Below are 57,671 nucleotides of genomic sequence, written 5' to 3'. Positions count from 1 at the left end.
ATACTCCTCTTCTTCTATACGGTCATAACTATAGCTGTAAATTTTATAGAGCTCTTCACAAACCCGGCGCCGGGTAGCATTAATCTCGCTAAAAGGTATTATGAGGGTATTTTCCTCGCCTATCAATACCAGATCTTGCAGATAAAAAGGGGTATTACCCAGTCGTCCTATTTTTTCGCGTAAGGTGGCTGCATCAAGTCCCTGTTTTTCCGCTTTTTCCAAAGGTAAAGCGCTTTCTGCTCGCGCTATGTTTCCGTTATCATCTATAAACTCTAAAACCAGAGGCCGGCCTGCTTCCAGATAAACCCGGGCTTTAACTCCCACTTTAAAGGAGCTGTTCTTTATACTGGCCACAGCTGAGGAAATAAGCTTTTCATCATGGGTTTTAAAAACCCTGTCTCCTTTAGCCACCCGGCCTTCAATTTTTACGGTTATTACATCCCCCTTGCCGGCTACAGCCACCTTTTTTCCATTCTTTCTCATCTCTTTAACTATAAAAGCCGGGTTTTTACCCTTATTCACCCAGATTTCCAGGCCATCTCCCAGCTGTACTTCATCGCTGAGTTTTATTTCCGTATTAAAATCCTTATCCTGGCTTACTACCCTCCCCACATTTACCCCCCGGTTATTGGGGCGCATAGGGCTTAAAATATCATCTTTAACCCCCCACAAATAACCCCGGGATAAATGACGGTTAAATATCTTTAAAAGTTCCTTTTTCGTCTCCTCATCTACAGTATAATCCCCTTTTTCCTCCAGAACATCCAGCATTCGCCGATAGTTTCTGGTAACTACGGCTACATATTCCGGCCTTTTCATACGCCCCTCAATCTTTAAGGAATTAACCCCGGCCTTTTTAAGCTCAGGCAGAAAATCTATCAGGGCTATATCAGCAGGGCTTAGAATATACTGCCCTTTTTCCAGGGCTAAAGGCTTATTCTCCTTGTCTTTATAAAGCCGGTATCTTAAACGGCAGGGTTGAGCACACCTGCCCCGATTGCCGCTTCTTCCCCCTACCATACTGCTAAAAAGGCATTGTCCGGAATAAGAATAGCAAAGGGCACCATGGGCAAAAACTTCCAGTTCTAGATCAGGAACGGCATTTTTTATCTTTTTAATTTCGTCAAGGGACATCTCCCGGGCCAGAACTACCCTTTTTACCCCTTCATTATATATAAACAAGGCTCCCTGTTCATTATGAACTGTCATCTGGGTACTGGCATGAATCCGCAAATCAGGAAGCACCCGGCGTACGGCCTGCATAAAACCTAAATCCTGGACAATCACCGCATCTATCCCCAGGCGATAAAGGCGGAAAAGATAATCCAGAGCCCTTTCCAATTCATCATTAGCCAGCAGAGTATTTATTGTTATATAAACCTTTCGGCCGCGAACGTGAGCATAGTATACCGCTTCCTTTATTTCTTCCTCGGTAAAGTTCTCTGCCCCCTGACGGGCATTAAAATCCTTGCCTCCCAGATATACTGCATCTGCACCGTTTGCGATCCCGGCCATAAAAGAGGCAAAATTCCCTGCCGGTGCCAAAAGTTCCATTTTTCTTACCTTCCTCCTGCTCAGTTGCCATCACTATCAGCAAAACGCTTAACCCTTATCAGTCCTGAACACGGTATAATATTTATCCCTGCCTTTTCCAGTTCATCCAGGAAAAGATTCATGCCCAGCGAATCACTGGCCATATGGCCGGCAATTACGACATTTATATGGTTTTCCTTGGCCGCCTGCCGGTGCTTGTCCGGCATATGCATGCATATTATAGTTCCTACCCCGGCCTGGGCCAGTTTGCTGTAAGCTTCCACTGCTCCTGAGGTTCCTCCCGTCATCTTCACAAAAATTCTGCCACATCTTCTCTTTTTGTCACCTACGATAATTTTAGGCCCGGCTTTCAGTTCTCTGGCTTTTTTATATTCCGGAATTTCCAGCAAAATATCCATTATATCCCCTAAAGTATCAGGCTTACGGGTGTTAAAAAGCTCATCCAGATAGTTATTTACCAGATTATCAGCGGGAGAATGGACACACATAAAAGGCAAGTCAAGAAGCCGGGCGGCATCTACAGCTCTTTGATGGTTGGCCGGCATAATATTCCTCTCTACTTCGGCAATACGGCCTGCCATTACGCCCTCTGCCACATTTATAGGCACCCCAAACCTTGCCAGCATATCTTCCTGCAGATGCATAACATCATGCAGGGCAGCATAAGCAATCCCTTCCGGATGGTGAGCCATAACCAGATCGATTTTGTGCCCTTTCTCACGCAGCCGATCAGCCAGGATTATCTCCCCGATTTCCATATCTATCCCGCACAGGATAGTCTCAACTTCCTCTTCCCCGCTGCCTACCAGAATACGCGTATCACTGAAAGGATTAACCAGGTTTTCTTTATCATAAAATTCCTTTTCGTCTTCCGCCAGCTTTTCATATTCTTTCTCTTTAGCCTCCAGTATCCGGTAAAGGTAATCTCCCCTTACATCATACTTCTTTCCCAGTTCTACTGCCAGTTCATATATCTGGCGCAGTTTCATCCTCAATCCTCCCCTTATCATTTGTTTTTATAACGGCATCTATTCTATTTTTACCATCTTCGCTCTTACTTTCTAAGCGATATAACCTTTCTTCAATATTTTCCAGTTTAAGCAAAATTTTATCCAAAAACTCATGGAGTTTTATTTCCGGCCTTACTTCTTTCTCTTCTTCCTCAAGCAGAGCAAAAAGCTCTCCCCGGGAAAATTCGCCAAAAGTAGGTATATCACGCCTTCTAGCTTCTTTTATCCCCAGATCGCGCCTGCTTACAGGTTCATCCTCATCTTTTAGAAGCACGCTGAAACCTCCACAAGGTTCAAGTATTCCTTTCTCTACCTCATCTATATTTTTTATGCCCTGTTTGCGGAGTTCCTGCATAAGATCATCAATATTAAATTTTTCCCGGCGCAGATTTTCCTTGATAATGCGGCCATTATCGATCAATATAACCGGTTTTCCGGTGATAATATGGGACAGTTTTTGGTTTTTAAGGGCTGCATACCCTACCATATATTCCAGCAAAGCCAGAGTAAAAAGTATTACCACTCCTTCATAAAAAGGTATGCTTTTATCAAGAGCTACCGATACCACAGTATGTCCTACGCCGGTCATAACCACAAAATCAAAAGGGCCCAGTTCGCCTAAAGCCCTTTTGCCTAAAAGCCGTATCATTATGAGAGCCATAAAATACATAATGGCAGCTTTTAAAACAAAACTCAGCACATCAGCTTCCCACCCCTTTGCCATCTTCTACTACTTATTATGGGGTGAGGTGAGAACCCTTTATGCGTTTTTTAGTCCCGGTTCAGAAAAGAAATTAATTTATCAAGTGGCCAGGTATTTATTATATCATCAGGAGTAAGCCATCCCCGACGGGCATTGATAACTCCATAGCGTATAAGATCTAAATCTTCCCGATGGTGAGCATCGCTGCTTACAGCTATTTTTACCCCGTATTCCTTAGCCTTCATCGCTGTTTCCTCGTCAATATCCAGCCTCTCTGGATGGGAGTTTATCTCCAGAGCTACCTTATGGGCGGCTGCTGCCTTTAGTATGCTGTCAATATCCAGTTCATAGCCATTTCTCCGGTTTAAGAGCCTTCCTGTCAGATGACCTATTATATTTACCTTATTGCTCTTTATCGCATTTATAATCCTTCTGGTCTGCTCTTCCTTATCCAGCTTAAAATGAGAATGAATAGAAGCAACTACTATATCCAGATTTTCCAGAATTTCATCACCGTAATCCAGAGAACCATCTTTTAGTATATCAACTTCAATCCCTTTTAAAACCTTAAACCCATTAAGCTTCTGGTTTAGCTCATCAATAACCTTTCCCTGGGCCTTGAGCCTTTCTTCCGAAAGCCCTCCGCTTATGGGAAGCGATTTGGAATGATCAGTTATGGCCAGGTAGTTATAACCTTTTTTCCTTGCCTTACTTACCATCTCTTCAATATCATGCCCGCCATCACTCCAATCCGAATGGACATGCAAATCTCCTTTTATATCCCCAAATTCTACCAGGGGAGGCAGCAGGTTAAGACGGGCTTTTTCAATTTCCCCTCGATTTTCCCGCAATTCCGGTGGAATATACTGTATACCCAGTTGGGCATAGACTTCCTCTTCACGGTTAAGGCCTCTTAAGCTCTTCCTATCTACCCCGGCTAGCAGCACCTGGCGATGAGCTTTGGAACCTGTAGTCCATATCAGACTATGATAATAATCTTCCGGAGGAACGATTATGATTTCAAAATCAATGTCGTAAATTAGCTTTCCCTGTACATTTTCCCGGTTTTTCCTCGCAATCTTCTTTACTTCTTCAAACTTTTCCGCTCTTTTATGTACTGCCTTATAGTCATAAGCAGCTACCAGTATATCTATATCACGCACCAGAGGCTTTCCCCGGCGCAAACTTCCGACGATGGAGGCATTAAGTATTTTTTCATCAGCCAGCAAAAAATCCCTGAATTTTTCAGCCAGAGGCAAAGCTATCCCTAAATTAACCTTGCCGCTGTTCTGCTTAAGCATAGCTATGCCTTTTTTAATATTATCTTCGGTTTTTTCTCCTATACCGGGAATACTTCTTAAACGTCCTTCCTCGGCTGCCTTTAACAGGTCATCAATGCTTGCAATCCCGGTTTTTTCATAGATAAGTTTAACTGTTTTATGTCCTATACCAGGTATGGCCAGCATATCAAGCACACCGGTCGGAACTTCCTGGAGCAGGTTTTCATAATAAGCAAGCTGGCCGGTTAAGAGCATTTCTTCTATTTTTTCCCTTACTGCTTTGCCTACTCCCGGTATCTCCTCCAGCTTACCTTTCTCATAAAGCAGGCGCACATCTTCATCCAGATAATATATAGCCTGGGCAGCATTGCGGTAAGCCTTTATCTTAAAAGGGTTTTCATCTTTTATAAGCAATATGTCAGCTATACGGTTTAAAATATCAGCTACCTGACGATTAGTCATCCTGTTATCCCATCCTGTTTTTTCTTTCTTCTTCCAGAGCTTTTAAAAGCTTATCATAATCATCCTGCAATTTGTTCAGCTCATCGGCCAGATTAAGAGCAGTAAGAACGGCAATTTTGGCAGTAGAAAGATTGGGGTTGCGCTGCTGGATAAGCCTCATGCGCTTGTCGATATAAGCAGCCAGCATTTCTATGTATTCCGGGCTTTCCTCCCCTTTTACCACATAGTTTTCCCCAAAAATCTCTACACTCACCTTGTTGACCGTTTTTTTATCCTTATCCAAAATAGATGCCTCCCCATTCATATAAGCAGTTTATCTCTATTTTATAATAACATTATATCTTTTCCTTCCTCTATTACCAAGGTAAAAGCAGAGATACCTCAGGAAAAAATAAATACTTTCCATTAAAACAAAAAAATCAGCATAAGTATCCCCCTTATGCTGATAACCCATAAAATAAGCCAGTAATCCTCCTATTTATTATCTTCCTTTTTCCGGGCCAGTTCATTAAAATCTACCCGGCGTCCTTCAACAACATAGATCACCATTTCCCCGATATTAGTAGCATGATCTCCTATCCTTTCCAGATGGCCTGCCACCAGCAAAAGCTCCGTAGCCTGAGCAATAGTCCGGGGATCCTGCATCATATAGGAAAGAAGTTCCCGGAATATCTGCTCATATAAAGCATCCATCTGTTCTTCCATAGGAATAAGGCTCATGGCTTTATCCATATTTTCATATATAAACGCATCCAGGGCTATGCTGATCATCTCTTTGCCGATTTCAGCCATGCGCGGAATATCAATCAACCTTTTTATATAAGGCTGTTCATAAAGCTCAATCGTAATACGGGCTATATCTTCAGCATGATCAGCCATTCTCTCCATGTCAATTATCATGCGCAAAATAGTAGCGATAAGCCGCAAATCCTTGGCCATAGGCTGTTTTAAGGCAATCAAACCCAGGGTTTTCTTTTCGATAGCAAATTCCATTTCATCTATAACATCATCATTGGCAATAACTTCCCGGGCCAAAACGACATCTTTTTCCACCAGAGATTTTACCGACTTATATACCTGCTCTTCTAAAAGCCTTCCCATTTTCAGGATTTCTTCTTTTAAACGACCAAGTTCACTGTGCAGGCTGTCATTTACCATCATAACTCCTCCTTTTTAACCAAACCTTCCGGTTATATAATCTTCCGTCCTCTTATCGCGCGGGTTAACAAAAAGCTCCTCGGTGCGGTTATATTCAATAAGCCTGCCGTTTAAGAAAAAACCGGTATAATCAGAAACCCTAGCTGCCTGCTGCATGTTATGCGTAACGATGACAATAGTATAATTGCAGCGAAGTTCAGCAATCAATTCTTCCAGCTTGGCTGTGGAAATAGGGTCTAAAGCGGAAGCTGGCTCATCCATAAGTATAACTTCGGGATTAACAGCCAGAACCCGGGCAATAACCAATCGCTGCTGCTGCCCACCTGATAAACCGGTAGCTGGAGCTTTAAGCCGGTCTTTTACTTCATTCCACAGATTGGCTGCTTTAAGGCTTTTTTCTACAATTTCGTCCAAAACCCTTCTATCCTTTATGCCATGAATGCGGGGGCCGTAGGCGACATTCTCATAGATGGACATGGGAAAAGCTGAAGGTTTTTGAAAAACCATGCCCACCTTTTTGCGCAGGGCTACTACATCCACATCTCTGGCATAAATAGGTTTTTCATCTATATATATCTGGCCTTCTATCCTCACCCCATCAATCAATTCATTAAGCCGGTTTATACTGCGTAAAAAAGTAGATTTTCCGCAGCCTGAAGGCCCAATCAGAGCAGTTACCTTATTGCTTTCTATATCCATGTTAATATCATAGAGAGCCTGAAAAGGGCCGTAGAAAACATTCAAATTATGGCTGCGTATTTTGATACTGTTCATATTTTTCACCTCTATCTGCCTAATGCTGATAATCGCCTCATACCATAATGAGCTGCGTAGTTTATAATCAATATAAGAACAATGATAACAAATGCCGTACCGAATGCCCTTTCTAAAGATATTCCTTCCATAGCCAGTATATACAGATGTACTGCCATGGTACGAGCAGGATCGGTTATACTCATAGGCATTCCCAGAGAGCTTCCTGCCGTAAGAAGAAGAGCAGCTGTTTCGCCTACCGCCCTTCCTATCGATAAGATAATGCCGGTAGCTATGCCGGGAAGGGCTGAAGGCAGAACAATCTTTCTTATTGTCTGCCACTTGCTGGCTCCCAGAGCCAGGCTGTTTTCCCTGTACTCCCGGGGGACAGCCAGAATAGCCTCCTGGGAAGTTCTCGTAATCGTAGGGAGTATCATAATAGCCATAGTCATAGCTCCTGATAGAATCGACCATCCCCAGCCTAAAAAGATCACAAAGAAAACAAAGCCAAAAAGCCCAAATACGATGGAAGGAATGCCAGCTAAGGTCTCAGCTGTCAGATTTACTATATAGGCAAAGCGGCTGTTTTTTCGGGCATATTCTTCTAGATAGACTGCACTGGCTACTCCTACCGGTACGGCAATAAGCAGTGAACCTAAAACCAGATAAAGGGTGCTTACGATGGTAGTCGATATTCCGCCTTCCTTGCCGGCCCGGGAGGGAGGAGTAAAGATGAAATCCAGGCTCAGTACGGAAAAGCCCTTGACCACAATATAACCGATAATAACTGCCAGTATCGCTGTAATAAGAAAAGCAGCCAGCCAGAAAACCAGAGTCATCACCTTTTCTCCATAATTAGCGGTGGGCATTTTTAATACCTGCCTTTGCTGAAATATTGATTATAAGGTTAAGCAGCACGATAAACACAAAAAGGACTGTTCCTGTAGCAAACAAAGCAGCTTGATGATCACCGGCTGCATAACCCATCTCCAGGACTATGTTGCTGGTCATAGTCCTTACGGGAGATAATATGCTGTCGGGAATAATCGTTGCATTTCCGGTTACCATGACCACAGCCATCGTTTCGCCAATGGCCCTGCCCATCCCCAGAACAACAGCAGTAATTATCCCCGAACGCGCGGCCGGCACTATAATCCGCCAGATACTCTGGTAATGGGTAGCCCCCAAAGCCAGGGAATTGATCTTGTACTCTTCGGGTACAGCCCTTATGGCATCCCGCGATATATTTATTATGGTAGGAAGGATCATAATCCCTAAAATAACCGCCCCGGCTAAAATGCTCATGCCGCTTCCTCCCAGGTTATCCCTTATAAAAGGTACAACTACAATAAGCCCAAAAAAGCCATAAACTACTGAAGGTATGCCGGCTAAAAGCTCGATAAAGCTCCCCAGTACATCTCTCACTTTAACGGGGGCTATTTCCGCCATAAAAATTGCGGTAATAAGCCCTAAAGGCACCGCCCATAACAGAGCACCCAGGGTAACCGCCAGAGAACCTACCAGCATAGTTCCAATGCCGAATTTATTTTTAGTAGGATTCCATTCAGTATTAAAAATAAAATCAGTTAAGCCGGTTTTAGCTATTAAGGGAATACCTTTGGCAAAAATAAAAAGAGTTATAAGCAGTATAGCCAGGATAAATAAGCTGGCACTTAACATCAGGACTTTTTCCACCCATAATTCTTTTCCCCTTACCGGAGTCTTCCTCCCATAAAAGCCTCCCGCGGAAAAAACATTACCCCGGGCTTTTTCTTTATTTTGCACTATTGGATAATTAGCCATCTTTTCACCAGCCTGTGCCGTATTCTATCCTCATTTTAATATTCCACTGTAAAGGGATATAAATTACAACTTTAAGTACATGTTTTTTTATTGTAAACACAATGTAAAACCTGCCTTATACCACATCCGGCATAAAACAGGTTTTACAAGCTTTTTCTTATTTTGCCTTAAAGCCCACCTTAAGGGGGGTCTTCTAGCAAGAGGGATTTTGGGTCACAGCAGCTGTCTGTGCCCGTAGATGTTGGCCTGGTTATTTTACAGGCACTGCCCCTTCATCCTGCATAATCTTCTGCCCTTCTTCACTTAACACAAAATCGATGAAAGCTTTGACTACACCTGTCGGTTCTCCTTTGGTAAGGTAGATAAAAGGCCGGGAGATTTTATAACTGCCATTTTTTATATTTTCCTCCTTGGCTTCTACTCCATCTACTTTAACCGCTTTTACCTTATCGTTCAGCGCATGGAGTGAAACAAACCCTATGGCATTCTTATCTCCAGCTACGGCAGAGGCTACAGCACCGGTAGAATTCTGGATAATAACCTTATTGGAAATATCCTGTTTTTCCATAACTATTTCTTCAAAAGCTCCCCGGGTTCCAGAGCCTGCTTCCCGGCATACTACAGTTATAGGGGCATCTTCGCCTCCTACTTCTTTCCAGTTGGTGATATTACCCAGGTAAATATCCCTTATCTGTTCTCTAGTTAAATTGTCGATCTTATTGGCAGGATTTACAATAATAGCAATACCATCATAAGCAATAACCGTCTCTACTAAACCTTGTCCCTTCTCTTCTGCCTTCAATTCCCGGGAACTGGCACCAATATCGGCTGCTCCGCTTACGGCAGCTGTTATTCCCTGGCTGGAACCTCCACCCTGCACATTAATCTGTACACGGGGATTATCCTGCATAAACTTTTCTGCCAGCACTTCACTAAAAGGCTGAACCGAAGTCGACCCGGCAATAGTTATAGTACCGGTAAGGCCTGCTTCATCTCCTGCTTTATCCCCTTCCTCCTTTTTCCCGCATCCTCCTATCAGAAGAGCAGAAACCATAAACATACTTAAGACTACCAAAACCATCCATTTTTTTCTTCCCCGCATTTCTTTACCTCCTAAAAATTTTTAAATTCTCATCTGTAATTAACGATAAATTACTGATGTAAATACTAAGCCTTTCCTTTATAAATTTTGTCTCTCGCAAATGTAAAATATGTGTAAAAAAACCCGTTCTAAGCTTTCAGCCTAAAACGGGGTTTTTCTTTTTTTTAGCTGTACATGGCTTCAATTTCTTTCTGGAAATTCTTTATTATATTGCGGTGTTTAGTCTTCAAAGTAGGAGTAAGCTCTTCCATGCTCTCTAAGAAACGCCGGTTAGAAATGTGATATTTTTTAATCCGTTCATAATCCTCCAGCTCTTTGTTAGCTTCGGCAATATCTTCCTCAATAAGTTTTCTCACCTCTTCGTGGTTTACAAAATCATCCCCTACTTTCACACATATCCTTTCAACCCCTTCTCCTTCATAGACTATCGCTGATTGGTCAAACTCTATGCCTTTAGCTTTAAGGAGGTTCATAATATAGTCGAACTTGGGAACTACAATCGCACTTATGAATTTGCGGTCATCTCCCAAAACGCATATCTGTTCTATATAACGGGCTGTGGCAAACTTGCTTTCCACCTTGGCACGGGCTACATTTTTGCCGGTATCCAGAACTATTATGCTCTTTTTGCGGTCGACAATCTTATAATAGCCGTTGGGAAGCTTTACTGCTATATCCCCGGTTTTGAAAAAGCCATCTTCGGTAAAAGCTTCCGCGGTAGCTTCCGGGTTTTTGTAATAACCTAAAAATACTGTCTTTCCTCTTACCAGCAGTTCGCCATCTTCCGCGATCTTTTCTTCACTGAAATAAAGGGTAGGCCCAACCGAACCCGGCATTACCGCACGCAGGCTGTTAAAATTGATAGCATTCATAGTCTCGGTAAGCCCATAGCCTTCACATATCCTTATGCCCATGGCCATATAAAGCTTGCAAAGTTCAGCCGATAAAGCTGCCGATGCTGAAAATGCTATGCGGAAATTACCGCCCAGAAGCTGCCTTACCTTGCTGAAAACAGCTTGATCAGCCCACCTATACTCTTCTTTTAGATCTTCTGGCAGTCCTTCCAGCAAATCCACATCAAATCCCATATCCACACATCCATGCTCATCCATACGGGCTTCAATAACTTTAAGCCCAATACTTACCGCCCTTTCAAAAGCCGCCTTCCCTTCCGGGGTGCTGCTGGCTGCATCCCTTATGGCCATATATATCCTTTCAAAAATGCGGGGAACGCAACAGAACCAGGTAGGCTTAAAAATCTGCAAATCAGCCATTATAGTTTGCGGTTTTTCCGCATAGGCAATGGTACAGCCGGCATTTATCGATACCATCTGTCCACACTGTCTTTCATAGGAATGCGATAAAGGCAGGAAAGAAAGGTTAATATCATTTTCGTCAATCATATAGCCCGCATGGGCAAAATTGTTATTATCAGCCTGAATAGCCGTCATTATAGTTTGATGGGTATGCACAGCCCCTTTAGGCTGGCCGGTAGTTCCCGAGGTATAGATTATAGTAGCTGGATCCCACACTTTTATATCATGCCATGCCTTTTCATAGGCATAAGGATGTTTATGCAGATACCGCATCCCTATTTCCTTCAAAACACTTAAATGCATAAACTTGTTATCGGGAGGCAGTTTCACATTATCATCCATAACTATTACTTTTTCCAGAAGGGGCATCCCCTCCAGCACCTGGCAGACTTTTTCCAGGGTAGCTTCATCCCTGATAAATAAAAAGCGGGAACCGGAATTATTGACTATAAACTTCATCTCGCCGGGCGAAAGGGTAGGATAAATAGTAACTGTAATCCCTCCACTGCAGAGAATGGCAAAATCTGACCACAGCCACTGGGGACAGTTATAAGACATAATAGCTGCCCGATCGCCTTTTTGCATCCCTAAAGCCAAAAGTCCGCCGGTAAGATCACGCACTATCATGCCTACTTCAGAATAAGTAAGTGAAGAAGTAGTATTAGGCCCGGTCTTGAACCACTGGCACCGCCTTTCGCCATATTTTATGACTGACTCATTAAACATCTGAGGAACTGTACAAACCCGCATATGCTCTCTTTTAACCATATATCTCCCCCCGGTAAAATTTTAAAACTGTAATTACATTTTATCATAATACCAAATGCACAGGAGAGCAGAAACTTCAAAATATTAAAAAAAATTTAAGCTGCCCCAGGCAGCCATCCAGCTAATAATATTTAAGTTACGGGCAAAATCACTCTGGTTTAACAGGTAAAACTACGGTAAAAACCGACCCTTTGCCTGGCTTGCTTTCTACTCTTATCTCTCCTTTATGGTTTTCTACCAGGTGTTTTACAATAGCCAGCCCCAACCCAGTTCCTCCCGTTTTCCGCGATCTAGCCTTATCTACCCGGTAAAATCTTTCAAAAACCCGGGGAATCTCATTTTCCGGTATCCCCTCTCCTTCATCACTCACCTTTAGTAAAACCTTTTCCCCTTCCCTCATAACCTCTACTCCTATCCTGCTTCCCGGTGGACTGTAGTGAACCGCATTTTCTAAAAGATTGAGCATTATACGCATAAGCTGTTCCCTATCAGCCTTGATTACTAAACCTTTTTCCCCTTTAACAGCAATATCATCCTGGCGTTCTGGAAAACGCATTTTAATAATATCTGCCGCTTCCTGAGCTAATTTGTCCACATCTACCTCTACCATATTCGTCGGCATTTTGCCTGCTTCGATGCGGGAAAGCTCCAAAAGCTCATCTATCAGGTTTTTCAAGCGCTGAGCTTCATTATATATAATACGGCTGAACTCCCTTATATTTTCGGGATTATCCCCTTTTTCCTCCATTAAAGTCTCGGCAAAGCCGCTGATGGCTGCCACCGGTGTCTTAAGCTCATGGGAAACATTAGCCACAAAATCGCGTCTTATCCTTTCTAACCTTTTCAACTCGGTTATATCATTCATAACTATCAATATACTGTTTAAAAATCCTCTTTCTTTTTCCATCACCGGTATTACATTAGCTTCAATAATCCTTTCTTCCCGCTCATAGAGGTTTATATCGCGGCGCACCGGGACTAATCTGGCTTTCGCTTCATCAATAGCCCGCAGCAGCTCATAATTAGCTACCACTTCTGCGCTTTTTCTTCCCATATACTCATCATGCAGATTAAAAATCCTCTCCGCTACCGGATTGGCATAGATCAACCTTTTTTCCGCATCCAGCATGATTATCGCATTTACCGTATTATTTAAAACAGCTTCAAAGCGGTTTTTTACTTCCGATATCGCCATAATAGTATTTTCCAGATGGTCGGCCATATCATCAACGGCTCCGGCCAGCATCCCCAGCTCATCAGCTGAACGGTAGTGTACCCGGCGTTTAAGATTTCCCCGGGCAATATCCCGCACAGCTTCGGTTATATCACTTATCGGCCGGGAAAAATTGCGGGCAATAAATATACTGATAATAAAAGCTGCTAGCCCGGTAAAAATAATACTGAAAAACAACACCGAAAAAAGCCTTTTATAAAGGTTTTCTACCTCGGTCAAAGGCTTAGAAAGCCTTATAACCCCTTTTTCCTCGCCAGCTTTAAAAGGTACGGCCACATAGAGCATATTAATGCCGGCTGTCGTACTGAATCTTATCTCTTTCCCCACCTGCCCCTTTAAAGCTTTATAAACCTCTGGCCTTCCCGCATGGGACTCCATGCTATCAGCCTCAAAATGCGAATCAGCCAGCACCTTTCCCTCTCCATCTATAACTGTAACCCTTACCTTCATATCCTGCGCCACCTGCCTGACAACCTGGTCCGCAAACTGAGCCAAACCGCCATCCTGGGGCTTATATAAGCCCAGCATATCACTTACCAGTACAGCTTCATATACCAGGCTGTTTTTTACATCATTAAGGTAATACTCTTTTAAAAAATAGGAAAGAATAAGGCTGCTTATCAAAATGATGGCAGCAATGATGATAAGATAAGTAATAGTAAGCCTGGAACGCACCGAACTAAACATCTTTTTCCACCTCAAACTTATATCCCAGGCCCCTCACCGTCTTAATATACTGCGGATTTTTCGGGTCTTTTTCAATCTTGTCCCTGAGCTTGCTTACATGCACATCTAGAACCCGGGTATTGGCTCCATCAGCATAATCCCACAACACTTCCAAAAGATAATCTCTTTTCAAAACCCTTCCCCGGTTGCGCAGAAAAATCTCCAGAAGTTCATATTCTTTTAAAGTTAAATCCAGCAATTTATCATGGTGGTAAATCTCATACCGTTCAGGCTTAATCGTAAAACTTCCAATTACCAGAGCTTTTTCCTCTCCTGCCGGCAGATCTTCGCGCTCCCCTTTTCTCCTTAAAACCGCCTTTACCCGGGCTATAAGCTCCCGCACGCTGAAAGGCTTGGTTACATAATCATCAGCTCCCAGCTCCAGACCTAAAACCTTGTCAATTTCCTCATCCTTAGCTGTAAGCATGATAATAGGAATATTTATCCCTTCACTTCTCAGCTGCCGGCAAACCTCCAGCCCATCCTTTTCCGGCAGCATCAGATCAAGGATAATAAGGTCAGGTTTTTCCTCTCTGGCCAGATTATAAGCAGTCAGCCCATCATAGGCACTCAAAGTTGTAAAACCTTCTTTATTAAGGTTATAGGTAATAAGCCTTACCAGAGATTCTTCATCATCTACTACCAGTATTTTACCTTTCACATATTTCACCCCAAATCCCAAACTTATCCTTCACTTCTATGTTAGCCGGTAAAAAAGATTAAATAAATACTCCTACTCTATTTTTACCTTAAACTTACAAATTCTTTACATAAAGGGCACAAAGGGACGGTTCTTTTGTGTCGTTTTAAAACTACACAAAAGAAGAACGAAATCGCTGCGCAATAGCATTTAACCCCATTTAAGCAAAAACAAGTGCGGGAAATTTTAGCAGGGAAAGGAAAGTACAGAGAAGAAAGGAGGAAAAAGCTTAAGGATGAGGAAAAGAAACCTCGCGCCAAAACCTCCCCAGGCAGCTGACAATAAAAGCTACCTAAAAAAGGAGGACAAGGCCTCTTATATTATCAATCCCGGATACAGTTGATATAAGCCTGTCTGTAAGTGATAAATATATGCTTATCCCGGCTTACGCCTGCTGTTTTTTTAGATAATCCCCGTAAACCTCGCGACTTTTATCTATAACAAGCTGCCAGGGAATGCTGGAATAAGTCCCCAGGTATTCTATATATTCAATAAGCCTGTTGCCATTTAAATCATAGGGAGGCAATAAAGCATCGTTTACCCCATCGAATTCTACTGCAGGATCTCCAGCTTTCTGACACAGATTTTTGTCAAAAGTAGCATCCGCCTTAACCCATTTACCATTAAGATAAAATTCATTGAATGTATGAGGGGTAAAAATATTTGTTCCCAGCGTTTTAAATACCTCTTCCTGGGCTTTATGATTTTTCATGGTAACCATGACAAACCTGGTAGGTATTTCCGCTGCACGAGCCAACGCACATAATAAAATCGCCTTTTGCAGGCACCAGCCATTAGCTTTTTTCAATATTGTAGAAGCTTGATAAGCATGTCCATCCCTTTCAAAAGCAGCATACATATTATATGCAATGTCATCGCGAACTATATAAAATAGCTTGACAGCTCTTTCCACCGGACTTAATTGCATAATGTTATTATCTTTGATAAAGTTTTGTATTAAGGGATGGTCATAGTTCACGCAGTAATCAGATTGTAAATATTCTTCCATTATTTTCTCCACTTCCTTTCTCAAGGTTTTAAAAATTTAGCCTCTGGCAAATTACTCTCTATCCAGCTTATGCTGTATATCATATATTTAGCCCGGGTATATATGTAAAATCCGCAATAGAATATCTTCAGGTCATACTAAAATTTTAGCAAAAATTAGTAAAATATAAAAGCAATTTTCTAAATATGCTTAAAATTAACACAAATATTCCAGTTTCAACACAAGAGAGTTAAAACCAGAGAGGAGGGAAGATCTTATGACCTTAGCGGAAAGATTGAGGAGAGAAGGATTAGAGGAAGGGATAAGGAGAGGAAAAGCTGGATTATTATGTTAAAATAAATAACAATAACCGCAACCAAAAAGGAGTTTTTTATGTCTGAAAGAGTCCCAGGCAAAATACTTTTAATCACATCAATCTTAATAATGCCAGTTCTTCTATTGCTCTACCTTTTCTCGCTCACCTATCAGGAAAAACTTGCGGAAAAAATATGCTACCAGGATGAGAAAATAACAATAACATCAGCCGGTATAATTGAAAAAAGGGGGCTGCATGCAGTTATCCCCCCCAATCATCGCCTGCTCCCGTATAACCCGGATTACCACGGCTTTATAACAAAAGTAGAATATCCTGTCATCCATTATCCTGCAAACCGAAAAATAGAAAAAAAGATCAATAAAAAACTCCAGCACCTGTTTAAGGCAGATAAAACAACCCTGCAGGAATCCTTCACTTCAGGCCTGGCCTGTCATAACCGTATAACCTTTTATGCAGAAAGGATTGACGAAATACTGGCCATACTTGCCGATGAATCTTACTATACCTGTGGTGCAGCTCATTCTTCTACCGGTTTTAGCATCTATCACTTCCATCTCGCTACCGGAGAAGAAATTCACCCTGAAGAAATGATCATACAGAACGAAGGTTTTAAAAACCTGGTCAACCATATCATAGCCCAGGATCCCTTCTACGGCTTCACTTCCGATGCCGAATGCCATTTCGCAGATGAAATCGGCGGTTTCATGATAAGCCCTGACGGACTTAATATATTTTTTGCCGCCTACACCGGACCGGCTCCGGGCGGCGGCTGGCTGGCCTTCACCATCGATTATGAAAAACTGAAACCTTTCATAAAGCAAGGCACTATACTGGCATACATAGCGGAAAAAAAGAGTAAAGGAAAATAAGCCGGATAACCTTGAACATAATAATAAAATCGGACTTTTTATTGTTCCTGTTTATATACCGTATTTTTTCTATAACTTTTGGCTTATACAACTCCTGGTATTATTTATTTCTTTTTCCATGTGCTCCTTCCACCTGATTACATCTTTCTCCCGGGGAATCATCAGAGGAAACAGGTAAAAAATTTTACCCTCCCCCTCCAGGCAGATATCACCGGGATCTTTTATCTCCTCTTTGCTGTAAGGAAATATGGCTCCACCCCAAACGGCTGATAATAAATACACATAAGTGCTGATCTGGTAATAGTCTTCTCTTATATTTTCAAACAACTTCCGGGAATCTTCAGAATGAAGGTTCACAACAAAATTCTCCCATCCTTTTCTATACTTAGCATCCAGCACATAACGCTTCTTTTCTTTTTTATCTTCCAAAACATAATCCGGCCTTAAGCAAATCTCCCTTAAGCCTTCTTTTCCCTTTATATTCAGCTTGATTTCATACTGTGTCGCAAAATATAAGGTCTCGTTTTTAATATCATTCAAAACAGCTTTTTCTAAAAACAGCTCCCATAATTTGCTTATATCTACTATAATGCCGAATACATCTGCGGAATTGCCATCAAAAAAGGATAATCCCCTGTTTCGCAATATCCGCAAACATATCCTCCGCAAAGGTTCGTAATTGTAGTAATAAGGATGAGTTATCCTTTTGGAACATTTGTTGAGCAGGGATCTTATATTCTGATTCTGGTAATCAAAGGCTACCTCTTTAATTGCCGTTATGGCTTCATAAGCTTTGGACTCCCTTTCTATAAACCTGTCTGTATCTGTTTTAAATCTTCTCTTTAAAACATCATAGGCATGCAGAATTAAATGCATAATTTCATTATTGTGCGTCAATTCTCTCTTATTGTAGGCAATATTGCCTATAAAAGGTATATTATACTTTATATGCCGGTTGACATCCAGCACCCCTTTAAATTTGGCATCATTATAGGCAAACTGCCGGTATTTTTTAAAAAGCCCATTTCTGTATGCTTTCTCCAGATAATACTTGAAAGCCAGAATCAAAAGCCAATCCCATAAATAATCATCCTCACTGGCCTGAGGATTGAGTTTTTCATATACCGGAACCCGGTACAAATAACCCCTCAATATCATGTATCTCAGGAAATACTGGCTGTCATTATATCTGTCAAATCGGGAGCCTATCTCAACTGTAACATCATATTCCTCTTTTTCATCCTCATCTTCATATTTTATGAGCCCTCTTAAAACACCTATATATCCTTTGGTGTAAACCTTTCCCTCATCTACTTTTATACTCATAACTGGAGAATTAATTTTTTCGCCATATGAAATTGAATCCTCTTCTATTTCTTCCTCTTCCCGTTCACTAGCAGCATCATTTTTATCTTTGCCATCAATAATTATCAATCCGCCAGTTTTAGATTCCTGATTCAATTTTTCTATAAACCGGCATAGTAAATAAAAATACCTGCCTTCTTTTTCCAGGTTATATTTATATTTTTCTCTAATTACAATAAGTTTTCCGTTTTCTTCGATATTTTCCAAACCCTCATAATCCTGGTGGCTGTAATCTGAAAACCTGAATACTATCTTTTTCATCTCGCTTCCCCACGCATTCTTTATATCATATCATTTTTTAAACATTGTTATTAGAACTCATGCTTCATTCACCCTGGCCTTCAGCAGCTTTACTACCTGGCTCAGAATTCTTTCCGGAATTACTCTTTTCATAGGCTTCTCGCAAATTTTTTATAAAATCTTCTACCTCGCCAGCATCATAACCCCGTACATATTCCCTTAACAGGGGTTCAATCCGATAACGCCAGATTTTTTCTTTGATCTGTTGTATGCTTTCGTTATCAACCTTTTCAGGCAGCTTAGTAAGCTTAAAATATGCCGGCCCTACATGGTATCTGGCATCCAGTCCGAACTTGCTTCCCCTCTCATCTATTGCCTGGTTCAAGTTTTTAGCACTTTCACTTAATTCCTTAGTTAATTTATTTATATTTAATAATTTATATAATTTATTTTTTAATTTATTTTTTAATTCTTCTTCATCATTTTGGCTTGCTGTTTGCTCATTCCCACCAGAGGATGTTTCTGTTGAGTTACCATTTGATTTATATTTCTTATCCTCTAACAGTTTATCTAACAGTTCATTCATCATTTCCCCAATCAAATGCTCCATAACATCATTGGCCTTTATTTCATACCAGAAAAACCTTCTCCGCAAGGCAAAGTCAAAAGTTTCCACACTTCTGTCTATATCATTCATGGTACCTATAATATAAACATTTTCTGGTATATAAAAACCGTATTTAAAAACATGTTCCTTTTTTTCCATTTTCATCAGGTTACTGTACTGGGTCTTTATTCTGTACTTTTTTCCCCGGTATTCCAGACAGTACATCAATTCACCGAACACTTTCGATAAATCAGCTCTGTTTATCTCATCTATGATGAGAAAATATTTCTTTCCACTTTTTTCCTCTTTAGCTGCCTTTCGGCATATCTCCATAAACAAGCCATCTTTTCTTTCAAAGCCTATGCTGTCTCCCTTTTCTTCCGGCCTTAACCCTTCTACAAAATCGGTATAGTCATAGGAGGGATGAAACTGGATAAAAAACCAATACTCCCCTATATTTTTTTCATCAACCCCGTTTTCTTTCTTTATAATCTCCTGGCATATCTCTATCGCCATATATGTTTTCCCTACCCCGGGAGCCCCGGTCAGAACTATCTGCTTGTTTTCTTCTAAAATTTGTTTTATTTCATTTTTTATTTTAGAGAATTTTTCTTCAGATGACATGTCATTTTCATCTCCTTGTTCAGTTGTATCTTCAGGATTAACATCCTCTTCATTATCCTGGCTTTTCGCTTTCTTTTCCGCAACCACTTTGAAATCAGCGGGATTAAGACCCATAATACGTAACAATTTATTAATCTCTTTAATAAAAGCCGGTATCCCATATTTTAAACCAATCTCCAATTTATCGCCATTTTTTAATTTAATAACTCCAACTCTCTCTCTTTTACTACCATAATATGTGAATGCTTCCTCTTTGATTTTCTCCTTATGTTCGGATAATCCATAAGTTTTATCTAAATATTGCAAAAAACTTTTAACTGCATGTGCCGCCTTTTTTCCCTCCGCAGCAGGATCAGGCTGGTCTTTAAAATATATCTTTAAATTTTCCGTATCAGTTAAATTCTTTATCGTTTCATCATCAGCATTTAAAAATAACTCCACTCTTTCGGCCATGATATTAAACCCCTTTATTTCAGTAAATATTTGATACATTTTTGAACTCATAAAATTAAATATAAGCAGAGTGCCAAAACTTATCTTGACACTCTGTTTATTATAATTCTGATAAAACTGAATTACACTATTTATTTTTTCTTAGTTTTCATCTTCTTCAACAATATCCCTTAAATCACCTCTATCTCTCTTTTCCGCAACCACTTTGAAATCAGCGGGATCAAGACCCATAATACCTAAAACTTTATTAATCTCTTTAATAAAACCCGGTATCCCATATTTTAAACCAATCTCCAATTTATCGCCATTTTTTAATTCAATAACTGCAACTACATTTTTCTCAGGACCATAATTTGTGAATGCTTTTTCTTTGATTTTCTCCTTATGTTCGGCTAATCCATAAGTTTCATCTAAATATTGCAAAAAACTTTTAACTGCATGTGTTACCTTTTTTCCCTCCGCAACAGGATCAGGCTGGTCTTTAAAATATATCTTAAAATTTTCCGTGTAAGCTAAATTTTTTATCGTTTCATCATCAGCATTTAAAAATAACTCCACTCTTTCGGCCATGGTATTTCAACCTCCTCTAATTAATTAAAAACAGTCAAACACAAAACAGAAACTACAGCCAATCAAAAACTCACCATTTTAAAAACATTTAATATCCTTCAGGTTTTTTAAAATCATCTTAATCCCTGTAACTAATCTTCCCTTCTCTCACATATCACCCCCATTTTAAAATATTTTTATCCCCACCCGCCGCAAATCCTTCCCTTTCCATATAAAAATTTCTCAGTTTATCCAGAGGCAGGAATTTTCCTGCCTCAAATGCTTTCCTCTTCCTCTCCTAGTCCTCTTCCTCATCATCTCCCAGATCAATCTCAATTTCAAAATCGTTTAGCTCGTTGTCTTCTTCATAAATTAAAATTTCATCATCCCCGTCATCATCTTCATCCAGCTCTATTTCGATATAAAACTCATAATCCTCATCCCCATCTTCCTCAAAATCTATTTCATAAACATCATCTTCTTCATCCTCTATTTCAAATTCTATTTCAATGTAAAATTCTTCCTCTTCATCCTCATCATAATAATCTCCCACCTCATATTCACCATCCTCAATATCTGTGTAAAAATAATCCTCGTCAAAATGATTGAGCAAAAATTCCAGTTCCTCCGATTCATCATCAAATTCCAGACTGTTAATATAACTGTTAACATATTCCACTGCTGCACGGTTTACTTTCTTTATATCGAATAGTCGAGAATCCGCTATAGCTTTTTTCCTGCTATTGAGCACAATAACCAGATCATCGCCGTATTCCCTGGCCAGAATGTTATTAATCAAATTGCCGATATACCGGTAATCAGCGATAAGTTCCAGATCAAAATTGATAAAATCCATCATTATTTCATTAATACTACTGACACCCTGGAAATTTTTATGATAAACCAGATCCACCACTTCATGGAAGCTGCTTTTTACATGATTTACAAAAAACCATTCTCTGGATCCTATTTTCAATACCTCTTCTTTTTCACCTTTCTTATTTATCCCGGAAAAATGTTTTCTGTACATGGTTTCCCAGGCTATAATGCTGTTTTCCCGGTTAAGAAACAGAAAAACAGTCCAGTCGATGCAAATTTCAATAACCTTCAAAACTGCATAAGCCCTTTCTTTCGGTAGGACCTTTTTTATAATCTCAAATTCTGCTGGCTCGGCATTGAATATTGGATGTACCCTTTCTGCCAGCCAGCACTTCATATATACATACGGATCAGCAGCATCACTGGATTTTATAAAATGGACTTTCTGAAGATAATCGCTATAACTAAAAGGATAATTATCACAAATTGCAACCCATTTTAGTTCATTTCTTATTTTTTGAATCATTTTTTTCAAACCTCCTTAACTTATTAATCAAAATTTCCATTAACTTCATCGTCATGTTTGCCGATTTTAACATTCCCTTTTCATATTCTTCACCTCCACGCCATGACATTCTTTAAAAGTTTTTTCATTTTATATATTTTTTCAAGCTATTTTTACAGACATCCGTCTGGTTTTTTCCAGCATCACCCCTTTTCCGCCACAGTATCATAAAATCACCAATATATAGGCAATTATTTCTGAAGTATCCCACAATAAATTGAGAAGTATATTTACTGCTTCATCCCAGCCTGTCCAAGCGGTAAATTTAATCTTTAAAATCTTTTTTTCATTAATATAATTTTTCAAGCTATTTTCGCAGACATCCGCCTGGTTTTTTCCAGCATCACCTGCTTTCCGCCACAGCATTATAAAATTATCAACGTATAGGTAAATATTTCTTAAGTATCCCTTATTACTTATTAAATAGAGAAGTATATCGACTGTTAACCTGACATGTTTAATGTGCATAAGCAAAAAAAATAATGGTGCCCAATCTCAACGCACCATTACTGGCAGGTTCATTCCTCAATGCTTATTAACCGGATAAAATTCCGATCCCTGGGGGGAACAAAAGTAAAAGCCCTGCTCTCTTTTAAAATTTACTTTTTATGGTACAATAAAGGAAGAAAATGCTCATTAAAGCAAGCTTAATTAACTGAAGAAAGGAATTCTTCCTGATGTCAGAAATCAGAAATATCGATGATAAATATTTCAAAGAAGTAATAGAAAACCCTAAAATAGCAGCAAGCCTTATGGAAATCATACTGCCGGAAGAAATAAGAGAAATAATAGATTTAGAGAGCTTAAAACTGGAAAAAGACAGCTTCATAAGCGGGGAGCTTAAAGAAGCTTATTCTGACCTTCTTTTCCAAACCGGGCTAAAAGGAGAAGAAGAAATATACATCTACCTCTTGATAGAACATAAAAGCTATCCGGACAGGTATACCATTTTGCAGCTCTTAAAATACATGGTAAACATATGGGAAAGAGATCTTCGCAAGGAGAATAAAAAAGAGCTAACCCCGATAATCCCCATTGTATTCTATCATGGAGAAAGGAAATGGGAGATAATTAAAAGCATAGCTGACATAACAAAGGGGATAAAAGAATATCCGAAACTAAAAGAATACCTGCCTGTATTTAGATATATACTTTATGAACCAGAAGATTTAAAAGAGATAGAAGGGATAGAAAACCCGGGGTTAAAAACCTTTCTTTTAAGCCTTTTTCTCGCCAGAGAATTAAAAAATCCAGAATCACTTATAAAGATGGTGCTCCGGTATTTAGACAGCCTGCCGGAGGATTATGAATATTTATTCAAAGCAACGATCATATTTGTATTTCATAAAGTAGATATAGAGCCGGAGAGGCTAATAGAATACATAAGAGAGTTAAAACCAGAGAGGAGGGAAGATCTTATGACCTTAGCGGAAAGATTGAGAAGAGAAGGATTAGAGGAAGGGATAAGGAGAGGGATGGAGGAAGGGATAAGGAGAGGGATAAAAGAAGGTATAGAAGAAGGTATAAAAAAAGGAAAAAAAGAAGGAAAAGAAGAAGGAAGAGAAGAAACAGCATTGAAGGCTTTGCAAAAAGGGCTGGATATAGAAACAATAGCTGAGATCACCGGGCTTTCGATAGAGAGGATAGAGGAGTTAAAGAAAAGGCTTAATTAGAAAAACAACGCAAAAAGCCGGCTTTATGCCGGCACTATCAACTAAGCCTTATATGGGCTGCCCCCTATAAATTCGCGCAAAATGGAGTTAAACGGTACCCCGTCAGGAGCTACAGGGGTAAAGTGCGATAAAAACCTTAAAAGCCTTCTTGCTTCGTGATACTCAGGACAGTCCGGGGTTATTTCCCTAAGCAGAGGTTCGGCAAAAGGCCGCAAAACAGAAAATTCATAAACCAGTGAAGTATTAAACATCACATCAGCACTTTCCTGGAAAGGAAAGATATTTTTTTCTTCCCCCCTCCTGACTGATGGCCATATCCTTATCGTATCCCGGGCTGAATATCCCCGGGTGCGGCTGTCCCTTACCATCCGCCTTATAAGGCGGGAATCGGTTGTTGGTATGCGGTTGGTATTATCCAGATTAAGCTGGGTTAAAGCACTCACATAAATCTTAAACTTCTGCTTTTGCGGTATGCGGAAAGTAAGCTTATCATTGAGGGCATGTATCCCTTCAATGATGATAACTTCCCCCGGGGGAACTTTAACGTTTTTCCCTCGGGGCTCGGCGCGTCCGGTAATAAAATTAAATATAGGGACTTCTACTTCTTCTCCCTTTATCAGCCTGGTTAAATGCTCATTAAAAAGGTCAAGCTTTAAAGCTTCTAAGGCTTCAAAATCATATTCACCTTTCTCATCCCGCGGCGTATTTTCCCGGTCAACAAAATAATCATCCAGGGATATCGTAACCGGTCTTCTGCCACTGGCTCTAAGCTGGATATAAAGCCTCTGGGCAAAAGTCGTCTTGCCGGACGAAGAAGGCCCGGATATCAAAACCAGCCTGACATCTTTATTTTTGCATATTTCCTCGGCAATCAAAGCTACCTTTTTCTCATGCAGGGCTTCATTTATCCTTATAATCTCATCTATCCTTCCTTCCGCAATCAGCTTATTCAAAGCTGCTGCATGAGGAGTTTCCAGCATTTCCGCCCATCTTTTCGATTCTTTGAAGATATAAGCCAGTTTTTTCTGCTCAATATAAGGCTTAATCCGGTCTGGTGCATCCATCTCAGGAGTCTGCAGTATAAGCCCGCCTTCATAAGGAAGAAGTTTAAAAAGATTTACCATGCCTGTTCGAGGAAGCATAAAGCCAAAGAAATAATCAAAAAAACCTCCCAGCTCATATACCCATACTTCATCATGCTCGACAAAATCGAGCATATCAGCCTTATCCGGCTGGTTTTGTTTGGCAAAAATCTCTGCTGCTTTCATACGGGGCATTATAAGCCGGTTAATAGGCAGATCAGCCTCTACTATCTCCTGCATCCGCGTTTCTAAAAGCGCAACTTCTTCAGCACCCAACTCCTCATCAACAGTTTCACATAAAAGCCCGTTGGAAAGGGAATGCCTTACTACCATTCTCTTTTCAGGAAATAAATCATTAAAAGCCTTAAGCATCAAAAAAACTGCCGTTCGCCGGTAAACCCTGAGCCCGTATTCACAGGTAAGATCTAAAAGTTCTACCCAGTCATCCTCTTGCAGAACATAATCTAATCCCTGAGCTTCATAATTGACAATAGCAGCCGTTACCAGATAAGGAAGTCTATCTTTAAGGCGTGCGGTTAAATCTAAAATAGTCGTACCTGCCGGCACCGTATATTCTCCTATATCCTTTATCCAGAGCTTTATATCCCTTTTCTGTTCCGTATTCTGCATAACCTTAACTTCCTCCTCTCCTGATGTAAAAAACATTTTGATTATTAACACCTGGTTTTTCTTTATTCCACTCCACTTTTTCCCTTTATATTAATACCAGATAAAACGATCTGTACTATTATCAAAACCAAACTGCCTATCCAAAACGGCTGGTATCCTGCCTGATTGGCCATACCGCCTGCAATAGGCCCAAGTACACCTCCCAGTGAAAAAACAGCATAAAAAATGCCGAAAGCTGTTCCCCTAAAGTATTCTTCTGTCTGATCAACTACCAGGGAATTCATAGCCGGAAAGATAAGCCCGTAGCCAAAACCGTATAGGACCATCATAAAAGCAAACTGTTCTAAAGTCCTGCCTAAAGGAAGCATACTAAAAGCTATTGTAATCAAAATCATACCAATACTTATAGGCAGATACCTTCCTACCCTGTCTGACCAGCCGCTTATCGGCAAAATAAAGACTATTATAGCTACAATAGAAAAAATACTGAAAAGTATACCGGTATGTTTGCTGGTAAAACCCAAAGCCTCAAGGGTTATTGGAAAAGCATAGGCCAGCAAACCCATAGCAAACATCAAACCAAATGAACTGAGGTAAGCTATCTGCAGCTGATGGTTTTTTATAAGGCTAAGTAGTATCTTTCGGGTAAAAACCTCGCGGCCTTTTTTATCTATCTGGTAAGTTTCCGGCAGTAAAAACCATGCTAAAACCGAAGTAATCATAAGCAGTAATCCTAAACTGATAAAAACGGCACTGTAACCATAAACATCTTTTCCTATTCCTCCCAGCATAGGACCCAATAAAGCAGCCAGCCCTACTGCTGCTCCTGAATATCCCATCGCTCTGCCGGTAGAACCTGTTTTAGCCCTGTCTCCCAGGTAGGCAAAGGCAGCCGGTACCAGTATAGCCCCTCCTAATCCATGGAAAATTCTTAATCCCAGAAGTTGATAGGGAAAGTTAACCCATCCATAGAGAAAAACTGCCATACCTGCCAGCAACATACCGAAGGTAATAGCTTTTTTGCGTCCATACCTGTCAATTATAAAACCAGCCCCTAAATTCCCTGCCATATTAAAAAACGAATAAGCTCCCATTATTAAGCCCACCATGATAGAAGAAGCTCCCAGGCTGTAGGCAAAAGGTGAAAGTATCGGCAGCTGGGCCATTGTATCTATAAAGCTTACTACAACAACAAAATAAATAAACCACGCCAGCATCAGCATTTCTCCTTATCTATGTATTAGCCAAAATACCTTTAACTATATTTTATATTCAAACACCATACCAAATGTAAAGCAAATCTGCGCACAGGCAAATAACGCAAAAAAGCCTGCAGTAAAAGTTGCTGCAGGCCTTTAGCACTATCTCAGCTTTGCTTCCAGTTCTCTTTCCAGGTTATCTAATATCTTCTTAACCACATCATTTACTTCATTTTCCGTAAGGGTACGTTCATTAGACTGGAACTTTAATCGGAATGCCATACTCTTATAACCGGGAGTAATCTGTTCCCCTTTATAAAGGTCAAAGACGATTACTTCTCTTAATATGCGGTCATCACTCTTGCGGATTACGTCTACGGCTTCACCTGCCGTTATTTCATCCTTGAGCAGTACGGCAATATCCCTTTCTACCGAGGGATATCGGGCTATGTTTTCCATCATGCGTTTTTTCTGGCTTAATTTAAATAAAGTGTCAACATCAAACTCAAAGACACAGGCGCGGTCGCGCAAATCAAAGTTAGCTCCTACCTCGGGATGCACCTCGCCTATAAAGCCGATAACCTCCCCTTCGGCCCACACCTCAGCTGTTCTTCCCGGGTGCAGGAAAGGATAACAGGCTTTTTTAAACTGGTAGTCCCTTATCCCCAGGCGCCGCAGCAGATCTTCGACAATCCCTTTAAGGAAGAAGAAATCCAGCACTACCTGATGTTTGAGCCAGTTCAGGTCGGACATGCCGGCAACCGCAGCCCCCACTTTAAGCTTTTCTTCGGGCAGTTCTTCCCCCCGGGGATAAAATACAGCTCCCATCTCAAAAAAGGCCAGATTGCTGTTCTGCCGGGCAAAATTGCGGCTTAAGTTTTCTAAAAGACCAGGTAAGAGCAAAGTACGCATTACGCTCTGCTCTTCTGATAAAGGATTAGCTATCTTCACTACATTCCTCCAATTGCTATCGGGAGGAAGCATAAGCTTATCAAAAAGAACCGGATTGATAAAACTGTAATTTACTACTTCATACAGGCTCTCTGCCATAATCGTACGTATATTCTCCCTGATTTCCTGATAAGGTGTAAGTCCGCCTACGGTAGTATCCCCATAAGGCAGTGCCGAAGGAATATTTTCATACCCGTAAAGCCGGGCTACCTCTTCAATAAGGTCTACTTCCCGGGTTATATCCGGCCGGTAGGTAGGGATCTCTACCAGCAGACAATCCCCCTTTTCTTCCCAGGTCCAGCCTAATCTTTCCATATAACTTTTTACAACATCCGGGGTTAACTCGGTGCCTAAAAGATAATTTACCCGCTCGGGGCGGAGTTCGATTTTTTTACTGGCTACCGGATGAGGATATACATCAACTACTCCTTTTACTACTTCTCCTCCTGCCAGCTCCTGTATAAGCATGGCTGCCCGGTTTATAGCATAGATGATCCCATTCGGGTCAGCCCCTTTTTCAAAACGAATGGAAGAATCACTGCGTAAAGCCAGCTTACGGGAAGTTTTTCTTATATTACCCGGTGCAAAATAGGCTGCTTCCAGCATTACCGTAGTTGTTTTTTCATTTATCTCGGTATTAAGTCCTCCCATTATGCCAGCTAAGGCTACGCCCCGATCCCCGTCACAGATTAAAAGCATTTCTTCATCCAGTTCCCGCTCTACTCCATCCAGGGTAGTAAATCTTTCCCCGGGCCTGGCCCGGCGCACATTGATTTCCCGGGCCGTAAAAAGGTCATAATCAAAAGCATGCAGGGGCTGATTCGTTTCCAGAAGCACATAATTAGTTATATCTACCACATTATTTATTGGCCTTATCCCTGCCTGCATAAGCCTTTTCTGCATCCAGGCCGGGGAAGGCTCAATCTTCACATTTTTTATCACCCGGGCTGCATAGCGCAGGCAAAGATGGGGTTCTTCGATATTGACTTTTATGTAGTCATTAACATCTTCCTCGTTTTCCCTGATATCTATCTTCGGTATCCTAACCTGGCTTCCGGTTAATGCCGCAACTTCCCGCGCCAAATTTATCATACCCAGGCAGTCTCCCCGGTTAGGGGTAAGCTCCAGTTCCAGGATGGCATCATCCTCAGTCTTTTCCAGACCTTCTACCGCGATGCCGGCCATAGTAAGCTTATGGGCCAGGTCTTCTGCTGTCAGGTTAAAATCCACATATTCCTTAAGCCATTTTATCGCTACTCCCATGCTATTAACCTCCTAAAACTGAGTTAAAAACCGTTTGTCATTTTCAAAAAAGAGTCTTAAATCATTTATGCCATATTTGAGCATGGCAATCCGTTCTACTCCCATACCAAAAGCAAATCCCGTAACCTTTTCCGGATCATAACCACCATATTCTAATACCCGGGGATGTACCATGCCTGCTCCCAGTATCTCCAGCCATCCGGTATAGGAACAAACCCGGCATCCTTCACCTCCACAGATAACACAGGAAATGTCCATTTCCGCACTCGGTTCGGTAAACGGGAAAAAGCTGGGACGATAGCGCACCCTTACTCCTTCGCCAAACACCTTCTTAGCAAAAAGCATTAAAGTGCCTTTAAGATGAGCAAAGGTTATCCTCTCATCTATCACCAGGCCTTCAATCTGGTGAAACATAGGTGAATGGGTAGCATCATCATCTCTTCTGTAAACCCGGCCGGGCACAATAATCTTCACCGGGATCTGGGGAGCCATTTTTTCCATGGTCCGTACCTGTACCGGCGAAGTATGGGTTCTTAAAAGGATTTCTTCGGTTATATAGAAAGAATCCTGCATATCCCGGGCCGGATGATCTTTGGGAATGTTTAAAGCTTCGAAATTATAATAATCCTTTTCTACTTCCGGTCCTTCAGCTACTGTAAAGCCCATGCCGGTAAAAATAGTCCTTATCTCGTCCATTACCTGAGTTAAAGGATGTTTGCGCCCTTTTATCAGGGGAAGTCCCGGCAGGGTAATATCGACAGCTTCGCGGCTCAAGCGCAGCTCCAGCTCTTTTTGCCTAAGCTCTTTTTCTTTTTCCTCCAGCCTGCTTTCTAACGCGCTTTTAATCTCATTGGCCATTTTCCCTACTTCCGCTCTTTCCGCCGGAGGAATATCCTTCAACTTTTTAAGGAGCAGGGTTATTTCACCTTTCCGTCCTAAAATTTTGACTTTAAGCTCATTCAGTTCATCCAGACTAGTTATCTCTTTAAGCCTCTCTTCTGCCCGCATTTTAATTTCCTTAAGTTCATTTATCATCCTCTTTGGCCTCCTTGTCATAAAAAAATGCGTCCTTTAAAAAACGCAATTGATTATTCCTTAAAATCGACATAAAAAATAAAAAAACTTTCTTCCCCAAGGGACGAAAGTTTTTCCGCGGTACCACCCTAGTTAGCCTGCCTTTTTCCATACCAAGGCACAGCTCACTCTTCTCCGATAACGGCGGCTTACCGGCCAGGCCTACTCCCTTTTCAGCCTGCAGCTCCCAGGTGAATTCGCCTGCCATCACCTTAGCCGCACTTCCAGTCACGATGCAGCCTCCCTGTAAGGTTACCTGCAGGCTACTACTCCTGTTCACAGCCTTTAGATTTATTGCATCATAATCATCTTATAGAGAAGATAATAAATGATACAGCCGGTTTTTTCAAAAAGTAACCATAAGCTTTGAGCTGGATCGCCCATCTTGCCCCACCCTTCCACCTGATGTGGAATTAAACCCCATCACAATTATAACATAGTGTGATATCTCCAACAAGCCACATCAGGCATTTCTGGCTGCCGCTGCTCTGCTTAGAATTATAGCACAGGCAATAGCCGCATTCAACGAATCCGCCTTAGGATTTATGGGAATAGTAAAAAATGCGCGGCATAAATTTTTTACCGTAAGGCTTATGCCGTGGGCTTCACTGCCGATAACTATCACCTTGCGCCCTTTATAATCAACATCAGTATAAGAAATATCTCCTCTAGCATCTGTCCCCATAAAAATATAGCCTCTAGCTTTAAGCTTATATAAATCTTCTTCCTCCACCCCGCAAACTACCGGCAGGTGCAAAATCCCCCCCATACTCGATCTTACCACCTTGGGACTAAAAGGGTCGGCTGAGCCTTTAGTCAGCAAAACCCCTCCTGCCTCAAAAGCCCAGGCGGTACGAATAATAGTCCCTACATTTCCAGGATCAGCAACCCCGTCCAAAAGGATAAGCAGTCTGTCCTCCGCCATTAAATCCTCTACGGTAAAGGCAGGAAGCACCGCAGTAGCAGCTATCCCCTGGGGGGTTTCCGTATCACATATATGTTGCATAAGCTTTTCATTTATCACATACCATTCTAAATGAGGGTATTTTTCCGCCCAGGCTTCATATTCCGGGGCCAGTTTATCTACGATAAAAATACTTTGCAAAATCGGTGGTGAAAAATCTAAAGCTTCCGCAATCATTTTGCGGCCTTCGATAAGGAAAAGGCCTTCTCTGCTCCTGTTTTTCTTGTTTTTAAGCCCGGCCGCCTGTTTAATGCGAGGATTTTCCCGCGAAGTAATAACCTTCATACCTTTTCACCCTGATCCTCTGCTATATAATAAAAGTATGGCCTTAAAGCCATACTTTTTAATACCTCTATTTTACGCTTTGTTTGGCAAGCTCTGCCAGTTCTTTAAAGCCCTGGGGATCATTTACGGCTAAATCAGCTAAAACCTTGCGGTCAATATTTACACCTGCCATTTTTAAGCCATGCATCATGCGGCTATAGGTAGTGCCGTTTTCTCTAGCTGCAGCATTTATACGGGCAATCCAGAGCTTTCTGAATTCTCTTTTCTTAAGCTTACGATGAGCATAAGCATAATTACCCGATTTCCAAACCTGCTGTTTGGCTACTTTGTAGAGCTTGGATTTGCTGCCCCAGTAGCCTTTAGCCATTTTCAAGATTTTTTTATGTCTTTTGCGTCTGATTATGCCATTTTTTACTCTGGGCATTTAATAACACCTCCTATTTCCTAGTTATAAGGCAGAAGTTTAGAAATTCTCTTGGTCTCAACCTTGCTTACCAGAGCAGGCTGACGCAGTCTCCTTTTTCTCTTGGGAGTTTTATGACCTAAAAGATGGCTGCCATATGCTCTTTCTCTTTTTATCTTCCCACTGGCAGTTTTTCTGAATCTTTTGGCTGCACCCCGGTGGGTCTTCATCTTAGGCATTATTCTTTTCCTCCTTCTTTTCATTTTCTGGCTTGGGTGCCAAAACCATTACCATATTTTTACCCTCCATCTTGGGGGGTTTTTCAACATTGGAAAGATCAGACAGTTCTTCCGCAAAACGCAGACACAGCTTTTCACCCAGTTCGGGATGAGTAATCTGTCTTCCCTTAAAAACTATCGTAACCTTCACCTTGTCCCCGGAGTTTAAAAACCTGCGCGCATTTTTAGCTTTAACCAGAAGATCATGCTCTTCGATACCAGGACGCATCTTAATCTCTTTAACCTCAATAATCTTCTGTTTTTTACGAGCTTCTTTTTCCCTTTTGCTCTGCTCAAACTTAAACTTACCGTAGTCCATCAAACGACAGACCGGAGGCTTGGCCAGAGGAGCTATTTCCACCAGATCAAGTCCTCTTTCCATAGCTACATCTAAAGCTTCCTTAAGTGATACAATACCAATCTGTTCTCCGGTTTCACTGATAAGCCTTACTTCCTTGGCCCGTATTTCTTCGTTAATTCTCCAATCCTTACTGATAAGAAGTTCACCTCCTAAAAATATAAAAGCGAGTTCGCATGAACCCGCTTCTTTCCCTCTTAAGGCACAGAAATAGGCATTCTTCCCCTGTGCACTTTTCTTAAAGATAAGACCATTACCTTACGAACCGCAGTTGTAAGGTGAGAAGCGAAGCTCCTGCTTAGTATCGAATAAAAGTATAACATATATAAATTTTTGTCGCAAGCATTTTAAGGCTTAATTAGACAATAGCTTTTTCTTCGATCTCTTTAAGTAAAAGAGCTCTAAAATCAGAAACTGATTTTGCTCCCATATCGCCCAGCTTTCTATGCCTTACTGCCACCTCTCCCTTTTCTACTTCATTATCGCCTACTACGAGCAGGTAAGGTATTTTTTGCAGCTGTCCTTCCCTTATTTTATATCCTACCTTTTCACTGCGCAGATCAGCTTCTGCTCTTATACCCCACTTCTTAAGCTCTTCCACCACCTGGTTGGCATAGGCATGATGCCTTTCCGCCACAGGAATAACCCGTACCTGTACTGGAGCCAGCCAGGCCGGGAAAGCGCCGGCAAAATGCTCGGTCAGGATGCCGATAAACCTTTCAATACTGCCGTAAACTACCCGGTGTACCATAACCGGACGGTGTTTTTCACCATCTTCGCCGATATAAGTTAAGTCAAATTTTTCCGGCATCTGGAAATCAAGCTGGATAGTTCCGCACTGCCATGTGCGATCCAGGGAATCCTTGAGATGGAAATCAATCTTGGGTCCGTAAAATGCTCCATCCCCTTCATTAACCTTGTATTCCAGCCCTTTTTCATTTAATGCCTGAATAAGGGCATTGGTAGCCAGTTCCCATATCTCATCAGATCCCATAGCCTTTTCCGGTTTAGTTGACAGTTCCACATGGTAGCTGAAGCCAAAAAGGCTGTAGAAACGGTCTACCAGATCGATAACCCCTTTAATTTCATCGATAATCTGCTCGGGCCGCATAAAGATATGGGCATCATCCTGGGTAAAAGCCCTTACCCGCATAAGGCCGTGCAAAACCCCGGAAAGTTCATGCCGGTGTACAAGTCCCAGTTCACAGGTGCGCAGGGGCAAATCCCGGTAGCTGTGCAGGCTTTGCTTGTAAACCAGCATTCCTCCCGGACAGTTCATGGGCTTTATCGCATAATCTTCGCCATCTATCTGGGTAAAATACATATTTTCCTTATAATGGTCCCAGTGTCCTGATCTCTCCCACAATTCGCGATTAAGAATAATAGGGGTTTTTATTTCCTGATACCCTGCCTTCATATGTTCTTCCCGCCAGAACTTTTCCAGCTCATTGCGCAGAATCATGCCTTTAGGCAGGAAAAACGGAAAGCCCGGCCCTTCTTCCAGAAGCACAAACAGCCCCAGTTCTTTTCCCAGCTTACGATGATCGCGTTTTTTGGCTTCTTCCAGCTTGGTCAGATAATCATCCAGCATCGACTTCTTGGGAAAAGAAGTAGCATATATCCTCTGCAGCATAGGGTTCTTCTCGCTTCCCCGCCAGTAAGCACCAGCCAGACTCATAAGCTTAAAAGATTTTACCCGGCCGGTAGAAGGAAGATGAGGTCCCGCACAGAGATCAACAAATTCTCCCTGTTCATAAATACTGATTACAGCATCTTCCGGCAGGTCATTAATGAGTTCTACTTTATATTCTTCTCCTCTTTCCGCAAAAAACTTCAAGGCTTCTTCCCGGGAAAGCTCTTTTCTTATTATAGGATAATCGGCATCGATAATCTTTTGCATTTCTTTTTCAATTATTTCCAAATCATCCGGACTAAACTTATGGCTGCTGTCAAAATCATAATAAAAGCCTTTATCAATAGCTGGTCCGATAGCCAGTTTGGTGTCCGGCCACAATCTCTTTACCGCCTGAGCCATAATATGAGCTGAAGTATGGCGGTAAACTTCTTTTCCCCTTTCATCATCAAAAGTAATGATTTCTAAGGTTCCATCCTCAAAAATTTTCCGGGTAAGATCTACCACTTCGCCATTGAAGACGGCGGCTACTGCATTTTTGGCCAGTTTAGCGCTTATATCTTCCGCCACAGCCAGAAGGGTTATCCCTTCGGGATATTCTCTTATACTTCCATCGGGTAGCGTAATCTTTAGCATATTATGTAACCTCCTGCTTTTACACCATTTTAAACACTAAAGGGAAACAAAAGCAAAAATAATACCTGTATAAGGCCAATCAAAAGCCCCAGTACCCCACCTAAAATCTCTATAAACCTTATTTCAGGTGAAGATACATTTTTTATCATAGCTTCCAGCTGATCCAGGTCGAAGCTGTTTATCTTATCTTCTACCATCTTCTTTATATCCACCTCAGCGGTAAGATAATCACGTCCGGAAGCCATTACCTGCCTTATAAGCCCTGGAGCTTCCTGTCTTAGCATCCGCTCCAGATTATCCGTAATCAAGCGCGTGATCTTGCCCGGCAGAATACCCGGAAGTACGGTATCAATCTTATTGCGGGCAATTTCTGCCAGCTTGTCCGCAATTTTAAGGTGCATATCGGGATTATCTATCCGATCCATAAGCTCGTCCATAGACAGAAGCTGTTCTTCTACCAGAGCCCCTACACTGTTGGCTATATCTGCCTGCCGCTTCGGTAATAACCCCTGTAAAGTAAAAAAAATAAGGTTTATTGGCTTTTTAGGCCAAAATAAAAGCTTTATGGCTATAACATTGGTAAGGTAGCCGATAAAAGCACTTATAAGGGGTATAATTATAAAATGCAGCATGTTTACCACCTTATGCTATTTTTACTTATCGAATATAACAAATTTTGCAGTATCCCGCAAGCACCTTTTAACCTGCCTTTATCTCCCTTTAATCTACCAGGTAAAATCCTTATCCTCCTTAAAAAGACAGCAATACCTGCAGCCTGGACAAATCTGGATGCGCTCCCCAAACACCTTTCTTATTATATCCAGCGCTTCTTGATGGCAGCGACATTTTTCCATATTATGCAAAACTATCCGGCGCGGAGCAATAGTTATGAGTACACTTATAAGAACATCATCCAGACTTACCTCATCAGCACACAGATCCCGGTAATAATCAACATACTTCTCTTCTAATACTGCATTATCTCCATCCCAGAAATAAAAACTTCCCTGCGGCCCCGGCATGATATTTATCTCATATGTTTTGGGAACCTGTGAGTTGACAAAGTATTGCAAAAGCCTTATAAATTCGTTATACTCTTTCTCGTTTTTAAACTCTTCCTGAGCTATTTTTACCGCTCCATCTATCTCCTGCAAGTAATCAGGCAAACCAAAACGGATAAACCCCTCAATTATAATCTTATCACTTCTTTTTATATGCTCTAGAATCCGGCTCATTATCCTGTTTTTGCGGTTGAAATTTATAAACAGGTTAAGGCTTTCATTTTCATGGAAACCAGATAAAAAATCATAAGCCTTTTTAAAAATAGCATTCCTCTCTGCAGGCTGATATTGACGGCATAGTTTTAAAACCTTTTTCCATATCAGCTTGCCTTCCCAATCTTTGATAATGTGTTCAGCCAGTATTTCTGCCAGCTGGTGCTGAAAAATATGCACAATATCTTCTTCTTTAAAAACCTCATCTTTTTCCTCCCCCTGCAACATGAGATATATAAAATCATAACCTTTTCCATTATATATATCGATTTGGGTAGAATAGCCTTTCTGTCTCATCCAGCAAAGCCTCTGGTCAAATTCATGCACCAAGTCTTCATTTTCCAATACTGTTGCTACTTCATAATAGTAGAACATAAAAAAACCTCCGGTTTAAATTACTCTATAATTATATGATGGGCAAGTTTTCATTATTCAATACTTCCCCCCCTGCCCGGCGGGTTACCAGAGCCTTTATATAATTTTTTGCAAAATACTGAAGGAAAATAATATTTTATCGATAATATATTAAGAATCGGTCGCAAAGTTTAATATTTAATCCTGACCTTTTAAAACAAATTACATTATAATTAAAAAGGCTTAAAAATTTTTCGAGGTGACATTATGGATCTTGCAGTAATCATAGGTCTATTATTAGGTCTTTTCGCCCTTATAGGCGGCATGATCGCCAAGGGGGCCAATATCGCCATACTTATCAACCCGGCAGCTATAATAATAATATTCGTAGGAACTACCGCTGCCATATTCAACGCTTTTCCCATGAAAGAAATCAAACGCATTCCTTCTCTGTTTAAGATCATATTTACCGAACCGAAAAGAGAAGATCCTGCTGAACTGGTAAAGCTCATAGTGGAACTGGCCCAGCAGGCGCGTAAAGAAGGGCTCTTATCCCTGGAAGCCCGCCTCACAGAAATTGAAGACCCTTTTATCCGTAAAGGTTTGCAGCTTATAGTTGACGGCCAGGACGAGCAGTTCCTGCGCGACTACCTGGAAACTGAAATTGCCACCATGAGTGAGAGACACCAGTCGGGGGCCTTGGTATTTTCCCAGGCTGGAACCTATGCTCCCACCCTGGGGGTTATGGGGGCAGTTGTAGGTTTGATAGGAGCACTGGGCCACCTGGATGACACCAGAAAGCTGGGAGCCTCGATATCAGCTGCTTTCGTCGCTACCCTTTTCGGTATATTCAGCGGTTATGTCATGTGGCACCCTTTTGCCAATAAACTTAAAAGAAAGTCAGAAGAAGAAGTAGTTATCAAAACCATGCTCCTTGAAGGCTTAATATCCCTGCAAAGCGGCAACAACCCTATACAGATAAAGGAAAAAATGATGGTTTTCTTAACCCCGGAAGAAAGAAAGAAACTGGAGGAAGAATAAATGGCCAAAAGGCATAAAAAACATGAAGGACATATAGATGAAACCTGGCTTATACCTTATGCAGACATGCTGACACTCCTTCTGGCATTATTCATAGTCTTGTTTGCTATGAGCCAGGTTGACCAGCAAAAGTTTGAGGAATTTAAGCGGATGCTGCAGTCCCTGTTTGCCGGCGGCCCCGGTATTATGACCACCGGAAAAGCTCTGATCGATGAAGGAGAAAAACCTAATACCGAAAATCCTCCTACCCAAAGCCTTATCGAAACTCAAAAGCTGGAACAATATAAAGAGGCTCTGGACCGCTACTTTAAAGAACAGGGAATTGAAGCTCTGGTAACCACCACGGTAAATGAAAAAGGGCTGCAGATAATTATCAGGGATGTAGCCCTGTTTGATTCAGGCAAGGCAGATATCAAACCAGAAGCTATGCCTATTTTAAGGGATTTATCTGTTATACTGGCATCTCTGGACAACAATATAGAAGTTTCTGGACATACAGATAATCTGCCTATCAACACCCCCCAGTTTCCGTCAAACTGGGAGCTCAGCACCCAGCGGGCACTTAATGTCATGAAATTCCTGCTGCAAAATCCGGATCTTGATCCTGCCCGCTTTTCGGTAGTAGGCTACGGCGAATACCGTCCCATAGCCAATAATGCCACTGTCCAGGGAAGAGCTATGAACCGGAGAGTAGAAATTCTCCTTTTGCGCAAATACAAAATAGAAGATATAAATCTAAACTTTCAATAACTAAAACTGCCGACCTTTATCCGGGTCGGCAGTTTTTGCTAAAATACAAAAATTGCATAAGAACAAAAAAAGAAGTAAAATTATCCTTCTTATCCCTTTTCTCCTTTCCTGCTTACATTTTCCCTGCCGCATAATTTTAGCGATTTAAAAAATATACAAAATACACTTGCCCGGAATACTTATCTGCATGATAAGATATTAAGAAATGTCCTAGCAAAATGCTAGGATAATAAATAGGTGGAGAGGGGGGGAGGAATTTTTTATTCCAGGCAAGTTAAATAAAAACATTTAACCTAACTATAATCAGGGAGGGATAAAATGGATACAAAAATAGCTAACCGCTGGTTAGTCGTCTTAGGCTCCATAATCATGCAGCTAAGCCTGGGCGCTATATATACCTGGAGCCTTTTTAACAAGCCGTTGATTGATAAATTCGGCTGGGATCCTGGAGCTACGGTTTTCACCTTTTCCGTAACTCTGGCCTCATTTGCCCTGGCCGTAATAGTCGCCGGCCGTATTCAAGATAAAATAGGCCCCAAAAAAGTAGCTATTGCCGGGGGTCTGCTTACCGGCCTTGGCGTTGCCCTTGCCAGCCTGGCCCACACACCTCTTATGCTGTATATAACTTATGGGTTTATAGCCGGAATAGGCATAGGAGCAGCCTATGTTACGCCACTTGCTACCTGTGTAAAATGGTTTCCTGACAAGCGCGGCTTAGTAACCGGCATAATACTGGCTGCTCTCGGTGTAGGTGGTATGGTATTTAAACCTTTAATCCTTATGTTCATTGCTAAATTCGGCGTAAGCACCGCTTTTCTCTATCTGGGGATAATATACGGCATCCTTATCCTGATAGGAGCCCAGTTCCTAGTAGTTCCTCCTCCGGGATACAAACCCGAAGGATGGACACCTCCTGCTCCTACTGCTGCAGGTGGAGTCTCCGCTTACAACTTTACTACCGGGGAAGCCATTAAGACCAGGCAGTTTTACTTTCTCGTAATCTGGATGTTTTTCGGCGCCGCTGCCTGCCTCATGATAATAAGTGTGGCTACTGATATAGGTATGAAAATGGTAGGTTTGAGTCTAGCCGCTGCCGGCAATGCCGTAGTAACTATCTCTCTATTTAATGCTGCCGGGCGCCTTATCTGGGGAGCTGTATCGGACAGAGTAGGTCGTACACGCTCTATACTCTTCATAAATCTTCTGCTCTTTGGTGCTATGCTTTTCATGAGCACCGCTTCTATGACTTATGCTACTTTTCTCCTGGCCACCTGTGTGGTAGGATTTTGCTTCGGAGGACTAGCATCAGTTCTTCCGACCATAACTGCTGAGTGGTTCGGCACAGCCAATGTAGGCAACAACTATGGAGCCGTATTCCTTTTCTATGGAGTTGCTGCCCTCCTTGCCCCCCGGCTTTCAGTAGCCATCGGATTTGAATCGGCATTCATGGTAGCTGCAGCAGCCTGCCTCCTGGCAGCAGCCGTAACCTTCCTGGCTAAACCACCTGCTGCTCCTTCCCAGCCTGCATAAAAACTAAATAAAAAGGGCGGTAAATCTTAAAAATCCGCCCTTTTTATTTAGTCCCCTTTTCCATTTTTCTCCTTGTTTTATGAATATTGCCTTTAATTAAACATATATATATTTAAAAACTTCCTGAAAGGAGATAAAAATTTGCTGATTTATATCAAAAAGAAACCAGCCCTTCTCCTGCTATCCTGCCTTTTTATACTTGGTTTTTCCATCGGAGCCTACCGTTTAACCTTACATCCGAATATGGAAAACTGGAAACAGAAAAAAATAATTATTACAGAAGCAATTACCGACCAGAAAATCCTGGCTCTTACCTTCGACGATGGCCCCCATCCAGCAAATACTCCTCTGGTTTTAGATCTTCTGCAAAAACACCAGTCACAGGCTACTTTTTTCGTGCTGGGACAATATGCCGAAAAATACCCGGAGATTATAAAGCGCATGGCCAAAGAAGGTCATGAAATCGGCAATCACAGCTTTTCCCATCCTGATTTTAACCGGGAAAGCCGATTTTCTATACAGGAAGAAATAAAAAAAACTAACCAGATAGTCTATAACCTGACGGGTACCAAACCTCGCTTTTTCCGTCCTCCCGGCGGATATCTCTCCTATGAAATGGTAGATCTGGTAGTTGAAGAAAAGATGATTATAGGCTACTGGAGCTATATTCAGGACCCTAAGGACTGGCAGGGAAAAAAAGCCGAAGATATAGCCCATTACATAATAAAACATGCCCGACCAGGCCAGATAATCATCCTGCACGATGGTGGCCCTAATGGGAAAGAGACAGCTCTATCTCTCGACATTTTCATACCGGAACTTAAACAGCAAGGATACCGATTTGTAACTTTGACCCAGCTGGTAAATGCAGAAAAAAGTAATAAAAATCTTTAACCGGCATAAGATTACAAAAAAACATAAATCCTGGGGAGGCCCAAATTATGCCTAAAATTTTTGGATTTTATTATTTTCGTCCCAAAACCCTTCTGGCATTAATATTTATGGTTAGTTTTGTCCTTATTACCGGCAGTGTTCTGGTAGTAGAAGCCTATAACCGGCAAAAGCCCATTTATGAAATCCGCACAGATAAAAAGATACTAGCCCTTACTTTTGACATCAGCTGGGGTAACCAGACCCCCATCCCGGTGCTGGATATCCTAAAAGAAAACAACATCAAATGCACCTTCTTCTTATCCGGCCCCTGGGTAAAGCAATATCCTGACATTGCCAACCGCATAAAAGAAGACGGACATGAAATTGCCAGCCACGGATACCGGCATATAAACTTAAGCCAGCTCAGCAAATCAGAAATAAAGGAAGAAATCGAAAAGGCTCATAAAGCGATAAAAGAAGTGACCGGAGTAGATGCCAGGCTTATACGCACCCCTAACGGGGACTATAAAAACCATGTAATTGAAGCTATTCACGAATGCGGCTATGAAGCTATCCAGTGGGGAACTGATTCTTTAGACTGGATGAATCCAGGAGTAAACACTATCATCGAAAGAGTCACTAAAAAAGCTCATCCCGGTGATATAATACTCATGCATGCCAGCGATTCCTGCAAACAGACTACCGAAGCCCTGCCTGTAATAATAAAGGAACTTAAAAAACAGGGCTATCAGTTCGTAACTGTCTCTGAACTTTTAAAAGAGGCCAAAACAGATCAGGATAAAATCAACTAAAAAACAGGACATTTTGTACTCTTAACCCCACCATCTATTTTCAGATTTTGCCATAAACTTAAATAAAAGGCTCCGTACAGGAAGTCATATGCTTGCACGGAGCTTTTACTTTTAAAAAACAGGTTTTATAAAGTCATTACCTTCTCTATTATCTCCAGCATCACCCGACAAGTTACAGTATTTATGAGAATCTCCTCTTCATCAAACATAAACAGCATATTGTCATGCAAACCTGCACTTACCATAAGACACCCGCTGCTTACCATCCCCTGAGTGCAGCCCATACTGTCAAACCGGCAAACTAACTGGCTACTGATAATCCTGCCTTCGCTACATACGGATTGATTCCTTTTACCGGCCTTTCAATATAATCTAATCCTGCATCAAATCCTCCTTAGAAAGAAACTGTTTTAAACTCAGGACCCTTCTGTTTTAAGCGGTGTGCCGCAAAAAGAACAAAATCTGGCTTCCGGTAATACCTCCAGCTGGCAGGAAGGACAATAAGGTTTATCAGCATCTTCGGGAAGTAGCTGGGCTATTTCCTGCAGGTTAGAAATTATAGTTTTCGTCATAGCCAGGAGATCAGATGGTGAAATTCCCTGCCAGTGCACATACTGACCATCGCACTCCAGCATAAGCACATCATTTACTCCGCCCTGGACTGTCACAAAACCGATTTGAGTTATTCCTTCTCCGGTTTGATATACAGCACGCAGAGAAAATACTTTATCTATAACCAGCAGGCGGCTGGCCAGAAAAGAGGTTACAGGGGCTAAATTTACCTGGGAGCCGTCTATTTTAATAAAACCTTTTTTCTCAAGTGAGATTAAGGCTTTTTCCAGCTTTAAATCCAGATGTTCAGGGATAATTCCTTTAATTATTACGGTCAGCCACTGTGCATTAGACCCAGGATCAGCTGCCCAGCGGAATAGGTCTTGCTGAGTAAGGTAAATATCAGTTTCCAGGGAATCAGCCGCCATAGCTAAAAGCATCTTTTTACGGGCACCATCTATCAGAGCGGCCAGAAATACAGATTCTTCTAAACTTAAATTTTCCTCCCACATTATGCTGGAAAAAAAACTTTCCCCCAGCAATTCCCGGACCTCCTGCAGTGCCATATAAGGAGTAACCGGATACTTTAAAAACAGATCTTCCCCCCTGTTAGTCAATAGTATCCATTCATCTTTATCTCCCAGATAAAGATTATTTTCCCCAAAACCCTGACCGTCCGTCAGGCGCAATCTTACTACCGCACGTGGACGTGCCAGACAGGCAAAAATATCTCTTGTTTTGGAAGTTAAATTACCTTTATCATCTAAAATTTCCTCTTTTTGTAGCTGATTGATCTCTTCCCGGGTTAAGCCACCTGCCCTTTTGCTTATGGCTGGTGCCAAAAGGCTTTGCTTTTTACCGGTTTTATCTAAAAGATAAGCTAACCATTCCGGACGCAATGACAGTCTGGTCGATTTTTCCATAATTTAATCCCCCTTTCCAAAAAGCCTATCCATAACCGGGTCTTTCGTAAATTTATCCCGAATCGTATCCTGAACAACACCTTTAACGGCAGTAGTAAATTTATCACGTACCATACTACTTACGCTTTCATCTACTCCCTTGCCCAGGAGAGCGTCTTTAATAAAACCTGTCCGGGCTTCAGCCCATGCTGCATCCTTAGGGTTAAAAGGCGAATAATCCTTAAATCCGGGTAATTTACCACCTGTAATATCTCCAAGCTTGCCAAATCCCCAATCTTTTATCTTATCAACTCCTAAATCGGTGACCCCTTTTAAGGTTCCTCTGGCCATGTGTTTCATATAGTCTCCTCCTTCTGCTATAGCCGTTCCGAGTCCTTCAGCTGTGCCTTTCAATACGGTATAGGCTGATTTTACCTTTTGTCCGGCGGGTCCAGTGACTTTCTCTAAAACATCAATTGACTTATCCGCCCCGTATTGTATCCATTCAGTAGCAGAGGCTATTATACCCCACCGCCAGGAGGATCTGCTGGCTGCTGCCTGTTCTTTCTCCAGTCTTTCCATCTTTTCTCTCAGTTCCTGTATAACCTGGTCAAATGTTTTTCCCTCTCTGTTTATTCCATTGCGGTCAAATCCTCTGATGTCATAACCATCACGATCATAACCATTGCGGTCATAACCATGTCTATCAAAGCCACTGCGGTCATAGCCATCACGGTCATAGCCTTCGGCATTAAATCCCCTGCGGTCATAACCTTCCCGGTCATAGCCATTGCGGTCATAGCCATCCCGGTCATAGCCTTCCCGATTATAGCCACTGCGGTCATAGCCATCACGGTCATAACCATCACGATCATAACCATGGCGGTCATAGCCGCTGCTATCATAGCCTTCTTCATCATAACCATCATCACCAGCTTTATCTTCGGGTTTCATTTCTTCCGTCTCAGTTTCATATGTTTCCAAATCAAATTCTTCTGGTTCTGCTGGTTCAGCTGCAGGTGCTTCCTGCTCATCTGCCTTGCTGTCTTGTGCAGTCGGAATTTCAAAATTGGCAGGAGAAATACCTGATAAAACCTTAATCAAAGCCGGTCCAACCGCAGCTCCGATAGAAGGACCTAATCCATGAAGTAAAGCTCTCATGGCACCTTCGCTTCGGAGCCAGGAATTGAAGTCTCTGCCTGCTTCTGTCCATCCTCCATCATGAGCCAAAACTCCTTTAGCCTTAAGAAATATAACAGAAAAGGTTATTAACCAAAACAACATACCAGTTGATGTATTCCCACCAGGGCGATTCTGGTTATAAAGTATAAGAGCTACTACAATTAAAAGAATAATTCCCGTCCATCCAGGAAAAGGTAGAACAGTGGCCAGTAAAAATCCTGCTGTACTCCCTGCCATAGTCACATAAGCAGGAATAATTCCAAAAGAAGCCTGAATTTGTGCCTGTTCAGGATTAATTCTTGCGACCAGTATTATCCAGCTGCTCTGTATAAGTATAGCTAAAACCCGGCCCAGTGGACTGGCAAAAACAGCGGCCAACCCTAAAGCCATGAACAGACTGGTAGTAGAGCTTAGTATGCTGGAAATAACTAATGCGACTCCCATTCCTGACATCAAGAGTAAAAAACCGTTATCTCCTGCCTTTTTTACATACTGCGCCATAATTCCAGGGATTTTGGCTGTTTCAGCTAAAAATGCTCCCCATCCTATCTGCCTTATCCGGGGCAGAGCCACAAATAAAAAGCCTGAAACCAGCATCCACAGAAGCGTACTTGATATAATATTTCCCCTGATGGCCAGCATTTGAACCCCCAGCCAGGTTCTACCAGCAAATCCCTCATTATAATATACCAGTAAAAAAGCATGAAGCAGCATGCTGACCAAAAAAATCCCCACCATCATAGGAATACTGTGTATTATTTCCTGCCCGGTCCTCCGGATAACCAGCTTAAAAAAACTACTCCAGGTAAGCAAAATTCTGTCTTTCTGCTCTCCAGCAGAAGAAATCCGTTCTCCGGATGGAGGCAGGGGAGGAGGTGGTGGAGTTGGTGGAGTTGGTGGAGGTGGAGGTGGTGGAGGTGGTGGTGAAAACGAAGGCAGCGGAGGAGGTTCCGGAATATTTCCATAATGATTTTCAGACTGACCAGATATATCAGACATCTTGCCGCCTGTAACTGGTTGCTTGCAGCCAGGGCAAAATTGGTCCTTAGAATTTAGTTTCCGGCCACAGGCAGAACATTTAAGCACATTTGAGGCAGGAGCCCCACATCGGGTGCAGAATTTAGCTGCATCCGGCAAATAAGTTCCGCAATTATTACACTGCACGATTATATACCTCCTTTCTCTATCCTGGTTATTCCATTCTCAGTAGCCAGCCAGAAATTACCCTCTCTATCTTCAAACATATCTTTTACTTCATTGCCGCTGAGTCCGTTTTTTCGGCTTATAATTCTAAATTCCCGGCCATCCCAGATAGCAACTCCATCAAATTCAGAACAGAACCACAGGCGTTTTTTGCTATCTATAAAAATAGACCGCACCTTTTCTCCGGCCAGACCATCTTCTACAGTAAGAAAATGTGAGAAAACTGGCTTTCCATCCCGGACTACAAAACAACTTGCTCCTCCTTTGTTAACAAAACCGGTAGCTACCCAAACCCTTCCCTGATGATCTTCCAGAATATCACAAACATTGCTGTTAGAAAGAAATTGAGGAAAATCAAAAATATGCCAGTTTTGACCATCCCAGCAGCTAACCCCCCCTTTCCGCACTGCATAAGAACCAAACCACATCCAGCCCCGGGAATCCTGAAATATTGTATTAACCATATCGGAGATCAATCCTTCTTTTTCTCCATATACCTTCCAAACGCCGTTCTGGTATACTGCAGCTCCCTGCCAGGTACCTACCCAGATATTATTTGCATCATCCTTAAAAATACAGTTTACCCGCTGGTCAGGGAGTCCTTCCTTTTTGACAAGCTGATTGCCATCCCAGGTGTAAAGTCCGTTAAATGAACCTATCCATAAAATGCCTTCATGGTCCAGCAAAAGGCTTCTTATATCCGAAATTTTATAACCAGGAAAAGACATTTTTTTGGCCTGGCAGGTATTCATATCTATCCAGTATAAACCTTCGCTTCCCCCGGCCCATATTTTGCCATCCTTCACAGCTAAGGCTGAAACCTCGCGCGGAGGACGTATTACAGTAGTCAAAAGCTTTTCTTCTTTTTGCCAGATCGAAGGCAGAACCAGAGCCCCCAGCGAAGACAGCGTTATAACTAAAAAAAGCAGCAGAACATAGCGATAGCCCCTTAGCCCTTTCATCTTTTCTCCACCTCAAGTTTCCCCTCCTCCATCACATAAACCATGTCGGCCAGATAACGAGCTTCTTCTTCCTGATGGGTTACCATAATTACTCCGATATTACGTTCCTGAGCAAAATTCTTAACATAAGTCATTACATCACTTTTTAATTCCCTATCCAGGTTAGTAAAAGGTTCATCCATAAGAAGATAAGAAGGCTCAGCGGCCAGGGCCCTGGCCAGGGCTACCCGCCGGGCTTGCCCTCCCGATATGGAATGGGGGTAAGATTTAAGTAAAGAATCAATCCTAAAAGCTTCGGCTATTTCCTTAACCCGTGCACTAACTTTTCCATCCTTTCGGTTGCCAAATCCTATATTTTCCTCTACCGTCATATGAGGAAAGAGAGCTGCAGACTGAAAAACCATGGACATATGTCGCCGGTTGGGGAAAAGTGCCCACCCGGGACGGCTGATAATTTTCCCTTCTACTCTGATTTCACCTGTATGGGGAAGATAAAACCCGGCAATAGTTTTGAGAAGGGTAGTTTTGCCACAGCCTGAATCTCCTAATATAGCTACCCTTTCCCCCCGGGCCACAGTCAAATCAATTTCCTTAAGTATAGGCTTTAAGCCAAAATTTTTGCCCAGTTTAATTACCTCTAAAACTTTTATTTCCCGCAATCTGTCCCCCCCTCTCACTTAATTTCCTGCCCGGGAGATGCGAAGAGAAACGGCCGCAGCCCAGCCTAAAAACATGGTTAAAATCATCATGGCCAGACAGGCTGCAGCCACATGATCATGAGCTCCGTAATGCATATAGTTGTATATGCGCAAAGTAAGGGTTTCAAAACCTGGAGGAACCAGCAGTATGGTTGTTCCCAGTTCGCCCAGGGTTAAAGCCGCAACGATAAGAGATCCGGCCAGGATACCAGGAGCCAAAAGAGGCAGTTCTACCTTCCACAGCGCATAAAGCCAGCAGGGAGAAAAAAGACGGCCGGCATTGACAACTTCATAATCCAGACGCAAATAAAATCCCCAGATTAAAAGGACAGCCACTGATAAAAAGCGCGCCAGCTCTCCCAGGATTAAAAGCAGGCTGGTGCCTGAAAAGTAAGGAATAGTTTGGGCAGCTGCAATCCAGCCGGCTCCGTTTAAGGAAGCCGGTATTAACCAGGGCAGTAAAAGTAAGGGCCACAAAATCGTTCCCCATCTGGGGTATTCGCTTATTAAAACTGCTACCGGATAACCAATGAGTACTGACAACATAGCAACAAAAGCTGCTATTATCAGCGAATATGCCAGAGAAGTCCCGAAATTAAACAGATGAACTGTTATTCCCGATGTCCACACCTGTATAATAAGATTCACCAGCGGTATCCCGAGGACAGATATAAATACCAGAAAAGAAAATCCGGCAGCTATTTTATAACTAGCAGGCCACTCCAGATTCAGTTCACTTCGCTGTCCGGTTCTTATCGTAACCCCAAATTTTTTCATACCTCTGCCCGCTAATAATAAAAGAGGAAGCCCTGCCAGGAATAAAGGGAGAGAAAGAAGCAGAGTTCTTCCTGCCTGAGCAAAAATAGAAAAATCAGCAAACAGGTGCAGGGAATATACATTGACCTGGCAAAGAGAAGGTATGGTGTAGTCCATAAGGTTAAGACAAAAAATAAAAAGAAAAGAAGCAACCAAAAGCGGCATAGCCAGGGGGAGAATTACCTGTACAAGACAGTGGGGGCCGTTAGCCCCCAGAGCAGCAGCTTCTAAAATTTCCTCATCGATAGAATTAAGAATGGCATAAGATATCAGGGCCGAAAAAGACAAAAGGCTGACTGTCATGCACCACCAGGCCACCAATATGCCATAACCGCTGGCACCTAAAGCCTGTAAAGCCAGGCTCCATCCGGCGGTATGTACATAAGGAGGAATGGGAAAAGCCAAAAGAAGCAGCAAAAAGAGCACCTTCTGTCCTGCAGGCCAGAAGCGCATGGCGGCAGCGAGAATAAAACCAAATATAAGTGCAGTTGCTGATGCGCTAATAGCCAGAGTTATTGTACGGACCAGCAATATTACAATCCTTTTCTGCCAGGACAAGATTTCTATTAAGGAAGCATTAATAAAAAATGCTTCCCCTATCATAAATAGGACGGAAATCAAAATCAAACCCAGCCCCAGTATGGTTATTGCTATATAAAGTCTCTTTTCAGCTTCCGTACGCACTATCTGCCCATCATAACTTTTTTCATCCCCATTCATCATCTGTTCCTCTTTTCTCTTTTAACTCTTACATCCTTATTAGCGGACAAAAATAGCTTCCATATCCTTTCTGGAATCAGTGTACTTTAGATAGACTTCTTCAAAATCTACATCCATATTGCGTATTCCTTCTTCAGGTATCCACTCCACCTCTATGTCCAGATTACGGCAGGGAACCTGAATAAAACCTGATTCCAGGAGTTTCCCCTCTACTTCAGGTGAGAGCAGGTAATCTATCAGCTTTTTAGCCTGTTCAGGATTGGGACCTCCTTTTATCATAGCCACAGTATTAGGAATAATAAGAGTGCCTAAATCTTCCTGATCCGGATAGATAATGTCCACCGGTGCACCCTTTTTGATAGCTTCGATAGCATCATCAGTATCAGTTAATCCCCATATGATCCTTCCATCAGCAGCCATATCCTTAACTACTGAATTTCCATCTACAATTTGAACCCTGCGGTCCCTAACCTGTTCAAAGAAACTTTTCGCCTTTTCCGGGCCCCAGGCAACATAGAGTGCCGCAGCGTGCGTAGCAGTAGTTCCGAACATAGGATAGGCCATAGCCAGCTGATCCGGCGGGTAACGGGGATCCAGAAGGTCTTTTATAGAAGAAGGATATTCGGAAGGCGAAAGCTTCTCGGTATTTACTATAATTATCCTGGCCCTGCCTCCAAAAGCAGTCCACATGCCTTCAGTATCTTTAAAGTTTTCCGGAATATCGCTGGCTGAAGGCGATATGTAAGAAGCCAGCACTCCATTTTCTTTCAGCAGTAAAGTCTGGGCAAATTCAGAATTCCAAAAAACATCTGCCTGCGGCTTATTCTTTTCGGCTATCAGGCGATTAACCAGCCCGGTAGTCTTAGTAGCTTCCACATCGTAAACAGCTTTAACCTTTATACCGGTTTCCTTTTCAAAATCCTTAAGTATAGCCTCAGCAAAAACCTGGTCAGCCGAGGTATAGATGACTACCTCTTCTTTGGAAGAACTCCCACAACCTGTAACCATGATAGAAAAACTAAAAAAAACAACCAGTAAAAGATAAACTAGATTTTTTCTTTTCAATCTTAACCCTCCCTGTTTTTTTATTTTTTGAGGATACTACTTCTCCTCCACTCTTATTAATTACAGCCTGCACAAAATGACACAAAGGTTAATTTTCCTGTTTCAAAACCAGGCCGCAAAAATATAATATCCACCGCTTACTTTCGGGAAAGCATTTTACAAAGTGTTCACTAATTGTATTTACAACATGGTAGATAGTACAAAAAAGTGGCAGGTATTTAACCCCACTAATACCTGCTACCTCAACTACTAACAAAGAATCTATATAAAAAGCATCTTGTTCCTTTCCACCAGCTCTTCTTCCGTTTTCCATACCATATATGGAGAGATGAGAAAGTCAAAAAACACCTTTTTAAGCCCGGTAAGTTTTTCATCTCTGCGGATGAGAACCTCGGTATCCCAGGTAAACCTCAATTCTCCGTCTTTTAGCCTTATCCTCTTGAGCTTTCTCTCCTTAAGTTCTCTTTCGACTACCGGATAGGGAATCACCGCCAGGCCTAAATTCTTCATAACCGCCTGTTTTATCGCCTCCCAGTTGGTAAGCTCCATGATTATATTCATATCATTCATATCATAACCTAAAGTTTTTAAATAGGAATTTAAAAAATAGCGCAGGCTGCATTCTTCTTCCCGGGTAATAAAAGGCTCGTTTACCAGTTCGGCAATCGCAATCTCATCTACATTCCTCCAGCGGGAATGGATATCAGCCACCAGGATCAGCTGGTTGCTGGAAACCTTATACCTTTCAAGATCCCGAGCCTCTTTTATCTCTCCCTCTACTACTCCAATATCCAAAACCCTTTCCTGTAAACCTTCTACAATCTCATCCGAATGGCCAATATTCACCCTTATATATGCCTGAGGATAGTTACCTTTAAAATTCTTTATCGCCGTGGGTAAAAAATAATTTCCCGGAGAAAAACTGGCTCCCAGTTTTATCAATTCTTTCTTGTGCCCGCTAACCCTTGCTATTTCGCTTTCCATTTCACTGTATAGATGCATTATCTTCTCCGCATATTCATAAAACTTTCTTCCCGCTTCCGTCAGGGTCACTCCATTGCTTCCCCGCTCAAAAAGCCTGACATTATAATGCTTTTCCAGCTGCTTAATCTGTGAACTTATAGCTGGCTGAGTAAAATTAAGTATCTTGGCCGCTCGGGTAAAGCTCTTAACCTTGGCAATAGTCATAAAAATTTCCAGCTGCTCTATATTCATTGTAACCCCTCCCCGTATATACCAGTAATAGGCCCTTTCTCTATCTATTTAACCGTTCCCTTTTATAGAAAAAATATCTACCCCAGAATTCCTGCTTCACTCACCAGCACTGCCCAAAGGCTGCAACTTTTGATGTCCACAGGATTACATTCTCCCCAAACTTGCAATACTCGTATTCCTATCTCTTCACTTAATTTTGTTTAACAGCTAACAATCTCCAAAATTGATCCCTTTGGCCTGAAAATAATACCTTGCAGCCATCCCCTGAAAAACCAATATAAAATACACTGACTTTCTTTTTTGTTCCGACATTTAAAGCCTCTGATTACCATTAATGCTGGAAAAATTAATTGCATATGCTAGGCATATGATGCAGATATGTAGCTCGTACTCGTATAAGATGGGATAAAGAAGGAAAGTTACTGGCAAATGGGTGTGCTATTTCAAGATCGGGATTAAAAACACTCACACATAGGTAAACTGCATTTTAAAAACCAAAATACGGGCATACTTAAACATCCACCACTATTCCTATATAATTCTTGTCATTTTTTTAAATTTATACAAATTAAAACTATCACTTCCTTTCTTTTACATAATTATAGAAAAAAATTATATGGTTATTAATTTAATTTTATGACAATTTTATCCTTTTGGCAATATCTTACTCTTTCCCGTAAGTAAAAATTTTCTGACAATAAACGACAACGCTTTATCACTAAAATTAAGCTTAGAACAATGAAATGCCTCTATAGACGCATTCATATTAGGAGTTCTTACGGGTATTCTCTCATGTATCAATTTTAATTCCTGGCAAGTTTTTGCAAATTTAGCTGACATAAACTGCGGCCGGTTATCAGTTCTTATTACTCTAGCTGCAATCTAAAAACCATATCAGACCCTCCCCACTACATGGATGCTTACAAAGCCGTCCCGAATAGATCCGGGAGCCGAGCCGCCTGTTACATAAAACTGCTTCACCAGAGATTTTGCCTCCTGCCGCACGATTTCTAAAGCAATATTGTGCGATTTATATTGACATAATCGTGCTGTTTACTATAATGATATTAGGAAATAAAATGCTAATATTTGTGCAAGGAGGTTGCATCCATGCAAATAACTGCAACCGAGTTTAAGAAAAACATAGGCAAGTATCTTGCCCTTGCGTCCAAAGAAGACATATATATCACCAAAAACGGCAAAACCATCGCCAAGCTTACAAATATTAAACAGGACAAGGTCGAAATGGCAAAGTCCCTGTTCGGCATACTGCCCGCCAACGCTTCATTGGAGCAGGCGAGAGAGGAGCGTTTAAGCCGCCATGAACGTATTGATTGACACAAACGTTGTTTTGGACGCCATGCTTTCGCGTTCTCCTTTTGCCGAAGCCGCGCAAAAACTCTTCATTATGGCCGCTGAAGAAAAAATAAATGCTTATATAACCGCAAGTTCCATTACGGACATCTATTACCTTCTTCACAGGCACCTGCACGACAATGAGCGGTGCAAGCAGGAAATCTTTAAACTAATAAAAATCTTCGGCATCCTTGACGTTACCGGTTCCGACTGCAAAAAAGCGCTGGAACTGCCAATGGCGGATTATGAAGACGCACTGCTTGCCGCATGTGCCAGGCGCAACAAGATGGAATGCATCATCACCCGGAACGTTAAGAACTTCAGCGGTTCGCCGGTCAGGGCGGTGCTGCTGGATGATTTTCTTAAAAACAAATAGGGCTTTGGCCGTCCGCCTGCCGGGCGGCCTTTCTTTATCTCCCGCGCCTGTTTTCTTTCGCTGTTATTACCGAGTGGCATCGCGTACACAGGCTCATGATGAAATGTATGATGATAAAGCCCTAGATACACAAACCATACCTCTTTTGCCCAGCTTTGTATCGTCTTCTATTTCTTCCTGCAGCATTTTCAGGGCGTAGGCAGTTGAATCTAATTGAACAAAATAATATTTACTAAATCGAACAAAATGCATATAATGTAATTGACCATAATGCAAGCAAAAGGAGTGAACAATATGCGCGTTTCAGCCACTGAATTTAAGATGAACATGAGTAAGTATATCGAGCGCGCCGCTTTTGAGGACATAATAATCACTCGCAACGGCAAAGACGTTGCGCTCCTTACAAACGTCGAAGGCAAAAAGAAAGAAGCTCTCAAATCCCTGCGCGGCATTTTAAAGGGAACCGATGTCACCCGGAATGAGATACGCAAAGAAAGGCTGGCAAAGTATAATGAAGATCCTAATTGATACAAATGTCATCATCGACTACCTTGTCGATCGGATGCCTTTCGCGGATCATGCTGAACAGGTGCTGGAACTCTGCAGAAGCGGCAAGGTCGAAGGCTTTCTTACCGCCAGCACCATCACCGATATCTACTATGTGGTCAGGAAAGCAGCCGGAAGAGAAAAAACGCTAGAAGCCATCCGTACGCTATGCTCCATTCTGGATATCGCCGATGTGGGAAAGGCGGATGTCCTCGGCGCGCTGGAGCTTGAAATGAAGGACTTCGAAGACGCACTCATCGCGCAGTGTGCCAGGCGTATCAGGGCGGAATGCATCATCACGCGCAATATCGCCGACTTTGCAGCCTCGCCAGTTCCTGCCAAAGAACCCGCCGTCTTTCTAAGTCAGTTTGATTAAGTACGCCGCCGCCAGGCGCCTTTCTTTATCTTCAAAGGGGCAGGAGAGATTCACAAGGAAGTGAAGTGCTATCTCCAAAACAATGCCCTGGTTATCCGACCTGTCCGCGATAACTCCGGCGAATTTGATGAAGAAATCCTGGCCGATTTAATAGCCCAAGGTTTTTCCAGGCAGGAGCTTCTTGAAAAGTTTAAAGCCATGCGGCGTCAGGTCCGTCCTGATGTCAAACGCTTGCTGGAAGAAGCCCGCCTTGCTACTGCCGGAAAAGCTGAATCTTCCACCTATAAAGAAGTTTTTGGTCAGGAGGGTAAATAATGCCTAAGTTGATTATTCTGCCTCCTGCTGCCCGCTTTTTAAAAAAATTGAAAGACAAATCCCTCAAAGCGGCCTTCCAAAAAGCTGTCGACGAAATCCTCAAAAATCCTTATTTAGGTGAACCCAAGACAGAGGATCTTTCCGGCGTCTTTTGTTATGGTTTTGGTAGTTAAATAGTTATCGCCTGTTTTTATGGTTTTAGTTACTCAGTTGCGGCGGTAAACTTCGATACCTTGTTCTTCAATTACCCGGCGCAGATTTTCGTCCAGGGAACTGTTCATGTCTATGACGTCGATTTTGTAGATGCCCACTGCTTCGTCCAGATCCAGCCATAAATCAGGCGATATTCTACCTTCACCGTAAACAGCCAGATCAATGTCGGAATTATATCTGTAATCCCCCCGGGCCCGGGAGCCGAAAATTATTGCTCTGGTCACATTTTCTCTTTTTTGCAATTCTTTTTTTATCGCCTGGATAATTTGTTCCGGCAACCCAAAATTCATTTGATTTTCTCCCCCATTTTGTTAGCAAAAGCAAAAAACACGGGATAATATTTATCTTTCACTCTGTCATATATTTCTTTGGCCATCTGCTCGTTATATGTGTGAACGGTCAGATTACGGGCATTTATCATGTCTATCCAGGTTTCGCCTTCTGTGATAATTCCCACTGCAAACGCCTCTTTAAAAGCTGACCTTGGTGAGTTTACAGTTACGATACCTTCAGATTCAAGGTATAGCTTCATTAATTTCCAGGCCAACTCATAAGTAAACTCGAAACGCTGTATTACCCCGTCATAAAGCAAGGGATTGGATACGTCTTCTTCCAATGCTTCCTTAAGTTTGTATACCGCTTTTTTGTATTCTGCAAATTTTTCTTTAAGTCTTTCCTGGCTCATGTTTCCACCTCCTTTCAGAATTTCGCCCTTCTCATAAGCGTAGATTCAGACCAACGTTACGATTCGTAACAGTTTTTAAAAAAAGAACCGTCCCCAAATGAAAAAGTATTTCTAAGATGAAATATACGGGGAAAAGGTTTTTTCTAATTCGGATTTCCATTCTATAAATGCTGGCAGAATTTCAGTATTTAAGATGATTTCTAATTGCTCCGGGTTTTCTTTTTTACAGGCTTCCACCACTTTTTGGTTGGCAAGCTCAAGTCTGGTAGTTAAAGGAAGCACAACATCCTTTAAATTCCTTTCTGATATAGACCGCAGTATAAATTTAATGATAGTTATGCCCAAAAAACAAGAATTAATAATTTTTACCTTTTCCTCATAGGGCAACATAGAAAAATTTCTTTTTAGCTTCATCAGTATTTTTTCGATGAGGGATAAAAGGGAAATTATTTCATCGATCATTTTGTTATATTCGACATACTGGCCCATAATTTAACCCCCCAAACTTTTTACTAAAATAGCCATGTAGACAGGGTATAAAAGCCGTTGTCCAAGCACAAGGGGACGTTTCTTTTGTGCTGTTTAGACTTTAAGTTATCCCCTGTACTGTTTAATTCAAATTTTTCTTTAACTCCTCTATTCTCTCTACTGAAAGTCCTGTCAATCTAGAAATAAGCTTTACATCTAATCCTTCTCGCAAAGCATTTAGAGCTGTTTCCTCTCTTCCCTCTTTTCTTCCCTCTTCTCTCCCCTCTTCTCTTCCCTTTTCTCTTCCTTCTCTCCGCAATCTCTCCGCTAAAGTCATTATATCTTCCCTCCTCTCAGGCAGTATTCTCTCTATACATTCTATAAGGATTTCCCAATTTTAGCTGCCATCTTTGTGGTTATTCGGCAAAAATCTCCATTTTCCTGCCAGAAGAGTAAACGCTAACATAAGCCTTTGGCTTGGGTTTGGTCAGGTCAATCTTTCCATTTGGGACATTCGGCATCAACGGGGGTATCTGCATGATCATCACTCCTTTTTACGGACAGAAAAACAGCATCCTCCACTTCTGACAGGGTGCGCTGATACACCGCAAGTTTTTCCTCCTCCCGGGCAGGAAGGAAGGTTTCTATGTGTCTTAAAGGGACTTTTCATTACAGCACAAAAGAACTGTCCCTGTGTGTTGCTATTTAAAGAATCACCATAGTGTAATCTGGTCACCAAAGGTTTTCCAGTTTTCTCTAGTTAAATCAGATTTTTTTATGGTTTTTATAAAGTGAATCTCCTTTGGGGTCAAAACTTTTGCCTTATTAGCATTTAATAAATCTTTATTCAAGCCAAACATGCTATCATTTTCATCTATATTACCATCATACATAACATACCTATCTATGCCATATCTGATTGCAGCCTCCATGGCATGACGTGAACCACTATCTCCTTCCCCTTTTCTGTAACTAGCTATCAGAATAATAGCCTTGGCAAACATGGCCTGCAACCTATCTCTCTCCACAAAACGCTTAATCGCCTCATGTTTTGTCGCCGGTTCCCGATAATATTCCGATATTAATAATCCTCCTCCGGCAACAATATCCTCTGCCAGCTTATAGTTAGCAGCAGGATATATTTTATAAAGCGTAGAAGGCAAAATAGCAATGGTTTTACCACCTGCTTCCAGGCAAACTTTATGCGCAACAGTGTCACAACCCAGGGCTAATCCGCTTACTATTACATTACCATCTTCAACCAGCATCTTAACTACTTTCTTTTCCCTCTCAATAATTTGAGCTGCAGGATCTACCAATCCTACCACAGCTACATTTCGATTCAAGTCATTTAATAATGATAAATCTCCTTTATAAAACAATAAAAACGGTTTTTCCGAATCATTCCTAACCATTCTATTAATAACCGGAAAATCAGCATCATAAGCACAAATTATGCCCCCTTCTTTTTGCGCAGAGACAATTTCATCTATTATCTTTTCCGAAACCGTATTTATTTGACTATGCAGCCGCTCATCATTCAATATTGCTTTTTCAAAAGCCTCTTTAGTATAAAATTTTTTCCAAAACTGGCTTGCCGTTTTTATAATCCCACATTCCCGGGCAGCTAAAACTTTCAAAGCAATATCAGAATACTTCATAGATTCCTCCTTGTATAACCGATTGCATAAAATATTATCTCATCAGCTCCACAATCATATAATGCCTGTATGCAGTCTTCATCTACATTAACATTTTGGGTATAGACGTCATCTACAAGTATAATCTTCTTTCCCTTTATTTTATCTCTATTAATTTGACAGGTTGCAATTGTTATGCCTGGATAAGGATCAGGGCCGTCATTTGGAATCTTAGGACTTCTAATATGCGTAGTACGGGTATTTTTTATTCTTCTTATATATCCTGTGCCGTCAATAACACCTTTTATATTTTGGGCTGCTATGCTTACCGCTTCTTGAAACATAAGCTGTGTTTGCTTATTATATGTATCTAAAGCTTTAGCCCTGGGTACACAAACCATAATCCAGTTTTCATCTTCTCGGCCTCGTATAATTTCTGGTATATCAGATACTAGAATATCTATAACTTTATTCCTGGCCTCAATCAGTGCCTCTATCGGTTCCCTATTAAAAGTATTTTTCAAAGTGTTTAAAAAATTAGGATTATTAGGTTCTCCATAACCGGTATAATATTGGTGAAAATAAGCTACAGTATCACGAAACAAAAAATCATTTCTTTTAATAATAAATCTGGTACAGGCCACCAACAAACCAACTCCCTGCAAGCTTTTTTAGGGCAAAATATTTTAAATTTGTATTGTTGTATACAATCTCTATGCCCGTAATCTTTTTAAATATATCTTAAACTACCAAACTCTAATTTTAAACTTCTAAAATAAAAGCAAGCCCTTTTCGACTTGGCTTGTTCGTGTCAGGATTTAGGAGGCATACTAAAGTAGGGTGTGGGAACAAAATCCTGAACTCAAAAATTTAACCTTGGGAAATGAGCTGTATCCTCAACTACTTTACTTTTTTGATTTTCAAGCATGTCTTTAGCAAAAAAAGAAAAAGGGACGTTTCTTTTGTGCTGTTTAGCCTTTAAGCCATCCCCTGTACTGTTTAATTCAAATTCTCCTTTAACTCCTCTATCCTCTCTACAGAAAGTCCTGTCAATCTAGAAATAAGTTTTACATCTAATCCTTCTCGCAAAGCATTCAGGGCTGCTTCCTCTCTTCCCTCTTTTCTTCCCTCTTCTCTCCCCTCTTTTCTTCCCTCTTCTCTTCCTTCTCTCCGCAATCTCTCCGCTAAAGTCATTATATCTTCCCTCCTCTCAAGCCTTAATTCTCTTGCGTATTCCATCAGTTCCTCCAGATCTATATCTATTTTATTAAATACATATATAGTCGTCGCAATAAATAAATACTCATAATCCCCGGGTATATTGTCCAGATAA

General features: G+C 41.6%; 56 protein-coding genes, 3 pseudogenes and 1 other annotated feature (1 of these 60 running past the window's edge). Of the genes and pseudogenes, 14 read left to right on the top strand and 45 right to left on the bottom strand.

All coding sequences use genetic code 11. From position 1 onward, the window contains the following. The 14 genes from BUB92_RS01610 to BUB92_RS01545 all read right to left on the bottom strand — a co-directional run. Nucleotides 1–1,554, bottom strand: the 5' portion of a protein-coding gene (locus tag BUB92_RS01610) for a U32 family peptidase (protein ID WP_073089248.1). The gene continues 924 nt to the left of window position 1, outside the view; only the first 1,554 of its 2,478 coding nucleotides appear in the window; it begins with the start codon at nucleotides 1,552–1,554; its stop codon lies beyond the left edge, outside the window. Nucleotides 1,555–1,574: 20 nt separating this feature from the next. Further along, nucleotides 1,575–2,543, bottom strand: coding sequence for an NGG1p interacting factor NIF3 (locus tag BUB92_RS01605; RefSeq protein WP_073089246.1), 969 nt, complete (start codon nucleotides 2,541–2,543; stop codon nucleotides 1,575–1,577). After that, nucleotides 2,521–3,264 (bottom strand): DUF421 domain-containing protein, encoded by a 744-nt coding sequence (locus tag BUB92_RS01600; protein WP_073089244.1) that lies wholly within the window; start codon nucleotides 3,262–3,264, stop codon nucleotides 2,521–2,523. The genes BUB92_RS01605 and BUB92_RS01600 overlap by 23 nt, the downstream gene beginning before the upstream one ends. A 71-nt stretch (nucleotides 3,265–3,335) precedes the next feature. Next, on the bottom strand, nucleotides 3,336–5,009 hold the full coding sequence (polX, locus tag BUB92_RS01595) for a DNA polymerase/3'-5' exonuclease PolX (protein ID WP_073089243.1): 1,674 nt from the start codon (nucleotides 5,007–5,009) through the stop codon (nucleotides 3,336–3,338). A gap of 4 nt (nucleotides 5,010–5,013) precedes the next feature. Then, nucleotides 5,014–5,292 (bottom strand): cell division protein ZapA, encoded by a 279-nt coding sequence (gene zapA / locus BUB92_RS01590; RefSeq protein WP_242938972.1) that lies wholly within the window; start codon nucleotides 5,290–5,292, stop codon nucleotides 5,014–5,016. A 191-nt stretch (nucleotides 5,293–5,483) separates the two neighbouring features. Continuing rightward, nucleotides 5,484–6,167: a phosphate signaling complex protein PhoU gene (gene phoU, locus BUB92_RS01585; RefSeq protein WP_073089239.1), complete on the bottom strand. Its 684-nt coding sequence runs from the start codon at nucleotides 6,165–6,167 to the stop codon at nucleotides 5,484–5,486. Between the two features lie 15 nt (nucleotides 6,168–6,182). Further along, nucleotides 6,183–6,941, bottom strand: coding sequence for a phosphate ABC transporter ATP-binding protein PstB (gene pstB, locus BUB92_RS01580; RefSeq protein ID WP_073089237.1), 759 nt, complete (start codon nucleotides 6,939–6,941; stop codon nucleotides 6,183–6,185). An 11-nt stretch (nucleotides 6,942–6,952) separates the two neighbouring features. Then, nucleotides 6,953–7,789, bottom strand: a complete 837-nt coding sequence (gene pstA, locus BUB92_RS01575; RefSeq protein WP_073089235.1) for a phosphate ABC transporter permease PstA — start codon at nucleotides 7,787–7,789, stop codon at nucleotides 6,953–6,955. Continuing rightward, on the bottom strand, nucleotides 7,776–8,600 hold the full coding sequence (gene pstC / locus BUB92_RS01570; RefSeq protein ID WP_073089315.1) for a phosphate ABC transporter permease subunit PstC: 825 nt from the start codon (nucleotides 8,598–8,600) through the stop codon (nucleotides 7,776–7,778). Before pstC ends, pstA begins: the two co-directional genes overlap by 14 nt. Nucleotides 8,601–8,973: 373 nt before the next feature. Next, nucleotides 8,974–9,825, bottom strand: coding sequence for a phosphate ABC transporter substrate-binding protein (locus BUB92_RS01565; protein WP_073089233.1), 852 nt, complete (start codon nucleotides 9,823–9,825; stop codon nucleotides 8,974–8,976). A gap of 164 nt (nucleotides 9,826–9,989) precedes the next feature. Next, on the bottom strand, nucleotides 9,990–11,909 hold the full coding sequence (locus BUB92_RS01560; RefSeq protein WP_073089231.1) for an AMP-dependent synthetase/ligase: 1,920 nt from the start codon (nucleotides 11,907–11,909) through the stop codon (nucleotides 9,990–9,992). 148 nt (nucleotides 11,910–12,057) lie between these two features. Further along, the gene (gene pnpS, locus BUB92_RS01555; protein ID WP_073089230.1) at nucleotides 12,058–13,830 is read right to left on the bottom strand and encodes a two-component system histidine kinase PnpS; all 1,773 of its coding nucleotides are present in this window, start codon (nucleotides 13,828–13,830) and stop codon (nucleotides 12,058–12,060) included. After that, nucleotides 13,823–14,530 carry a response regulator transcription factor gene (locus tag BUB92_RS01550; protein WP_073089228.1) on the bottom strand — a complete coding sequence of 236 codons (708 nt, stop codon included), beginning with the start codon at nucleotides 14,528–14,530 and terminating at the stop codon, nucleotides 13,823–13,825. The genes pnpS and BUB92_RS01550 overlap by 8 nt, the downstream gene beginning before the upstream one ends. A gap of 424 nt (nucleotides 14,531–14,954) precedes the next feature. After that, nucleotides 14,955–15,578, bottom strand: a complete 624-nt coding sequence (locus tag BUB92_RS01545; protein WP_073089226.1) for a transglutaminase-like domain-containing protein — start codon at nucleotides 15,576–15,578, stop codon at nucleotides 14,955–14,957. 372 nt (nucleotides 15,579–15,950) lie between these two features. On the opposite strand from BUB92_RS01545, the gene BUB92_RS01540 reads away from it, so the two are divergent. Continuing rightward, a complete protein-coding gene (locus tag BUB92_RS01540) occupies nucleotides 15,951–16,763 on the top strand; it encodes a polysaccharide deacetylase family protein (protein WP_073089224.1) in 813 nt (270 codons plus the stop codon). Between the two features lie 69 nt (nucleotides 16,764–16,832). Here the strand turns inward: BUB92_RS01540 and BUB92_RS01535 are convergent, their stop codons facing one another. The 4 genes from BUB92_RS01535 to BUB92_RS01520 form a co-directional block, all read right to left on the bottom strand. Next, nucleotides 16,833–18,389 (bottom strand): 5-methylcytosine restriction system specificity protein McrC, encoded by a 1,557-nt coding sequence (locus BUB92_RS01535; RefSeq protein WP_073089223.1) that lies wholly within the window; start codon nucleotides 18,387–18,389, stop codon nucleotides 16,833–16,835. A gap of 64 nt (nucleotides 18,390–18,453) precedes the next feature. Continuing rightward, on the bottom strand, nucleotides 18,454–20,052 hold the full coding sequence (locus BUB92_RS01530; RefSeq protein ID WP_073089221.1) for an McrB family protein: 1,599 nt from the start codon (nucleotides 20,050–20,052) through the stop codon (nucleotides 18,454–18,456). 141 nt (nucleotides 20,053–20,193) lie between these two features. After that, the gene (locus BUB92_RS01525; RefSeq protein ID WP_073089220.1) at nucleotides 20,194–20,622 is read right to left on the bottom strand and encodes a hypothetical protein; all 429 of its coding nucleotides are present in this window, start codon (nucleotides 20,620–20,622) and stop codon (nucleotides 20,194–20,196) included. 277 nt (nucleotides 20,623–20,899) lie between these two features. Further along, nucleotides 20,900–21,946, bottom strand: coding sequence for a hypothetical protein (locus BUB92_RS01520; protein ID WP_073089218.1), 1,047 nt, complete (start codon nucleotides 21,944–21,946; stop codon nucleotides 20,900–20,902). Nucleotides 21,947–22,662: 716 nt separating this feature from the next. Between BUB92_RS01520 and BUB92_RS01510 the strand changes: the two genes are divergently transcribed. After that, nucleotides 22,663–23,658, top strand: coding sequence for an Rpn family recombination-promoting nuclease/putative transposase (locus BUB92_RS01510; protein ID WP_073089215.1), 996 nt, complete (start codon nucleotides 22,663–22,665; stop codon nucleotides 23,656–23,658). 41 nt (nucleotides 23,659–23,699) lie between these two features. Here BUB92_RS01510 and BUB92_RS01505 read toward each other — a convergent pair whose 3' ends face one another. From BUB92_RS01505 to ytxC, 11 genes are all read right to left on the bottom strand, one after another. Continuing rightward, complete coding sequence (locus BUB92_RS01505) at nucleotides 23,700–25,370, bottom strand: nucleoside kinase (protein ID WP_073089313.1); 1,671 nt, start codon at nucleotides 25,368–25,370, stop codon at nucleotides 23,700–23,702. A gap of 62 nt (nucleotides 25,371–25,432) precedes the next feature. Beyond that, nucleotides 25,433–26,587, bottom strand: a complete 1,155-nt coding sequence (locus BUB92_RS01500) for an MFS transporter (RefSeq protein WP_159432290.1) — start codon at nucleotides 26,585–26,587, stop codon at nucleotides 25,433–25,435. A gap of 144 nt (nucleotides 26,588–26,731) precedes the next feature. Beyond that, nucleotides 26,732–28,783, bottom strand: coding sequence for a phenylalanine--tRNA ligase subunit beta (gene pheT, locus BUB92_RS01495; RefSeq protein ID WP_073089213.1), 2,052 nt, complete (start codon nucleotides 28,781–28,783; stop codon nucleotides 26,732–26,734). Between the two features lie 12 nt (nucleotides 28,784–28,795). Beyond that, the gene (pheS, locus tag BUB92_RS01490) at nucleotides 28,796–29,818 is read right to left on the bottom strand and encodes a phenylalanine--tRNA ligase subunit alpha (RefSeq protein ID WP_073089211.1); all 1,023 of its coding nucleotides are present in this window, start codon (nucleotides 29,816–29,818) and stop codon (nucleotides 28,796–28,798) included. A gap of 96 nt (nucleotides 29,819–29,914) precedes the next feature. Further along, nucleotides 29,915–30,146, bottom strand: a binding site (T-box leader). Nucleotides 30,147–30,320: 174 nt separating this feature from the next. Further along, a complete protein-coding gene (locus BUB92_RS01480) occupies nucleotides 30,321–31,106 on the bottom strand; it encodes a TrmH family RNA methyltransferase (RefSeq protein ID WP_073089208.1) in 786 nt (261 codons plus the stop codon). Nucleotides 31,107–31,173: 67 nt separating this feature from the next. Further along, the gene (gene rplT, locus BUB92_RS01475; RefSeq protein WP_073089206.1) at nucleotides 31,174–31,530 is read right to left on the bottom strand and encodes a 50S ribosomal protein L20; all 357 of its coding nucleotides are present in this window, start codon (nucleotides 31,528–31,530) and stop codon (nucleotides 31,174–31,176) included. 20 nt (nucleotides 31,531–31,550) lie between these two features. Next, nucleotides 31,551–31,748 (bottom strand): 50S ribosomal protein L35, encoded by a 198-nt coding sequence (rpmI, locus tag BUB92_RS01470; RefSeq protein ID WP_073089204.1) that lies wholly within the window; start codon nucleotides 31,746–31,748, stop codon nucleotides 31,551–31,553. Beyond that, nucleotides 31,741–32,283, bottom strand: a complete 543-nt coding sequence (infC, locus tag BUB92_RS01465; RefSeq protein WP_084728267.1) for a translation initiation factor IF-3 — start codon at nucleotides 32,281–32,283, stop codon at nucleotides 31,741–31,743. The genes rpmI and infC overlap by 8 nt, the downstream gene beginning before the upstream one ends. 220 nt (nucleotides 32,284–32,503) lie before the next feature. Continuing rightward, a complete protein-coding gene (gene thrS, locus BUB92_RS01460; protein ID WP_073089201.1) occupies nucleotides 32,504–34,414 on the bottom strand; it encodes a threonine--tRNA ligase in 1,911 nt (636 codons plus the stop codon). Between the two features lie 29 nt (nucleotides 34,415–34,443). Beyond that, nucleotides 34,444–35,046, bottom strand: coding sequence for a DUF445 domain-containing protein (locus BUB92_RS01455; RefSeq protein ID WP_073089199.1), 603 nt, complete (start codon nucleotides 35,044–35,046; stop codon nucleotides 34,444–34,446). Between the two features lie 93 nt (nucleotides 35,047–35,139). Then, nucleotides 35,140–36,063 carry a putative sporulation protein YtxC gene (ytxC, locus tag BUB92_RS01450; protein WP_073089197.1) on the bottom strand — a complete coding sequence of 308 codons (924 nt, stop codon included), beginning with the start codon at nucleotides 36,061–36,063 and terminating at the stop codon, nucleotides 35,140–35,142. 246 nt (nucleotides 36,064–36,309) lie between these two features. On the opposite strand from ytxC, the gene motA reads away from it, so the two are divergent. The 5 genes from motA to pdaB all read left to right on the top strand — a co-directional run bounded on the left by motA (nucleotide 36,310) and on the right by pdaB (nucleotide 41,048). Beyond that, on the top strand, nucleotides 36,310–37,083 hold the full coding sequence (gene motA, locus BUB92_RS01445) for a flagellar motor stator protein MotA (protein WP_073089196.1): 774 nt from the start codon (nucleotides 36,310–36,312) through the stop codon (nucleotides 37,081–37,083). Continuing rightward, a complete protein-coding gene (locus BUB92_RS01440; protein ID WP_073089194.1) occupies nucleotides 37,084–37,833 on the top strand; it encodes a flagellar motor protein MotB in 750 nt (249 codons plus the stop codon). A gap of 318 nt (nucleotides 37,834–38,151) precedes the next feature. Then, nucleotides 38,152–39,363, top strand: a complete 1,212-nt coding sequence (locus tag BUB92_RS01435; RefSeq protein ID WP_073089192.1) for an L-lactate MFS transporter — start codon at nucleotides 38,152–38,154, stop codon at nucleotides 39,361–39,363. A 141-nt stretch (nucleotides 39,364–39,504) separates the two neighbouring features. Further along, on the top strand, nucleotides 39,505–40,257 hold the full coding sequence (locus tag BUB92_RS01430; RefSeq protein ID WP_073089190.1) for a polysaccharide deacetylase family protein: 753 nt from the start codon (nucleotides 39,505–39,507) through the stop codon (nucleotides 40,255–40,257). Between the two features lie 47 nt (nucleotides 40,258–40,304). Then, a complete protein-coding gene (gene pdaB / locus BUB92_RS01425; RefSeq protein ID WP_073089188.1) occupies nucleotides 40,305–41,048 on the top strand; it encodes a polysaccharide deacetylase family sporulation protein PdaB in 744 nt (247 codons plus the stop codon). Nucleotides 41,049–41,464: 416 nt separating this feature from the next. On the opposite strand, the gene BUB92_RS01420 is transcribed toward pdaB, so the two are convergent. After that, nucleotides 41,465–42,523, bottom strand: coding sequence for a zinc ribbon domain-containing protein (locus BUB92_RS01420; RefSeq protein WP_073089186.1), 1,059 nt, complete (start codon nucleotides 42,521–42,523; stop codon nucleotides 41,465–41,467). Nucleotides 42,524–42,526: 3 nt separating this feature from the next. Further along, nucleotides 42,527–44,497, bottom strand: coding sequence for a hypothetical protein (locus BUB92_RS11685; RefSeq protein ID WP_242938971.1), 1,971 nt, complete (start codon nucleotides 44,495–44,497; stop codon nucleotides 42,527–42,529). Nucleotides 44,498–44,568: 71 nt separating this feature from the next. Between BUB92_RS11685 and BUB92_RS11920 the strand changes: the two genes are divergently transcribed. Continuing rightward, the gene (locus BUB92_RS11920) at nucleotides 44,569–44,697 is read left to right on the top strand and encodes a hypothetical protein (RefSeq protein ID WP_278280483.1); all 129 of its coding nucleotides are present in this window, start codon (nucleotides 44,569–44,571) and stop codon (nucleotides 44,695–44,697) included. Between the two features lie 22 nt (nucleotides 44,698–44,719). Here the strand turns inward: BUB92_RS11920 and BUB92_RS12000 are convergent. From BUB92_RS12000 to BUB92_RS11785, 7 genes and pseudogenes are all read right to left on the bottom strand, one after another. Beyond that, nucleotides 44,720–44,848: pseudogene (locus BUB92_RS12000) on the bottom strand (zinc-ribbon domain-containing protein); the annotation flags it as partial. Nucleotides 44,849–44,850: 2 nt separating this feature from the next. Beyond that, nucleotides 44,851–45,849, bottom strand: coding sequence for a ligand-binding sensor domain-containing protein (locus BUB92_RS01410; protein WP_073089182.1), 999 nt, complete (start codon nucleotides 45,847–45,849; stop codon nucleotides 44,851–44,853). Beyond that, nucleotides 45,846–46,508: an ATP-binding cassette domain-containing protein gene (locus BUB92_RS01405; protein ID WP_073089180.1), complete on the bottom strand. Its 663-nt coding sequence runs from the start codon at nucleotides 46,506–46,508 to the stop codon at nucleotides 45,846–45,848. Before BUB92_RS01405 ends, BUB92_RS01410 begins: the two co-directional genes overlap by 4 nt. Before the next feature lie 18 nt (nucleotides 46,509–46,526). After that, nucleotides 46,527–48,086, bottom strand: coding sequence for an ABC transporter permease (locus BUB92_RS01400; RefSeq protein ID WP_084728265.1), 1,560 nt, complete (start codon nucleotides 48,084–48,086; stop codon nucleotides 46,527–46,529). Between the two features lie 36 nt (nucleotides 48,087–48,122). Then, nucleotides 48,123–49,148: an extracellular solute-binding protein gene (locus BUB92_RS01395; RefSeq protein ID WP_200774175.1), complete on the bottom strand. Its 1,026-nt coding sequence runs from the start codon at nucleotides 49,146–49,148 to the stop codon at nucleotides 48,123–48,125. A gap of 261 nt (nucleotides 49,149–49,409) precedes the next feature. Further along, complete coding sequence (locus tag BUB92_RS01390) at nucleotides 49,410–50,363, bottom strand: LysR family transcriptional regulator (RefSeq protein WP_073089177.1); 954 nt, start codon at nucleotides 50,361–50,363, stop codon at nucleotides 49,410–49,412. Nucleotides 50,364–51,101: 738 nt separating this feature from the next. Beyond that, nucleotides 51,102–51,230, bottom strand: a pseudogene (locus BUB92_RS11785) (IS3-like element ISHahy4 family transposase); the annotation flags it as partial. 243 nt (nucleotides 51,231–51,473) lie between these two features. On the opposite strand from BUB92_RS11785, the gene BUB92_RS01380 reads away from it, so the two are divergent. From BUB92_RS01380 to BUB92_RS01350, 6 genes are all read left to right on the top strand, one after another. After that, nucleotides 51,474–51,701 (top strand): type II toxin-antitoxin system Phd/YefM family antitoxin, encoded by a 228-nt coding sequence (locus BUB92_RS01380; protein WP_073089173.1) that lies wholly within the window; start codon nucleotides 51,474–51,476, stop codon nucleotides 51,699–51,701. After that, nucleotides 51,685–52,095, top strand: coding sequence for a PIN domain-containing protein (locus BUB92_RS01375; RefSeq protein ID WP_073089171.1), 411 nt, complete (start codon nucleotides 51,685–51,687; stop codon nucleotides 52,093–52,095). The genes BUB92_RS01380 and BUB92_RS01375 overlap by 17 nt, the downstream gene beginning before the upstream one ends. 294 nt (nucleotides 52,096–52,389) lie before the next feature. Next, the gene (locus BUB92_RS01365; RefSeq protein ID WP_073089167.1) at nucleotides 52,390–52,623 is read left to right on the top strand and encodes a type II toxin-antitoxin system Phd/YefM family antitoxin; all 234 of its coding nucleotides are present in this window, start codon (nucleotides 52,390–52,392) and stop codon (nucleotides 52,621–52,623) included. Beyond that, nucleotides 52,607–53,017, top strand: a complete 411-nt coding sequence (locus tag BUB92_RS01360) for a PIN domain-containing protein (RefSeq protein ID WP_073089165.1) — start codon at nucleotides 52,607–52,609, stop codon at nucleotides 53,015–53,017. The genes BUB92_RS01365 and BUB92_RS01360 overlap by 17 nt, the downstream gene beginning before the upstream one ends. Nucleotides 53,018–53,077: 60 nt before the next feature. Next, a complete protein-coding gene (locus BUB92_RS01355; protein WP_242938970.1) occupies nucleotides 53,078–53,332 on the top strand; it encodes an AbrB/MazE/SpoVT family DNA-binding domain-containing protein in 255 nt (84 codons plus the stop codon). Further along, on the top strand, nucleotides 53,332–53,505 hold the full coding sequence (locus BUB92_RS01350) for a type II toxin-antitoxin system RelE/ParE family toxin (protein WP_084728263.1): 174 nt from the start codon (nucleotides 53,332–53,334) through the stop codon (nucleotides 53,503–53,505). Before BUB92_RS01355 ends, BUB92_RS01350 begins: the two co-directional genes overlap by 1 nt. Nucleotides 53,506–53,538: 33 nt before the next feature. On the opposite strand, the gene BUB92_RS01345 is transcribed toward BUB92_RS01350, so the two are convergent. The 7 genes and pseudogenes from BUB92_RS01345 to BUB92_RS11675 form a co-directional block, all read right to left on the bottom strand. Beyond that, on the bottom strand, nucleotides 53,539–53,835 hold the full coding sequence (locus BUB92_RS01345; protein WP_073089162.1) for a nucleotidyltransferase family protein: 297 nt from the start codon (nucleotides 53,833–53,835) through the stop codon (nucleotides 53,539–53,541). After that, nucleotides 53,832–54,230 (bottom strand): nucleotidyltransferase substrate binding protein, encoded by a 399-nt coding sequence (locus BUB92_RS01340; RefSeq protein ID WP_073089160.1) that lies wholly within the window; start codon nucleotides 54,228–54,230, stop codon nucleotides 53,832–53,834. The genes BUB92_RS01345 and BUB92_RS01340 overlap by 4 nt, the downstream gene beginning before the upstream one ends. Before the next feature lie 111 nt (nucleotides 54,231–54,341). Further along, nucleotides 54,342–54,719, bottom strand: coding sequence for a DUF8042 domain-containing protein (locus tag BUB92_RS01335; RefSeq protein WP_073089158.1), 378 nt, complete (start codon nucleotides 54,717–54,719; stop codon nucleotides 54,342–54,344). 121 nt (nucleotides 54,720–54,840) lie between these two features. Beyond that, nucleotides 54,841–55,035, bottom strand: a complete 195-nt coding sequence (locus BUB92_RS11680; protein ID WP_073089157.1) for a hypothetical protein — start codon at nucleotides 55,033–55,035, stop codon at nucleotides 54,841–54,843. Nucleotides 55,036–55,411: 376 nt separating this feature from the next. Continuing rightward, nucleotides 55,412–56,359, bottom strand: coding sequence for a DNA-processing protein DprA (locus BUB92_RS01325; protein WP_073089155.1), 948 nt, complete (start codon nucleotides 56,357–56,359; stop codon nucleotides 55,412–55,414). Further along, nucleotides 56,356–56,982, bottom strand: coding sequence for an amidophosphoribosyltransferase (locus BUB92_RS01320; RefSeq protein ID WP_143156829.1), 627 nt, complete (start codon nucleotides 56,980–56,982; stop codon nucleotides 56,356–56,358). Before BUB92_RS01320 ends, BUB92_RS01325 begins: the two co-directional genes overlap by 4 nt. Before the next feature lie 355 nt (nucleotides 56,983–57,337). Next, nucleotides 57,338–57,671 (bottom strand): annotated as a pseudogene (locus BUB92_RS11675) (hypothetical protein); the annotation flags it as partial.

It is taken from the genome of Thermosyntropha lipolytica DSM 11003 (assembly GCF_900129805.1).
Taxonomy (GTDB): Bacteria; Bacillota; Syntrophomonadia; order Syntrophomonadales; family Syntrophomonadaceae; genus Thermosyntropha; species Thermosyntropha lipolytica.
Note: the sequence above shows the minus strand (reverse complement) of the source record. Positions and strands in the feature narration are given on the sequence as shown.

What these genes read in the sequence shown, in the direction of transcription:
- BUB92_RS01605 (WP_073089246.1), bottom strand. Translation starts at nt 2,543, where the DNA reads ATGAAACTGCGCCAGATATATGAACTGGCAGTAGAACTGGGAAAGAAG.
- polX (WP_073089243.1), bottom strand. Translation starts at nt 5,009, where the DNA reads ATGACTAATCGTCAGGTAGCTGATATTTTAAACCGTATAGCTGACATA.
- phoU (WP_073089239.1), bottom strand. Translation starts at nt 6,167, where the DNA reads ATGGTAAATGACAGCCTGCACAGTGAACTTGGTCGTTTAAAAGAAGAA.
- pstB (WP_073089237.1), bottom strand. Translation starts at nt 6,941, where the DNA reads ATGAACAGTATCAAAATACGCAGCCATAATTTGAATGTTTTCTACGGC.
- pstA (WP_073089235.1), bottom strand. Translation starts at nt 7,789, where the DNA reads ATGCCCACCGCTAATTATGGAGAAAAGGTGATGACTCTGGTTTTCTGG.
- pstC (WP_073089315.1), bottom strand. Translation starts at nt 8,600, where the DNA reads ATGTTAAGTGCCAGCTTATTTATCCTGGCTATACTGCTTATAACTCTT.
- BUB92_RS01565 (WP_073089233.1), bottom strand. Translation starts at nt 9,825, where the DNA reads ATGCGGGGAAGAAAAAAATGGATGGTTTTGGTAGTCTTAAGTATGTTT.
- BUB92_RS01560 (WP_073089231.1), bottom strand. Translation starts at nt 11,909, where the DNA reads ATGGTTAAAAGAGAGCATATGCGGGTTTGTACAGTTCCTCAGATGTTT.
- pnpS (WP_073089230.1), bottom strand. Translation starts at nt 13,830, where the DNA reads ATGTTTAGTTCGGTGCGTTCCAGGCTTACTATTACTTATCTTATCATC.
- BUB92_RS01545 (WP_073089226.1), bottom strand. Translation starts at nt 15,578, where the DNA reads ATGGAAGAATATTTACAATCTGATTACTGCGTGAACTATGACCATCCC.
- BUB92_RS01540 (WP_073089224.1), top strand. Translation starts at nt 15,951, where the DNA reads ATGTCTGAAAGAGTCCCAGGCAAAATACTTTTAATCACATCAATCTTA.
- BUB92_RS01535 (WP_073089223.1), bottom strand. Translation starts at nt 18,389, where the DNA reads ATGAAAAAGATAGTATTCAGGTTTTCAGATTACAGCCACCAGGATTAT.
- BUB92_RS01530 (WP_073089221.1), bottom strand. Translation starts at nt 20,052, where the DNA reads ATGGCCGAAAGAGTGGAGTTATTTTTAAATGCTGATGATGAAACGATA.
- BUB92_RS01525 (WP_073089220.1), bottom strand. Translation starts at nt 20,622, where the DNA reads ATGGCCGAAAGAGTGGAGTTATTTTTAAATGCTGATGATGAAACGATA.
- BUB92_RS01520 (WP_073089218.1), bottom strand. Translation starts at nt 21,946, where the DNA reads ATGATTCAAAAAATAAGAAATGAACTAAAATGGGTTGCAATTTGTGAT.
- BUB92_RS01510 (WP_073089215.1), top strand. Translation starts at nt 22,663, where the DNA reads ATGTCAGAAATCAGAAATATCGATGATAAATATTTCAAAGAAGTAATA.
- BUB92_RS01505 (WP_073089313.1), bottom strand. Translation starts at nt 25,370, where the DNA reads ATGCAGAATACGGAACAGAAAAGGGATATAAAGCTCTGGATAAAGGAT.
- BUB92_RS01500 (WP_159432290.1), bottom strand. Translation starts at nt 26,587, where the DNA reads ATGCTGGCGTGGTTTATTTATTTTGTTGTTGTAGTAAGCTTTATAGAT.
- pheT (WP_073089213.1), bottom strand. Translation starts at nt 28,783, where the DNA reads ATGGGAGTAGCGATAAAATGGCTTAAGGAATATGTGGATTTTAACCTG.
- pheS (WP_073089211.1), bottom strand. Translation starts at nt 29,818, where the DNA reads ATGATAAATGAACTTAAGGAAATTAAAATGCGGGCAGAAGAGAGGCTT.
- BUB92_RS01480 (WP_073089208.1), bottom strand. Translation starts at nt 31,106, where the DNA reads ATGAAGGTTATTACTTCGCGGGAAAATCCTCGCATTAAACAGGCGGCC.
- rplT (WP_073089206.1), bottom strand. Translation starts at nt 31,530, where the DNA reads ATGCCCAGAGTAAAAAATGGCATAATCAGACGCAAAAGACATAAAAAA.
- rpmI (WP_073089204.1), bottom strand. Translation starts at nt 31,748, where the DNA reads ATGCCTAAGATGAAGACCCACCGGGGTGCAGCCAAAAGATTCAGAAAA.
- thrS (WP_073089201.1), bottom strand. Translation starts at nt 34,414, where the DNA reads ATGCTAAAGATTACGCTACCCGATGGAAGTATAAGAGAATATCCCGAA.
- BUB92_RS01455 (WP_073089199.1), bottom strand. Translation starts at nt 35,046, where the DNA reads ATGCTGCATTTTATAATTATACCCCTTATAAGTGCTTTTATCGGCTAC.
- ytxC (WP_073089197.1), bottom strand. Translation starts at nt 36,063, where the DNA reads ATGTTCTACTATTATGAAGTAGCAACAGTATTGGAAAATGAAGACTTG.
- motA (WP_073089196.1), top strand. Translation starts at nt 36,310, where the DNA reads ATGGATCTTGCAGTAATCATAGGTCTATTATTAGGTCTTTTCGCCCTT.
- BUB92_RS01440 (WP_073089194.1), top strand. Translation starts at nt 37,084, where the DNA reads ATGGCCAAAAGGCATAAAAAACATGAAGGACATATAGATGAAACCTGG.
- BUB92_RS01435 (WP_073089192.1), top strand. Translation starts at nt 38,152, where the DNA reads ATGGATACAAAAATAGCTAACCGCTGGTTAGTCGTCTTAGGCTCCATA.
- pdaB (WP_073089188.1), top strand. Translation starts at nt 40,305, where the DNA reads ATGCCTAAAATTTTTGGATTTTATTATTTTCGTCCCAAAACCCTTCTG.
- BUB92_RS01420 (WP_073089186.1), bottom strand. Translation starts at nt 42,523, where the DNA reads ATGGAAAAATCGACCAGACTGTCATTGCGTCCGGAATGGTTAGCTTAT.
- BUB92_RS01410 (WP_073089182.1), bottom strand. Translation starts at nt 45,849, where the DNA reads ATGAAAGGGCTAAGGGGCTATCGCTATGTTCTGCTGCTTTTTTTAGTT.
- BUB92_RS01400 (WP_084728265.1), bottom strand. Translation starts at nt 48,086, where the DNA reads ATGATGAATGGGGATGAAAAAAGTTATGATGGGCAGATAGTGCGTACG.
- BUB92_RS01390 (WP_073089177.1), bottom strand. Translation starts at nt 50,363, where the DNA reads ATGAATATAGAGCAGCTGGAAATTTTTATGACTATTGCCAAGGTTAAG.
- BUB92_RS01380 (WP_073089173.1), top strand. Translation starts at nt 51,474, where the DNA reads ATGCAAATAACTGCAACCGAGTTTAAGAAAAACATAGGCAAGTATCTT.
- BUB92_RS01375 (WP_073089171.1), top strand. Translation starts at nt 51,685, where the DNA reads ATGAACGTATTGATTGACACAAACGTTGTTTTGGACGCCATGCTTTCG.
- BUB92_RS01365 (WP_073089167.1), top strand. Translation starts at nt 52,390, where the DNA reads ATGCGCGTTTCAGCCACTGAATTTAAGATGAACATGAGTAAGTATATC.
- BUB92_RS01360 (WP_073089165.1), top strand. Translation starts at nt 52,607, where the DNA reads ATGAAGATCCTAATTGATACAAATGTCATCATCGACTACCTTGTCGAT.
- BUB92_RS01350 (WP_084728263.1), top strand. Translation starts at nt 53,332, where the DNA reads ATGCCTAAGTTGATTATTCTGCCTCCTGCTGCCCGCTTTTTAAAAAAA.
- BUB92_RS01345 (WP_073089162.1), bottom strand. Translation starts at nt 53,835, where the DNA reads ATGAATTTTGGGTTGCCGGAACAAATTATCCAGGCGATAAAAAAAGAA.
- BUB92_RS01340 (WP_073089160.1), bottom strand. Translation starts at nt 54,230, where the DNA reads ATGAGCCAGGAAAGACTTAAAGAAAAATTTGCAGAATACAAAAAAGCG.
- BUB92_RS01335 (WP_073089158.1), bottom strand. Translation starts at nt 54,719, where the DNA reads ATGGGCCAGTATGTCGAATATAACAAAATGATCGATGAAATAATTTCC.
- BUB92_RS11680 (WP_073089157.1), bottom strand. Translation starts at nt 55,035, where the DNA reads ATGACTTTAGCGGAGAGATTGCGGAGAGAAGGAAGAGAAAAGGGAAGA.
- BUB92_RS01325 (WP_073089155.1), bottom strand. Translation starts at nt 56,359, where the DNA reads ATGAAGTATTCTGATATTGCTTTGAAAGTTTTAGCTGCCCGGGAATGT.